The sequence below is a fragment of the Ekhidna lutea genome (assembly GCF_900188325.1).
In the GTDB taxonomy this organism is placed as follows: Bacteria; Bacteroidota; Bacteroidia; order Cytophagales; family Cyclobacteriaceae; genus Ekhidna; species Ekhidna lutea.
Genome location: NZ_FZPD01000007.1, coordinates 57,672 through 115,342 on the forward strand (window position 1 = coordinate 57,672; position 57,671 = coordinate 115,342).

Here is a 57,671-nt window from a genome sequence, read left to right on the forward strand (position 1 = left end):
AAATTCATAGCGGAATCATACTGTCCCATTTCAAAATGAACTTCTCCTATATTTTGATAAAGTGTGGCTACCCTAATTGTTTTATTATAAGAAGAGTCAATTTCCAAAGACCTTTTATAATATTCCATTGCAAGCTTATAATCACCAGTTTCTTTATGAATGGATCCAATATTCGAATAGGTAGTTGCAAAGGCTTCCCTATCTCCTAACTCCTCCTTTATTTGAATGGATTCAATATAGCACTCCAGTGCTTTCTTGTAATCTCCTAATTCATGATATACAAGCCCCATATTATTCAATGTTCCACCCCTTCCGCTTAAATCACCTATTTGCTCCTTGACTTGAAGAGACCACTGATAATATTCCAGTGATTGAGAGTAATTGCCAAGAAGTTTATTAACAATCCCAATGTTGTTCAATGCGCGATTCATTCCTTCTAAATCACCAAGTTCCTCGGATAACTCAAGGAAAGTGTGATAGTGCCTTCTAGCCTCCTCAAAATTCGATTGAGAATATGCAAGCGTGCCTAGGTTATTGTATCCATTGGCCATTCCTTTTTTATAATTAAGTTCCTCAGCTAGCTCCATAGCCTGGTGTGTATACTTGATAAGTGAGTCCGGAGAGGTCTGATAATATCGAAACCCGATTTTAAGAAGTAGTAAGACCCTGGTAGTATCCTCCTGGGAGACCTTTAATTCAGAAATAAGGCTATCCAATTCCCTCTTCTGACCAAAAAGGGATGTACACATTAGCACAAGTGCAATTTGAAAGTATTGCTTCATAGAATTAATTGGCCGATGACCTTTTAAGATAGCAATACTTTTAATAATCCCATTTCAGATTCTTCTTAAAGTTTATTCATCTTAACTTTGCGCTCCCGATGAAAAAAGTCGCTTTCTATACGCTGGGCTGTAAGCTAAATTACTCTGAGACATCCTCTATCTCACGGATGTTTGAGGATAAAGGCTATGCAAAAGTTGACTTTACAGATACTCCTGACATCTTCATCATCAACACGTGCTCGGTCACTGAAAATGCTGACAAGAAGTGCAAGAAGATTGTAAAAGAAGCAAAAAAAATATCTCCAAATAGCTTTGTGACTATCATAGGTTGCTATGCTCAGCTGAAACCAAAAGAGATTTCTGAAATTCCCGGTGTAGATGCCGTTTTGGGTGCTGCAGAGAAATTTCGACTATTTGATTATCTGAATGATTTCACCAAAGGCGGAGTTTTCGCCTCTGAAATTAAAGAAGCAAAAGCCTTCAATGCATCTTATTCCATTGCCGATCGTACCCGAACATTCCTAAAGGTACAGGATGGATGTAATTATGGATGTGCCTTTTGTACCATTCCACTAGCCAGAGGTAAAAGCCGAAGTGACACTATCGCCAATATTGTAGCTCAAGCTGAAGAAATAGCACAAACTGAAGTAAAAGAGGTAGTGCTTACCGGAGTGAACATCGGAGACTTTGGCATACAGGACGGAAGGAGAAAAGAGAAATTCATAGATCTGGTTAAAGCCCTCGATGAAGTTGAAGGAATCAACCGCTTTCGTATATCATCGATTGAGCCAAATCTGCTATCCAATGAAGTGATTGAGTTTGTGGCTCAGTCTAAACGATTTGTACCTCACTTTCATATTCCATTGCAATCAGGGAGTGACAATATTTTGAAGAAAATGAATCGTCGTTATCTCAGCGATTTGTATCAAAGCAGGGTAGAAAAAATCAAGTCACTGATGCCAGATTGCTGCATTGGTGTAGATGTCATTGTTGGCTTTCCCGGAGAAACGGAAGAAGAGTTTCTTACAACTTACAACTTCTTAAATGAACTTGACATTTCTTACCTGCATGTATTTACTTACTCGGAACGTCCAAATACGAAAGCGGTAGACATGGATGGAGTTGTTGATCAGAGGGTTCGCAATGAGCGCTCCAAAATGCTGCGTGGACTCTCCGAGAAGAAACGTCGTTTTTTTTATGAGCAGCAGTTGGGTCAGGAATTTAACGTTCTTTTCGAAGAAGACATTCAGGATGGCACTATGCATGGCTTTACTGAAAACTATGTGCGTGTAGCAGCAAAGTATGACCCTATTCTCATCAATGAGGTAAAAGCAGTAAAATTAAAATCCGTCAACGCTGCAGGGTACGTGGAAGTAGAAGAGATAGAAGAAGTTCTCGTTCACTAACTCGCTTCAATCAAATCTAAATTTCCCCTTCCATAAAAGATTCAGAAACAAGTTCTGAATGACCCTAAATCATGTATATTTTTGAGTCAATACAATTTGACTATGAAGATTATCTGCATCGGCCGGAATTACGCTGAACACATCGAAGAACTTGGGAATGAACGCCCGGAGCATCCCATCATTTTCATGAAACCAGATACTGCACTTCTTAAAAACAACGAGCCTTTTTACTATCCGGACTTTTCCAAAGACATTCACCACGAGGTTGAAATACTTGTCAAAATCAAGAAGGAAGGAAAATCTATTAATCAACAGTTTGCACATCAATACTATGATGAGATCGGATTGGGCATTGATTTTACAGCACGTGACTGGCAGACAAAAGTCAAGGAAAAGGGCCACCCTTGGGAAATAGCGAAAGCTTTTAATGGCTCAGCACCAATCTCAAAATTTATTCCCAAAGGTGAACGAGATATGACTGGTGTTAACTTCCGGCTTGAGAAAAACGGTGAAGAAGTCCAGAACGGAAACACCAGTCTGATGCTCTGGCCAATTGATGAAATCATTTCGTATGTTTCACGGTTCATTCTTTTGAAAACCGGAGACATCATCTTCACAGGAACACCTAAAGGTGTTGGGCCTGTTTCAGTTGGAGATCATTTGGTAGGATATTTGGAAGATGATCAAATGTTTGATTTTGAAGTAAAGTAGCTGAGTGAGAAACTGCATCAAATACCTTTTATTAATTGGATTTTTCACGCTCCAGGGACAGGAGTTCAATGGAGTTAAATATCAATTTCCTATAAACCCGGGTCAACAAAATTACCTGGCTGGTACCGTTGGTGAAATCAGAAGTTCTCATTTTCATACGGGTATAGATGTGAAAACGGGAGGACGGACAGGCCTTCCCATTTATGCGGTAGCTGATGGGTTCATTTCACGCATAAAAGTATCCGCTTCCGGCTATGGATACGCGCTTTATATGCAACACCCGAACGGGACATTTTCAGTGTATGCCCATCTGGAAGCATTTGATCCAAAAATTGCCGAGTGGGCGCTTAAGGAGCAATACAGAAAAGAATCCTTCGAAGTAGACCTGTTTCCGGAAACTAATCAGTTTGCATATAAACGTGGCGACATCATTGGGTATTCAGGAAATACAGGTAGTTCTAGCGGGCCTCATCTGCATTTTGAAATTCGAGATCCCAACCATCGACCGATCGATGTGTTAACGCTGGGTTTTGATGAAATCCGGGACAATATTGCTCCTGTTGTACAAAAGGTTGCTTTTGTAACGCTGGATCATAAGGCTCGTGTTAATGGATTCTTTGGAAGGTATGAATTTGACCTGATCAAAACACCCAGCTGGTATCAAACAAAAGAACCAATCAATCTAAAGGGCAAAATTGGTGTTGAAATCTACTCTTATGACCCAATGGATGGTATCCCTAATAAGAATGGGATAAAGAAAACGACATTCCAGCTGGATGGTGACACCCTGTTTTCAGAACATAAAGAAGCCTTTTCTTTCGGAAAACAACGAAATGTGCTAGTTCATTATAACTACCCTGCCTACAAAAGAGGAAGCAGGAGATTCAACAAGCTGTACCTGGCCGATGGAAATGAACACAATATTTATACGAAAGTAAACCGAGGTATCACTTTTGATGATCAAAATGAGATATTGATCGAGACAGAGGATAGTTATAAAAATACCTCCACATCAAGAATTCTGCTTAACAGTGAAGCAGTAATCAATCAACCTAAACTGAATAAACCTGAACAAATTGGCAATTACCTTCATTTTAAATCAAGTCAGCAGGGATCTGTAATGCTGGAAGAATGGACTGCATTGGAGCCATACGCACAAGAAGGCGATGACAAATACTATATCTGGGACTTGAGAAATGGAACTCCAAAGAGCTTATTTATTGATGGAGAAACCAAACCTACTCATCTGGTCGGTCTAATTCCATCAAATCAAGAAATTAGCTATGTGCAAAATGAGTTTATGCTAAATCTCAAACACAGATCTCTATTCGATACGCTATACCTGGCATTTGAAAAAGAGCTTGATACGCTTGAGGAAAAAGAGTTTTTTCATTTTAGAAACGCAACTCAACCTATTCGATCGAATATGGAAATCACCCTGAGACCAGAGCTTGATTATGATGAAGAAAAAGCAGCGGTATACTCAGTGTTTGGAAGGAGAAGAAATTTTATGGGTGGAGAGTGGCAAGGCGGTGATATCACCTTTTCGACCCGTGATTTGGTTTCCTATACCATTTTAGAAGACTCCATTCCCCCATCCATTGATCTGAAATTGGCCAATGAGGATCAGTTAAAATTCAGGATTGATGATGACCTCTCTGGAATCAAAAGCTTTAAGGCAACAATAAACGGTGAATTTGTGCTGATGCATTACGAGCCAAAGCGTAAACTGATTTGGTCGCAAAAGCTAAATGAAAACATTCCATTCAAAGGAATGTTTATGTTAGAAGTAATTGACAATTCGAATAACGGAACGATTTATACCAAGGAACTATGATCACATTAAAACCAGGCGATAATGCCCCAGACTTTGAAAGCAAAGACCAGGATGGCAATCCAATAAAGCTATCTGATTATAAGGGTAAAAAAGTGGTATTATACTTCTACCCGAAAGACAACACTCCGGGCTGTACAGCTGAATCCTGTAACTTAAGAGATAATTATGAGGAGTTGCAAAAGCAAGGATACGAAGTACTGGGTGTTAGTAGCGATGGTGAAAAATCCCATCAGAAGTTTATTGCTAAACATGAACTTCCTTTTAAGCTTGTAGCAGATGAGGATAAGTCAGTTCATGAAGCCTACGGCACCTGGGATTTAAAGAAATTTATGGGTAGAGAATATATGGGCACAGTTAGAACAACCTTTGTAATTAATGAACAAGGGAAGATTGAAGAGGTAATAGAAAAGGTGAAGACCAAAGATCACACCGCTCAGATTTTGAAATAGCCTTTATTGACGGAAAACAAAAAAAGGCCGGAATTTAAAAATCCGGCCTTTTATATTAATTAATCTAATCAGTTATCCCACCAAAGAGGAGTCTGAAGATTTCCATCTTTGATTGGAACATTTGCATTGTTCAAATCAATTTCCGTTTGTGGATATGAAACCCTTCTTGGAATCTCTCCATTCAAATTAAAAGAGTTTATACCATTTGAATTTGGAGTCAAATTAGGATATCCGGTTCTCCTATAATCCGTCCATGTTTCAAGCCCATTCGAATACATGGCTATGTACTTCTGCGTGATAATCTGCTCCAAACGCGCTGCATTGTCAGCCAGACTGACAAGATCAGAATTAGCCGCAACATAAGCTGCATCATTTGCTCCCGTGAGCTTTGTAATTGAAGCACCGATTGCTTCAGCTAATGCTGCTTGAGCCGCAACCACATCATTATTACCCATTAATTCGATCTCAGCCTCAATGAATTTCATTTCAGTGTAGCTTGTCATGATAACCGGTGCATTGATATTCGTATAAAATGTCCCCGCATCAAAAGTGGTCGAATAACCCGAAGGAGTGCTTGCATCAGTAAGGAATAAAGCCGATCGCCTTGGGTCATTCAAGCCGTTAAGCATTCCAAAGAAAAATGGATCGATGTTTATATTTCCACCTCTATCTTGTGAAAACTGATATGCCGGATTAGGCTCATTTGGGGAAGTACCAAAATTCAATTGCAAATCACCTGCTGAAGAAGAAATTGCATCGGCTAATTCAGCTTCCGCATCGGCATAGGCAGTGTTACTCACCTTGGTTAGCCTTAAATAATACTTCGCCTTTAAAGAATGAGCTGCAGCAATCCAACTGCTTGTGTTACCACCATAAATCAGGTCATCACTTCCTAACGCCGGACCAACACCTGCTGGGCCATTTAGCAAAGTAATTGCTTCATCAAGCAAGCTATGAATGGTCTGGTATATACTTTCCTGCGTATCATATGTTGGTTGAAGTTCTCCTGATCTGGCACCAAACGCATTGGTATACGGAATATCACCAAACATATCAGTCATCGAACCCAGCCCGTGGGCAATAAGAATTTTAGCCATAGCTGAAGTGTGATTTGACTCCTCAGCGGTAGCTTTTTCTTCAATTATCACCAATGGCTGCAAAGTAGAAACAAACATCCTTAAGAAGATTCCATCCCCATCTGCTGGCACCCATAGGTACCGATAATTATCGGCCTGCTGTGCATTAATTCCTACAAACTGTTGTGTGAATAATCCGCTTAAGCGAACCAACTCACCACCAATCACCCATGCCATACCAGCCTGTGCTGCAGGCACAATCGCTTGTGCAGATACATCTCCAGGGGTTGCCGGGCTTACATTTATGTCTTCGTCAAAATCACACGAACTGGTAATCAAAACGAGACAAGTCAATATAGATATTACTTTTATTTTCATCTTATTATCTTTTTTATTGGACTACAGGGTCACATTTAGCTTGAACCCATAACTTTTTGTGTTTGGATTATTGAAGTAATCGTATCCAAACACGTTACTCGCCGCACCAGTCAAATTGGTTTCCGGATCAATCCCTGTATAATCAGTAATCAAGAATACATTTCGTGCATTCGCATTAATGGTAATGGCCGAAAAAGGAAGGCCATCAACAACTGACTGTGGCAGTCGATAAGAAATATTCACATCTCTCAATCGAATCCATGAGCCATCTTGTACCGTCAATTCATCGAGGTTTACGAACCCATAGTTTTGATGGAAGTTGGTACCGCCATCTGTTCCGCCTTTCACAACCTCCAGCGTATTAATTGACTCTGTTGGGTTACCGTCTGCATCAGCTGCAACTCCAGGGAAAACGACCCTATCATTCCTATCAAGCGTTGCTGCTCCAACACCAAATCCATTTAATACGCCATAGGTACCATTGTATACATCTCCGCCTTGTCTAAAATCAAAGAGCATTGACAGCTCGATGTTTTTATAGCTGAATGTATTTCTGAATCCAAGTGTAAAATCAGGGTTTGGATCACCCACTTTACCATCTACTGGATTTTGCAGTGGCATACCGGTATTCTGGTCGATCACCATTCTACCCTGATCATCTCGAAGGAATCTGGTTCCGAAGAAAATACCATAGGGTTCACCCTGTTGGATACGCTGCGTACCAAAAGGATCTATTGTGATTACGTCAAGACCAGGTGCTATTTCATTAACGATAGATTCATATTTGTTGAAAATGAATCCGATTTCGTAATCAAAATCCCCGGTTCTAACCACACTTCCAGTAATAACTGCTTCAATACCATTGTTCTCAATTTCTCCTGCATTAATTACTGTTTGTGCAAATCCAGTAGTATAAGGAAGGTCCACACTAATGATCGCATCTTCAGTCAATGATCGATAATAGGTAATATCAGTAGTGATTCTACCATTCAGGAACTTCAAATCTGCTCCTACCTCAAAAGTTGTGGTAAACTCAGGTTTCAATTCAGGATTCCCTAGAATATTATTCGGAATGAAGGAGTTGGTGCCAAGTGCTGGGAACAGAACTCCATTTGGAGTGGTCCAGCCATCCCGCACCCTCGCTTGTGTGAAAGTTGAAGCTGTAAAACCAAATGGTGCATCATTACCTACCTTACCATAAGACGCTCTGATTTTACCGTAAGGAAGCGCACTACCCAAATCAATATTCTCAGTAAATGCCCACCCAACAGCTACCGCAGGGTAAAAGAAAGAGTTATTGGCTGATCCTAGAGTTGAAGACCAGTCATTTCTACCTGTAATATTCAAATACAGTGTTTCGAGATAGGAGATTCTCACATCCCCATAAACACCATATAGTTGCTTCGCTTGTGGTCTTTCAACCACGCTAAAGCTCTGAGCACTGGCTGCATTGAAGAAGCCGCGGGAGGCAAGTCCTTGTCCATCCTCACGTCGATTGGTCACTTTTTTGTCGTAATAATTCCATCCGAAGGTTCCATTTATGTAGATGGATGAGCTTAGCTCTTTCTGAAGGGTTCCATAAACATCCACATTTAAATCAGTGTTTGTGATTGCCTGGTTGATTACCTGACCAACACCAAAAGATCCTGAACCAATATCATTTCTAAATTTTCTGATATCAGAGTATTGATCCAGCCCAACTCTCGAGTTTAAGGAAAACCAGTCTGTAAACTCATAGCTGAGTTGACCATACCCAATGATTCTGTTCACATTATCATCCATAAAGTTTTTGAATACAGTCCAATAAGGGTTGTCATAGATCGCTCCTCCTCCAATTTGACCTCTATAGGCTCGCGGGGTACCATCTTCAAATTGATACGCCGATGGATCTTTTGCTGGGTTGACACCACCTCTATTATCAAAAGAAGGAGTAGTGCGTAAAAGGCCAAGCATTACGCCAGAGGTGTTTGACCCATTCTGAACTTTTATTCCTCCACTGTTGATAAAGTTTGAAGAGAATGTCGCTTTCAATTTATCTGTTAGGTTTGATGAAATTGTCGCTTTCACTGAAGTTCGCTCAAACGTATTATTTGGGATAATACCTTCTTGATTCAAATAGCCTACTGAGATATAATAGTTGATATTATCTGTACCACCACTCGCACTCAAATAGTGATTTGCGGTAACCCCAGTTTCAAAAAAAGCTTCGGTATTATTGTATGCCTTGGCCACCCTGCTTGTAGCTCTTGGATCTGAAGAGTGAACTATTAATCCATTTGGATCCCATATAGAGGGTTCATTAGCATATCTCAACTCATCTATTCTAGGACCCCAGCTATTACCGGTAAAAGATCCCGTCATAGGTCCTTCAAATGTTGGTACGCCTCCTACCACATTACCTTGAGCATAGGTTGTTTGAAGCTCTGGAAGCTTATTTACCTTATCGAAGGTCATTCCAAATGAATAATTGATTCTTGCAGCGCCCTTTTGTCCCCGTTTGGTGGTAATGAGAATAGCTCCATTACCAGCCCTTACACCATAGAGTGCGGTTGCAGCCGGCCCCTTTAAAACTGTAAGACTCTCAATGTCATTTGGGTTTAAATCAATCGCTCGGTTCGAATTATTAACCCCACCAGAACCCAAATTCGATATAGCATCTTCAGGTGAATCCGCGGTGGTGAATGTGCTATTGTCAATAGGAATACCATCAACTACAAATAATGGGGAATTAGACCCTTGAATTGTAGAATTACCTCGTATCCTAATCTGGGCACCTGCACCGGCCGTTCCTCCTGAACTTGTCACCTGAACACCGGCTGCTTTTCCGGCCAGACCAGCCACCAGATTCACTTCATTGGCTCTGTCTACTTCCTCGCTATTTACTTCCTGTACAGAGTAGCCAAGATCACGTTTTTTAGCTGTGAGACCAATAGCCGTCACCACGACCTCTTGAAGTTCCGTAAAGTTTGTGGCTAAAGAAACATCAATTACAGACCTGTTTCCCACATCAATTTCCTGAGTGACAAATCCAATAAACGAGATCATCAATACATCTCCGTCGGAGACGTTCAAAGTGTAGCTTCCATCAATATCGGTCACTACACCGCTAGTGGTTCCTTTGAGTTGAACCGTTGCGCCGGGAATACCCTCACCGTTATCATCGGTGACTTTACCCGTTACTGTCCTTTGTGCCATCAGTCCTGAGACAGCAAAAAGACATAACACTAATACTAGGTAAGTTTTTTTCATAAAATTTATTTTGTTGAATAAATTCTAATGTTAAAGACTTGACCTATCAATTAATTGTAAAAAAAGGGAGGTGTAATTGGTGCAACCTTTTTCATAAATCGTGTGTAAAGCATCCTCAGTGTGGTTCTATCGACTATTTAGGCACAAAGTCACAGCATAAAAAAGCCCTAAACCGTTTGAACAGTTTAGGGCTTTTTTACCATTTTGCGATTTTATCGCTTAACCTCGCCCGGAAAAACAACCAGACTTTCATTGCCGTCTTTTCCAACCGCAGACACTCCAAAAAAGTAATTGTCAATTACGATCCCCTTTAGAGTGAACTCGGTTTTGTCTTTGTCTACATTGTAGGACATATCCCATGTGGGTGAAGTAGTTTCTCTAAAGTAGACCTTATACCCTGCAAGGTTTTCATCATTAATTTCATCCCAATACAGTGTCGTTGCAGGCTGTACAGCTCCACCTATTGCGACATTTTTTGGTGCTGAAGGGGCAGATGCAAGAGCAGCTAGTGTAATCGCATTAACAGCGGTGAGTTTTGAGGCATAATCAAAATTCACATGCTCAATCACATCACCATATTTTATTCCATCTTCCTCCCGAATGTCCTGATGCTGCTGAGTGTAATTTTCATGCGCCTCCATAATTCTTACCCCAGCAAATCCAGCATCACAAAAAGGTCTGTGATGCCCTCCACGACCAAATCTATCAAGCCGGTAAATCATCTTTGGATTCATTTCCGGCATATAGGCTTTTGTCATTTTATACACATATCTGGCTAGCTGTCTGGAAATACCGTCAACCTCTCCACCGTAATACCTTCTCATTCTTTGCTGAAAATCAGTATCGGTTGGATTAGTTGGTTCTGAAAAAATTCGAAAAGTGCGATTATCAATCACTCCATCCACTCCCTCGATATTCCCGATCATATCATTATTTAAAAAACCGATAATTTCCCACTCCTCTTCTACTGCCTTTGCCGCAAGATGTTTTCCTCCGTAAAGCCCTTGCTCTTCGCCAGACAGCCCTACTAAAAGTATTGAGCTTTCGAATTCATAATTTGACAAGACTCTGGCGGCTTCTATAACACCTGCCATTCCGGATGCATTGTCATTAGCACCAGGAGAGTCATCTGTATAGTTAAGTGGATCGGATATACGACTATCAATATCTCCTGCCATCACCACATACCTGTTGGGATACTTTGTTCCCCTTTTTATAGCCAACACATTGACAACCTCGGTATCTTTTGTAATTCTTGTTTTAGCATTGCCTTTCTCTAATGTTCGTTGCATTGATACTTCATAACAACCACCGCATGCCTCTGAAATTTTTTCGAACTCGGATTTGATCCATCTTCTGGCAGCTCCTATCCCTCTTGTATCCGATTCAGTTTCTGACATTGTATGTCTGGTTCCAAATGATACAAGCGTTTGAATATCCTTTTCAATTCTCTCCGAGCTGACATTTTCAATGATTTCATAGGGAGATTGCGCTGGCAATTCCAGAAGGGCAATTATGCATACAAGTACAATACTTGGTCTTAAAAGATTAGGCATGAGTAATATTTTTAGTGTAAGTTAAATATCACTGAAATATTAGTTGTTCTTAAAATCTGAGAATTGATATATTTTCACATTTTCGCCAAAGGGTATTCCAAGAACACGCTCTTTGGGATGTAATAGATCGTTTTGATGAGACAGGGGAAATGAAACGCGATTATCTGTCTTGTAGCTGTCGTAAAGCGAACTGGAATAATCAAAATTGAAGCCCGTTTCAGTAGTCAAATAATTATTGACTCCTTTCATCGATTGTACTGAACTTACAGACATTTCTAACAAGGTGATATCGGATGTTTCTTGTGAGATGTATTCTCCATTAATCCCGAGGCTCAAAATCTGAGACCATAGGGTTTCGCTTGTTCGATCATAGAGAATAAGATTGTTGTTATAAAGAAGCCCAGACACTCCAAACTCAACTTCTTTATTAAGAATATTTCTACTCCAAACCTTTGAAGTGCCTGTAAGAGGGCAGTAACTCAAAACAATCGGGTTGCCATTTATATTATCATTTAATACTTCATGATACTCAAGTATGCGATGAGGGTATATGTAATTCTGCTCACCTGATTTGACTACAACAACCAGCTCTTCTTCATCCAAACCTGAGTAAAATTCATTCTCTATTAAAGCTCTGCCTTCCAACCTTACATGTTTGGGTTCATCAATAGAAGGAATGCCATCCCTGAAACTTCCTGAAAAAATAAAATCTGTATTTACCAGCCAATCTTCCCGATTATTTCCAAAATTGGGATTTGCGATTGTTTGTCCACTGTGGAAATGTAATTCTTTGTAGAATGAAGGAAAGAAGAACCAGTAGCCGGCTACTTGATCAATAGGCTTTAAGGCAATTTCCATATCTGAATTTACCAGATTGCCCCCAATGTCATATTCGTTCCCATGCTGGTCTTGCAAGATGACTGGATACCCACTGTCTGAATGAGTAAATTCCAGTAATTCATTCGAGATAGTCGTTTCTCTTTGGTATGCTACTATCAATCGTTTGGGGGCATCCGCATATATTACAACAGGCACACCCCCTACTTCATCATTAATCACCCCAACAACCTTAGGGTCACGAATTGAGGGTGTTATCTCTTTGTCATCACTACCACATGAGAACAAAACACCAACACTACAAAGAATCAAAAGTGCTCGAATCATCTCTTCTTAATAATTTATAGCTCACTATAATAGAACCTTGCCAAGTAGTACTTAGTTGCAATCCATTTAAATTTCTATAAACAGGAAGAATAAAGTTCAGGCCAATATCCAGTTTTTGATTAACAGCAGAAGTCTGACCTGCCATCAGGTTCACCCAGTGACCGCCTGTATTTTCATTTGTAAAACCGCCATCAAATTCATCCATTTCCCTGTATTGATAGACTCCTCCCAAAAACAAATTGGAAACGAATGTACTGACAATGTACTGGTAGGAAAAAGCGCTCAAAGCCTGGTATTGAGTGCCAAAGCGATAGTTGGGGTGAGCTTCAAAATTTCGCCCTTGCGTGTTGTATTTTATTGCAAGCTGATTGGAAATAGTATATTTTCGATCTGCTCTTAGGTAAAACGTAGATTGGAGGTTAATTCCAATGTCCACAGAGCCACTTCCTGATTGCATACTTTGTGGAAGAATGAGTCCATTTCCATCATCCGTGTTGGTGCTGCCAGTAGGCAATTTTAATCCAATGGCAGCTGCTAAATCATAGTTTGAACCTAGTAGTTGATATCTTCCCCAAAATGAAATGTCGCCAAGTCCATTATTTGTATACCTTGTATTATTTGATTGCCGAGAGACTGTCTCTTCCTGAAATAAGTAAGGCGCAACCAATGAAATAATTAGATTATCTGATAATCCATAATCTAGCTGAGTAATCGCAACACTTACCCTTCTTTTGATGAATGAATCTTCCAACTCTTTTTCACCTGAAACAAGATCATTGTTACTATTATGATTGAATGTGCCATGAATGCTCCAGTTCTGAGCTGTACCTGAAGAAAACACATACGACCCTAGAAGAGGCGTACCTCCAGTGCAACAAGTCTGCGATAAGGCTACTTTGAAGAATAGAATGATAAACCCGGTAAAAAGCTTGCATCTCAGCATAGATTTAAACTTAACAAATCAAATCCCACCTAAGATCCCCAAGACCATCAATTACGTAATTTGGTCAATGCACTGACACAACCGTCAATTGGGTGAAATATTAACAAATTTTCCGCTGATCCCTCTATTAATGAAGTTAATGTAATATAATTTTGGTATTCCCTAGTTTTTGATATGAAGAGGTGGATTTTTATAGCAGCTGCGGTCATTTTGTCCTGTGAAAAGGGATCAGAGGAAATCTTCTCCTGTGATGATCTTACCATGAAATTAGATGAATTAGAATACTCATCTTGCGGAGGAAGTAATGGGAGGTTAAGCGTATTTGCATCCGGAGGAAAAGAACCATACACTTATAGACTCAATAACGAGCCCCCACAAACACATAGCTTCTTTGAAGGTCTTGAGTCTCAATACTATAGTATTATAGTTGAGGATGCCAATGGCTGCAAAGATTCAGTCAGAACATTTTTGGGTAGCCAAAAAGCGGTACGTGCCGTAGCACTAACTGAACCTTCCGGATGTGGGACAAGCAATGGTAAGATAAAAGTCATAGCCAAAAACGGACAAATACCCTACCGTTACCAAATTGGTGAAAATGCTGAGTATACCTACAATGATACATTCACGGACCTTCCTTCGGGCAGGTATAGTGTATGGGTAAAAGATGATCGCGATTGTTTTTTAGGCATTTATCCAGTGGTCTTATCCGGTGTAGCCCTTGAGCAAGTAAAGGAAGTACTGGTTGCCAACTGCACAAGCTCCGGATGTCATGACACAGAAAGCAATCGAAACCTCTCCATGGATGAAACCATAGAAGAATACTCACAAGAAATAGCTGAAGTAATCGGTCAGGATCATCAAAGTGTTATCCTGGAAACATCCGAAATTGAGCTCATCGCCTGCTGGGCGAATGATATCGATTTAGAAAGTGAATAAACTATGCGTAAAACAAAACTTCACCTCACTCTTTTTATTCTAGTCCTATCATTCCATTCTTTTTCGCAAGAACATTCCGTTGCGAGAAAGTGGAATGAGGTCCTCCTTGAGGCAATTAGGAATGACTTTGCAAGACCTACCGTACATGCAAGAAATCTATTCCATGTTTCAGCAGCTATGTATGATGCCTGGTCAATGTATGATAAAACAGCGGTACCCTTCCTTTTTAATCGATACATTAAATCATACAAACAAGATCTTCAGTTTTCTCACAACGAAGAAAACATTGAAGAAGCAAGAGTTGAAGCAATTAGTTATGCAGCTTATAATCTGATAGTACATCGATTTAGCTTTTCCCCGGGTACCCAAAAAACATTTACTGCTGCAAATGAGCTTATGGCTGAGCTTGGATACGAAACCTCCTTCACTTCAACTGACTTCTCGGAGGGAAATCCGGCTGCTTTAGGCAATTTTATTGCTCAATCCTATATTGAGTTTGGACTTATAGATGGTTCCAATGAAGAACAAGACTATATCAACAAACATTACCAACCTGTAAATCCACCATTAGTGCCAACCGATCCTGGTAATTCGGTGATAATTGACCTCAATAGATGGCAACCGCTGTTTTTTGATGAATTTATTGACCAGGCGGGAAACCCTGAAACTGAAGGTGTTATTGACTTCCTTAGTCCCGAATGGGGTTCTGTCATACCATTTTCATTGCAGTCTTCAGACAGGACAATCTATGAAAGGGATGAAAATGAGTACTGGGTTTATCATGATCCCGGACCACCTCCATATATAGAAGAGGATGGATCCGGAATGTCCGATGAGTATAAATGGGGATTCTCGATGGTTTCTATCTGGGGAGCACACTTGGCAGAAGAGGAATTGATTGATATATCTCCTGCAAATTTTGGAAATAATGACAGCTTCCCTACTGCCTTTGAAAACTATGACTCCTTCTACAAGTACCTTGAAGGCGGTGATATTGGCACGGGACATGATAAGAACCCCTTTACAGATGCACCTTATGAGCCTAACATGGTACCAAAAGGTGATTATACCCGAGTACTTGCAGAATTCTGGGCTGATGGACCGGATTCAGAAACCCCTCCCGGACATTGGTTTACCATCCTTAACTATGTCATGGATCATGAGCTGTTTGAAAGACGATTTGGAGGTGAAGGCGAAATCATTTCTGAACTGGAATATGATCTAAAGGCATACTTTACACTAGGTGGAGCAATGCACGATTGTGCTATTACTGCATGGGGGATAAAAGGATGGTATGACTACATCAGACCCATTTCCTCCATACGCGCAATGGCGGAGTTAGGACAAAGTAGTGATGAAACGCTGGACAACTATCATGTAAATGGCATCCCTCTAGTAGACAACTATATTGAAGTTGTCGAAGAAGGTGATCCACTAGCTGGTGCAGAAAATGAGCATGTAGGCAAAATCAAAGTCTATAGCTGGAGAGGTCATGACTTTATAACTGATCCGGATACAGACATAGCAGGTGTCGGATGGATACTTGCAGAAAATTGGTGGCCATACCAAAGGCCTACATTCGTTACTCCACCATTTGCTGGATACGTATCAGGCCATAGCACATTTTCACGAGCTGCTGCTGAAGTACTCACTCTTTTAACAGGTGATCCCTATTTTCCTGGTGGAATTGGAGAATTCCTTGCTCCACAAAATGAATTTCTTGTCTTTGAGGAAGGCCCTAGTGTAGATGTGACACTACAATGGGCGACCTATAGAGATGCGTCTGATCAAACCTCCTTATCCCGTATTTGGGGTGGTATACACCCACCGGCTGATGATGTTCCTGGAAGAATTATTGGCGAGGAAATAGGCGTTGATGCCTTTGAGTATGCTCAAAATTTCTTCAATGGTATCGTTCCTCTTTCTGTGGACAAAGAAAGTATGTATCGCTTATATCCAAACCCTGTAGCTATTAATGGGACCATAACAATTGATGCGAAAGAAAAGGGAACGTTTTTATTGTACAACCTTAATGGAACGCTTCTTCATATTGAAGAAATAGGTGCTGCAACTAATCAAATTAGTTTAAGCGGCCTACAGCATGGACTGTACATCTATAAAATAGATGGATCAATAAATAGAAGCGGCAGATTGATTGTGAGGTAGCTCCTAACCTATATTTGCAATCTTTTTTACTAAACCGATTCTAAAATGATAAATTTCAGCTATATAAAGCATGGGTTCAGTCTATTCATGTTTTTTATTTCACAGGCACTTTTTTCACAAAAAAACTATATCGAAGGAATAATTATTACCAATTCAGGTGACTCAATAATTGGTTTCATCGACTACAAAAATTGGGATAAAAATCCATTAGAAATCAATTATAAACCCAATCTTCAAAAAGAGAGTATTTCTTACAACCCTTCTCAAGTAAAAGAATTCAGGGTTGGTGGCGACACCTATATTAGTGCTTATATTGATAGGGAAATTAGCTCTGTTAAGGTCGATGAATTGGAACGAAATTCGGTTCTGAACCTTGTTTCAGATTCTGTTTTCTTACGGGTTCTTATCTCTGGAAAAAAATCGCTTTATATCTACAAGCATGAAAATGGGAAAGCCAACTTTTACATTAAAACAGATAAAATAGAACTGTTAAAGTATAAGAGGTATTATGTAACCGAAAATAGAAATAATTATGCCTTAGAAAGTAAAATCTATTTAAATCAGCTAGATCAGTATCTTAATGAGTGCGATCAAAACATGAAGTTAAGCAACACAAAGTATCAACAAAATAGTTTAATAAAGTTGTTTACCATTTATTACGAAAACTGTCTTGGAGTTCAAGTAAAAACTGAAACCAAATCAAAAGACAAACTGATCAATTCGGGAGTTTTGGCAGGTATAACGCTTTCATCTCTTGAATTTAAAAGTTCTAGCAACCGTCGCTATACACAAATGGATAGTGAATCTTCCGTTGACCCAGTTGTTGGAGGGTTTCTGGAACTTATCTTACCAAGAACGAGGGAAAAATGGTCAGTAAATAATGAGCTCCTGATTACAACATACTCAATAGCAGGAGAATATATAGACTACACAAATGAACAAGATTATAGGATAATAAATAGTGACTTTAATTTTAGCTACCTGAAGTTAAATACACTAGTTAGGTATTATATTTTGCATAATCCAAATATATATTTGGAATCTGGAATCACTAACTCTCTAATGATTAGTAGTACCAATACCAGTCAACACAATATTCAATTTTATTCAACTTCCAGACAATACGATGAACCAGCCATTGAATCTATTAAATCCTATGAATTTGGAACAGCATTTGGATTGGGTTTGAGAAGTGGTAAGCTTGGCTATTTATTGCGTTACGAGTACACAAACGGAATGTCAGGACATCAGACTTTGCAATCAAGAGTCTCTAGGTACTATTTCATGGTTAGTTATAAGTTATAAGAGCTACTATTTCTATGATCGATTCGAATGGATTATTAAAAAACACTATCAATTTCATTGGTCTTTGAACGGCCTCCCTAAATAGCTTGACCGTTTTTAAATGATTTAAGTAACCTATGGGAGTGTTTTTCACAGGTTTTTTCATGTTTTAAGTTGTTAAGGTGTTTCAATTTCGTTAAGAGACAAACAAAAAAAAGGCTGCCAAAATTGGCAGCCTTTTCAATTCTATATAAATGATGAATTTAGTTCACGTCCCACCAAAGGTTGGTATCTAGTGCATCATCGAAAGGTACCGCTAAAAGGTTTTCCTGGTTAGTAGCTGCTTCATCCGTAGGATAAAGACCTCTAACCGGAATAGAAGGCTCTACAGCTGCAGCCGGCACAGAAAGTACTGGCTGATCCAGTCTTCTCCAGGTAGCCCAAGCTTCCAAACCATTCGTGTAAAGCGCTAACCACATTTGTAGTCCAATTGATTGCTCCCAGTTGGCAGCATCATAAGGATTAGCAGCAATGTAATCGTTAATAGTAGTAGCATCAGTGATACCCCACTCATTCATTGCAGCTGTGATTCCAGCGTTAAACTCAGTAAGAGCTACACCAGTGACAAATCCTCTCTCGATAGCTTCCGCTTCTAAGAATTTCACTTCAGAAAATCTCAAAAGATAAGCTGGTGCATTTTGCTGTCTTACCATTGCTCCAAATCTGGAAGTTGTAGCTTTCAACGCGAATGCATCATTATCACCAAGTCCATAAGGCATACCAACATACGTACCTGAAGCGGTAGAATCTGCATAAAGTGTTTCACGCGGATCACCCATTGCCTGCAGTGTACTTAGTAACTCATCAGTAATTCTAAAGTCATCCCTTGAACCTCCATTTGGAGATGCATCAAACCAAAATGGATTTGAGAGTGCAGCTACATTAAGATAAACCAATGAAGCTTCATCAGCAACTGAAGAAATGATATTTCCATTAAGCGCCGCAGAAACAGTACTAGATGCAAGTGAACTGTTAGCGTCTGCTATTCTCATACCCATTCTTAGTAGCAACGCATTTCCGAATTTTTGCCATCCGTCCATGTCACCACCATAAATGATATCTACATCACTAGAAAATCCAGCAGCTCCAGTGTTAATTGAATTAACAGCAGCAGTTACATTACTAATAAGAGATTCATAAATCGCAGACTGAGAATCATAAGCAGGCTTAGGAAATTCATCAGGATTTAACGCCTGAGAATAAGGCATATCTCCCCAGATATCAGTAGCCATTTGAAAACCAAAGGCCATCATGATATCGATCACAGCAATTTGATTTGCTCTAATCGCTTCCGAAGGAACATTTTCATCAGCTTCAACCAACGTCTTAGCTTGATCTAGTTCAGAAAGAATTGAAGCAAATGTAGTATTCCATCCGTTATCGAAATCCGCAGGGGTAAAGTTGTACCGCTGCTCCTCCGTATATTCATCCTGAGCAAGGTGCTGAACAAACAACATACCATACTCAAAGTTCATATCTCTGCTCCAGTAAAGATCTGGCAGACGATATAATCCTTGTGTTACCAATGAACCCGCTGGCACATCAGTTGGCTCATTTGGATTAACATTTAAGTCATCGAAATCGCCACAACCTACTAGCGTTATAATAAACGTGCAGATTAATAATCTATTTATAATCAGTTTCATATTATTTTCTATTTAATCAATTACTTAATTAAAACTTCAATCCAATATTGAATCCAATAGATCTGGTAGGAGGTACCTGAGCATTCTCAAGACCTTGATCGTTACCAGCGCCAGTAATCACCTGTGGATCCAAGTGAGGGATCTCCGAGCTAAGAAGTGCAAGGTTTCTTCCGAATGCACCTATTGAAACAGAGTTGAATGGTGTATTCTGAATTACGCTTGCAGGAAGTGTGTAAGAAAGGTTAACCTCTCTTAGTTTCACAAAGCTTGCATCGTACACGTTTGGTGTAGCAGCAAGCCACCAGTAGCTCTGATAATATGTCTGAGCAGGAACGTTAACTGTGTTAGGCTCACCTGTTTCAGTTACTCCGTCAAGTACTAGTCCGTTTTCTCTGATATCAACTCCATTTTGGAATACAGTTTCCTCTGTCATACCAGAGTATGTAGCCCACTGTAGTGAAGTAGAGTGGATGGATCCTCCTTTTTGGAAGTCAATCAACACACCCATTCGGATACCCTTGTAAGAGAACGTGTTTCTCAATCCACCAGTGTAATCAGGAATTGCTGATCCCAAGAAATATCTACTAGTTCGGCCGATAGGGAATCCATTTGTTCCAATAACAACCTCACCTTCGTTTCTTACTGATCCATCTTCAAGTACTTCATAGTCTTCTCTGATGAAGTCAGCTCCCCAGATACCCATGTAAGGGAATCCTTCCTGAATTCTAAGCTCTGCAGCCCAAGTACCACCTCGTCCAATACTCTGAACATCAGGGTGTAGCTCAACAACTTCGTTATTATACGTAGCAAAGTTCAAATTCACATCCCATCTGAAATCTCCTGATTGAATTGGAGTTCCATTTAATGTAAGCTCAATTCCAGAGTTCTTCATTGTACCTGCATTGATCACACGAGACGTGTATCCTGTAGATGAAGAAATATCCACGTTGAAAATCTGATCGACAGTTTCTCTGTCATAGTATGCCACATCAAAACCAACTCTGTTGTTCAAGAAATTAACATTAGCTCCAATTTCAATCTCAGTAGTAGTTTCTGGATCTAATAAAGGATTGTTTCTAGAATTTGGAACTGCAAATCTTGACGCGCTTCCCCAGTTTGGAGACTGTGGGCTAAATGTAGTCGCAAGTCTGTAAGGACCTGGCGCATTTGCCGCCTTACCATATGCTACTCTTACTTTACCGAAAGACACTACACTACCGTCAAATGCAGGTAGTTCAGAGAATACAAAACTTGTAGACGCTGAAGGGTAGAAGAATGGATTTTCTTCAGTTGGAAGAGTTGAAGCCCAATCCCATCTTCCTGATGCATCGAAGAATAAAAGATCTCTGAATCCAATTGAAGCAAGCATGTATGTACTGTTAATTGCTTCTTCTCTCAAGTTAGTACCTGGCGTATAAGTTGCAGGCTCAACTGAGTTAGACAAGTGATAGAATCCATCTAGTGCCAATCCACCATTTGTAGTGAACTGAGTAAATGTCTGCTCCTGCTTCATTCTGTTTCCTCCAAGCGTTGCGTTAACAGAAATGTCACCGAACTGCTTATTGAAGTTCATTTGCAGCTGGAAGTTCGTTTCATTGAAGCTTCGGTAAGTCTCAGTATATCTTGACTGCTCAATTCCTCCATTAGGAACACCTTCCTGGAAATCCCACTGGTATCCATCTCTCATTGCCTTACCGCTAACAGTTAAGAAATCAGTGATGTCATATGTTACGTCGATGTTTCCGAACAATCTGTTCTTATCATCTTCCTGCAAGTACTCATTTCTTACGAAATAAGGGTTGTCGAAGAACTGAGGTGACTCATTAAACGAAATCAAGTTACCTGAACCATCTACCGCAGGTCCTATCGCATTCCATACATATTGAGTACCGTCAACCATTTCATAGTTTTTCAGTCTCTCAACATCAAGGTTTGTTTGCCACCACTGGTTAAATCCTTGCATTGGGTTAGCATTGTTATAACCAGTTACGTTTCTACCGCTGGTAGCCTGGTTTACAAAGTTTGCAGATGCAGTTACATATAGTCTGTCTGTTGGGTTAACAGTAGCGTTCAAGCTAATTGTATTTCTCTGTAGTCCTGAGTTAGGTAGTGTACCAGACTGGTCTAGATTAGTATAACCTAATCTAAATGTTGCTAATTCATTACCTCCTTCAAGAGCAATTGAGTTTGTCCATGTTTTCCCAACTTCGAAGAATTCTTCGTATCCGTTTGCAGGAGCTGACCAAGGTCTTGTTTCACCATAGTTAGAGGCGTTAGGATCCCAAGAATCCCAGTGACGAACTTGTGATCCATCATACTTTGGCCCCCAAGAACCATCCTTAGCATATACTGGCGCTAAATAATCAGTGCCATTTTCAGTGAATTCTACAAACCCACTTTGAGTTGGATTTCCAGTAGTTGGATCCACAGCAATTGCTCCACCACCATAAGTTTGCTGATGAGGAATTAGGTTCTGTACTTTATCAAAAGTCACAGCAGAATTAACTGATACACCAATTCCTTTTCTCTGACGACCTTTTTTGGTTGTAATTACAATTACACCATTTGCACCCCTTACACCATAAATAGCAGTTGCAGCAGTACCTTTAAGTACACTCATACTTTCAATGTCTGACGGGTTAATGTCTGAAATTGCGTTACCATAATCATAAGGAGTAGATCCTCCACCGAAACCTCTTTGCTGAGAGTTTGATGAGAAATCAGAGTTTCCTATTGGAACTCCATCTACAACGAAAAGTGGCTGGTTGTTACCTAGGAAAGAGTTTGCTCCACGAATAGTGATTCTTGAAGATCCACCCAATGAACTTTGTGAACCCTGGATTTGAACTCCGGCAACCTGACCTTGAAGCGCATTCACTAAGTGAGTTTCCTTAGTCTGAGAAATGCTTTCTCCATCAACCTGCTGTACTGAGTAACCCAAAGCCTTTTTATCTCTTTCTTGACCAAGGGCAGTTACAACAACTTCCTGAAGTTCTGTAGCTCCTCCCATTGAAAGATCAATAGTGGTTCTAGATCCAACTTGTACTTCCTGAGTTGTAAACCCAACGAAAGAAAATACAAGAGTAGCACCGTCTTCCACAGAAATACGGTAGTTACCGTCCAAATCTGTAGTCACACCGGTTGTTGTGCCTTTAATCACAACGTTCACGCCTGGTAAAGCCTCACCCGAATCATCGGTGACCTTACCAGCAACTGTTCTCTGTGCTAATACCGAGGTAATAGCAAAAGAGAACAACATAGTAAGTAGTAAAATCCTCTTCATACGTTACTTTTTTTGTTGATAAATAGTTAAAATCAGCCTAAAATTAAGTGATCCAAGTCCGTTTATCAAAGAAATAACCATATTCATAGGGTCGATTAAGCTATTTATCGACGTATAGTTGTTAACATTTACGTAAAAGGACGGATATATTGTGCCCATGAATGGTTACACGTTTGTATAAACGGTCTTACATTTGCCCCTTCAAAAAAATTCCTATGTCGTCTAATCCTGACCTAAAAAGCCTAAATAACATCTGCTCGCAAGTACGTCGTGACATTGTCAGAATGGTGCATGCTGTTAACTCAGGACATCCTGGTGGTTCTCTTGGATGTACTGAATACTTTGTGGCTCTTTTCAATCATATTATGAAATATGATTCCTCTTTCAATATTGAAGGGAAAGGAGAGGATGTTTTCTTTCTATCAAATGGGCACATTTCACCGGTTTTCTACAGCACACTTGCTAGAGCTGGTTTTTTTGATGTTAAAGAGCTTTCAACTTTCAGAAAACTTGATTCAAGGCTTCAAGGTCATCCGGCTACCGAGGAAGGGCTGCCAGGCGTGCGAATAGCATCCGGATCACTAGGTCAGGGCTTATCAGCAGCTATTGGGGTGGCGCTTTCGAAAAAACTCGATGGTGATGATCGGAACGTTTTTATACTTATGGGTGACGGAGAGCAGCAAGAAGGCCAGGTATGGGAAGCAGCAATGTTTGCTGCTCATAATAAAGTTGACAACTTGATTGCTACTATAGACTACAATGGCCAGCAAATTGACGGGCCGCTTGAGGAAGTTAATAGTTTAGGTAATTTAAAAGCTAAATATGATGCTTTTGGATGGGATGTGCTTGAGTGCGATGGGAATAACCTCAGCGAGTTAATTGAAACAATTGAAGCAGCCAGATCGAAAACCGGATCAGGAAAACCTATTATGATCTTAATGACTACAGAAATGGGCAAGGGCGTGGACTTCATGGAGGGCACTCACAAATGGCACGGAGTAGCTCCTAATGACGAACAACTTGCTGATGCCTTGAGTCAACTTGAAGAAACAATAGGAGACTACTAGTCATGGCACGACAAGCATTAATTAAGAAATATTAAGGCTTGAGATACTTTAAAATACCCTAATTAGAAATTTGAAACCTTTCACACCCAAAGAATGAAGACTAAGCTTACATATACAGACAAAAAAGATACTCGCTCGGGGTTTGGTGATGGTCTACTCGAAGCAGCTAAGAAAAACCCTCAGATTGTGGGTTTATGCGCTGATCTCACAGGATCACTAAAAATGAATGCTTTTCAAAAGGAATTTCCAGACCGCTTTTTCCAGGTGGGAATAGCAGAAGCTAATATGATGGGAATTGCTGCTGGTTTGGCAACTGCAGGAAAAATTCCTTTCACAGGAACTTTTGCAAATTTTTCCACCAGTCGTGTTTACGATCAGCTAAGGCAATCAATAGCCTATTCCGAAAAGAACGTGAAAGTATGTGCTTCTCATGCCGGTCTTACACTAGGGGAAGATGGAGCTACTCATCAGGTACTTGAAGATATTGGAATGACCAAAATGCTTCCAAACTTCACAGTTATTAATCCTTGCGATTATCATCAGACCAAAGCGGCAACCATGGCTATTGCCGATCATCATGGCCCTGTTTATTTACGATTCGGAAGACCCGGATGGCCTATGTTCATGCAGGATCAGCCATTTGAAATAGGAAAAGCAATAACGCTAATAGAAGGTAGCGATGTTTCAATTTTCGCAACTGGACACATGGTTTGGAGAGCAATCGAAGCAGAAGCCATTTTAGAAGATCAGGGAATTTCTGCTGAGGTTATCAACATTCACACCATAAAGCCATTGGATGAACAAGCCATTCTTCAATCGGTTAGAAAAACCGGATGTGCAGTCTCTGCAGAAGAACACCAAATGGCAGGAGGTCTTGGTGAAAGCATCGCTCAAACAATCGTGAAAAATCACCTGGTTCCTCAGGAGTTTGTTGCTGTCAATGACCAATTCGGAGAAAGTGGTAAGCCTGAAGACTTACTTGATAAATATGGGTTGGGCGTGAGTGATATTGTTGAGAAGGCTAAAAAAGCTATTCGAAGAAAGGGCTGATCCATCAAAAAACTGAAATAGAGCCGAGTCATGAATTGTCTCGGTTTTTTTTGTCGTGCATCTTTGTAGCATGCCTACACAAAGACAGCTCTTCCTTAATCACCTGGCTCAAACATCTGATGCTCCCCTCCTCCTGGAAATGGTTTCGGCGGAAGGAATTTACATGACGGATGTAGACGGTAAGAAATACATTGACTTAATATCAGGTATAGGTGTATCCAATGTAGGTCATCGACATCCTAATGTAATTGATGCCATAAAAGATCAGGTAGATAAGCACCTTCACGTCATGGTATATGGAGAGTTTGTTCAGAGTCCGCAAGTAAAGTTGGCCGAAGCGCTTACAAACACACTTCCAGATAATCTTAACTCCGTTTATCTGGTTAACTCTGGTAGTGAAGCCATTGAAGGAGCGATGAAACTTGCCAAGAGATATACAGGCAGGTCCAAACTGATAGCTTGTAACAATGCCTATCATGGCTCAAGTCATGGTGCTTTGTCATTAACAGGCAGTGAATCCTTCAAAAGAAACTACAGGCCATTACTTCCAGCCATTTCTCACATTGATTTTGGATCGTCGGAGGAATTAAATCAAATAACATCAGAAATCGCCGCTGTTGTGATAGAAACCGTTCAGGGCGAAGCTGGTGTTAGACAGGCTGATAATGATTACTGGAAGGCTTTAAGGCGTAAATGTGATGAAACAGACACACTTCTGATCTTGGACGAGATCCAATGCGGATTCGGAAGAACCGGCAGGTTCTGGGCATTTGAACATTACGGAATCAAACCTGACATTCTCGTGAGTGCCAAAGGAATGGGTGGAGGAATGCCAATTGGTTGTTTTATTTCAGACAAGGAAATCATGCAGGTCTTTACCGACAACCCGGTCTTGGGGCATATTTCTACTTTTGGAGGACATCCTGTTTCGTCAGCCGCTGCATTAGCAACTTTAGAGACTATCCTAAATGAACATTTACTTGATGGTGTTGCTGAGAAGGAAGCTTTGTTTCATTCATATCTAAAACATCCGCTTATCAAAGAAGTGCGAAGCAAAGGCTTGATGATGGCCGTTGAATTTGAAAGCTATGACATCCTAAAGCCTATAATTGATAGAGCTATAGAGTTAGGTGTGGTTACTGATTGGTTTTTATTTAATGACAAATCTATGCGAATAGCCCCCCCTCTGATTATTACTGAAGATGAAATAAAAAAAGCCTGTAACATTATATTCCAGGCCATTGACGATATCAGTAAGTAATGTTAAATCAATTGATCCAGATCCAGGGTAAATGATTGCTCCTCCCCTTCCTGCCATAAAGTGAGCTCGATATTTTTGTTTGCTTGTTCTAGTAAATCTCGCAGCTCAGGCAATGCGTAGGCTTTGATGTCTTTTCCATTTACACGAAGTATTTCTGCATCTTTAACAATACCTACAAGTTTGGCTGGACTCGCATCATAAACCTTATGAACTAAGACCTTGCTCATATCCTCGCTTAATTGGAGATTTAAGCCACTTGCATTTACGCTAAAAGCGTTATCAATATTTCTATTCTTGACGAAATAAATTTTCTCTCTGGAATAGTCAAAAGTTATGTTAAACCTCTTTAAAAGTTTATTACCAATTATTCCGGCTACTTTTTTATTGTGTTGTATTCCGTGCTTGGCCGTACTAATTCCAATTGGCATTTTCTCAAAATCAAACGTTCCAAATCCGAAATTTCTAACACGACCCTCATAATGGGTTGTTTCCTTATTACTTAAGCCGGCAACAGGATAGGAGAAGTGCTCACCAGTTCGTTCTATTATATCATTTTTAGCTGCAAACCTTGTGTTGAAATCCAGTGTTGCCCCCGCTCCGGTATTTACAAAAAATTCACCTGAAAGCACTTCGCCATCATTCAGTGTCACCTGGGCTTCAATATGTGGAATATAATTATCCAACTTAAACTCAAAACTCTCTCCGAATCCTTCATGCACATACGAAGGCTGATCATATAATTCAAACATTCCCTGGTCATAATCAAGTTTCACAACATAATGATGAAGTAAATCATACCCGATAATACCATCAATATTCTTACCTATGCTCATTTCCAAATGCCTTAAACTAGTGGCATATAATTCAATATCTTTTTCAAGTACAATTCCATTTAATTCGATTGTATTGTGATCAATCAGAGCTCCTTTTACTGCACCTTGGGCGCTTGTTTTGGAAGCAGCATGATCCAAATCCAAGCCAAGCTCTTGCGCAACGTCTAGATCTATTACCGGAAGCCCATCGCCCGTATCAAAAATAAAATCCAGTGGTTCCGATCCATCCACGCTCAATTGGATGAATATGTGATCTCCAAATAACTGCATCTTAGTGGATGTAATTGGAGACTGAGCGTTACAATATAGGCAAGTAAATACCAGCAGGTATAGAATTCTTTTCATTGTGCTAAGAGTCTGATTAATTTCAGGTCAATTTAGAAATTTATGCTTTAATTGAAGACAACCTAGACATATTGATATGCAAATGATTGAAAAAGTAAGTACGGCGGTAAAGTTTTTAAAAGAAAAAGGATTTGATAATCCTGATGTGGGAATCATTCTTGGAACAGGTCTGGGAGCACTCATAGAAGATATTGAAGTAGAGCATGAATTTGTTTACTCCAACATTCCTCATTTTCCAATCGCCACAGTTGAGTTTCACAAAGGGAAACTTATATATGGAACACTTGCTGGTAAAAAAGTGGTAGCAATGCAGGGACGGTTTCACTACTATGAAGGCCACAGCATGGCTCAGGTAGTTTTCCCGGTTAGGGTAATGCAAATGTTAGGCATAAAAAAGCTGATCATTTCAAATGCTGGTGGGTGCATGAATCTGAATTGGAAGAAAGGTGAATTAATGCTCATCGACGACCATATCAATTTACAGCCGGACAATCCATTGCGAGGATATGAGGCTACAGCATTTGGCCAGATCTTTACAGACATGAGCCAGCCATACGACTCAGAAATGAACAGCCAGCTGATGGATATCGCAACCAAGAATAGCATCAAACTCAATAAAGGCGTGTATGTTTCTGTGGTGGGCCCTAGCCTTGAGACTCGGGCAGAGTATCGATACCTGAGAATGATAGGCGCAGATGTTGTAGGGATGAGCACCGTACCGGAAGTGATTGCTGCAAATCAAATGGGGCTTCCTGTTTCTGCCATTTCCGTTTTAACAGACTACTGTGATCCGGATAATTTAGAGCCAATCAATATTGAAGATATCATTGCTACTGCAAAAATGGCTGAGAAGGATCTTGTTGTTCTAATTAAAGAATTAATGAGTTTTATATGATGGGAATGTGAACTAACCTTAGAAATGTGTTAACCCAACGAAAATGAACATTTTCTACCCATAAATGTTCGTTATTTGTACATCAATAATCCCCCTACTAATATTGATGATCATGGCAGGTAGTCCTGCGAAATAGAATAGCGATTGAGGTATTTAGCTTTTTTCATGTATATACTGCCTCTACTTGGGCTTTCACAAGTCAAAATAGCGGGTGAAAAAATAACAAGATTGAATGGGGACTGGAATCTTGTTTTAAATCAATTTCTTTCATATGAGGAAACATTTGAAGTTCAAGGGGAACCTCTCTATGTACCGAGCACATGGAATCAATTTCAGGTTGATGGTGAAGAATTCAGTGGACAAGGGTATGGAACTTATTTTAAAACAATAGAACTATCTGAAAAGGATCAGGATTACATAATTTATGTACGACCTGTCGGAATCGCATATTCCATTTATGTGAACGACATCCTTTTAGGGCATGTAGGCAACCCTTCTAAAGACCCAGCGAAAGAGGAGCCGAAAATTCAAACGGACATCTATCAAATCCCTCAAGAGTTTAGTGGAAAGACCATTACTATTATTTTACATATTTCCAATTATTCACATAGAAATGGTGGGTTATGGTACGCACCTGAGGTCGCTGAAGCTGACTACTTCTATGACACTCATCTGAAGCGAACGATTATAAATATGCTAGTTCTCGGGAGCATACTGATCATCATGTGCTACCACCTCTTTTTATTTATATTAAGACCAAAAGAGCGTTATAGCCTTTACTTTTCGCTCACTTGTTTGTGCCTTCTGGTTCATTCAATGTCTCAGGGAGATATACCAATTCTTTACTTGTTTCCTGAAACTCCTTGGCACGTTGTGGTAAAGATGTCATATGTAACATTGTTTACTATAGGCTCATTGAACCTGATGTTCATTCGCGAGCTTTATCCGGAGCTGGTATCAAAGAAGGTAAATACGCTTGTTGCCTTTATAAGCTTTCTAGGCGGACTCTTTGGGGTGATATTTGCTCCTGCCATTTCTAATTACCTCGTTCTACCTTTTCAGATCATCACAATGACGGTGGGTATTTACCTATTAGTCGTCATGATTATTGCATCCAGCAGAAACCTTAATGGTGCTCGAATTCTTCTAATAGGATATACAATTACCTTTTTAGCCGCAATACATGACGTACTTAACAGTCAGTTTATTATAGAATCAACACCTGCGATTCAATATGGGGTTTTCATTTATGTGCTTACGCTTTCTATGGTTTTAGCCAAGAGATTTACCAATTCCATTACAATAAATGAACGATTACGTTTTGAACTTAATGAGTTCAATAATGAATTAGAAGACAGAGTAGAGCAAAGAACTTCTGAACTAATAAATCAAAAAGAACTTGTAGCCGAACAAAATGAAGAATTAAACCAAATAATGACGGTTCTGGCTCATGACCTTAAATCGCCTCTACTTAATATTAATAGCCTTTCCCAGATGATGGTAAAGCAAGAAAAGGAAAAACTAAAAGAATCAAGTGCTATCATGCAAAAAATAGCCAAGGACGGGGTGGAAATGATAGACAGATTGATTTCACTTAAAAAGTTTGAAAATGAGGATATTGGTGAGCGGTTCAAACCAATCAATATCAGCCAGCTTATGGAGCTAAAAATTCTTGAGTTTTCACCACAAGCTAAGCTGAAAAGTCAGACAATTAAATCCAATATCAAGGAGGACATAGTTCTTTCCACAAGTGAGCGGCATTTTAGTAAGGTTATCGAAAATCTACTATCTAATGCGATCAAATTCTCTCCAATAAAGTCTGAAATAAAGCTCACTTTAACTTCTTCAAATAAACTTATCCAACTATTTGTTAGTGATGAGGGCCCTGGCTTTTCTTCTGAAGATAAGGAGCTTATTTTTCGGAAATTTCAACGTCTTAGCGCAACACCCACAGCTGGTGAATCATCATCAGGTCTTGGCTTATCAATAGTAAACACTTTAGTGAAAAAACTTGGAGGAAAAATCCAGCTAAATAGCGAAGAGGGAAAAGGATCTGAATTTAACCTTATTTTTCCCTCATCCTGATTCAATGGATATTGATTAGATGTTTCAATAATCAATTCAGATAAATATGGATCAGCTTTTTCCAATGTTGACTTAAATGGCCAATGGTCATTTAAATCCACTTCTGTAACCCTGACTTTTATTGGAACCATAATGCGCATATTCACATGTGCTTTAAACTTGCTTCCGCAGGCACAAGTACAAAGTAGTAAAAGTAAAATAGTGGTGACTTTCATTTATTCAGTGATTGAATAGCTAAACTAGACATCCACATATCAAATGTAAATCCCCTAAAAGTGGTATTTTATTATCACTTGATAAAAAAATTGCTACTAACGCTACCCACTTCTGGGTATTTTGAAAAAAATTATTAGCACGTCTATCGATCCTTATCCCAAAAGTGTTTAATCTCGAATTCTTATTGGTTAAGAATCCGGAAACATTGTTTCCAAAAAATCTATCTTTAGGATAGTTGGTTGGGTCCGAAAAGCTTTTGTTAGTATCGGACCCTTTTTTGTGCTTTGTAGATTTCTGGTTGCATATATTCGTACAATGGAACTTGACAAAAAACTTCTGGAGTCTGAGTACTTCCACCTCCAGTCTGAAATCGAAAACTATGATAACAAATCGCTCACTATTAAAGCATGGAGCGTTTCTGTTGCAGGATTTATCGCCGGGTCTAGTGCATTTACTGAAAACAAGCTCGTTATCCTTTTTGCCGCACTGGTCAGCCTCATGTTTTGGGTTATCGACGCATCATGGAAATCATTCCAGTATTCCCACTATATTAGAATTGGCAAAATTGAAAGTTATATGCGCGGAGAGTTAAAAGAATTGGCCAACTTTCAAATCACAAAATCTTGGATAAAATCGCATAAAAAAGGAGGAACTTTTCGATTTTTCAAGATTCTGTTCTTTCTACATGTCATCCTACCACATGGTGTCATGTTTGTGTTGCTATCAGCCCTCTACTTTTACCTTATAAACTAAAAAAGCTGCCCGAAAGCAGCTTTTAATGATAATCTATAATCAATTACACTATTTAAATGCTGGAATTCCTGTGATTTCAGCTCCAAGAATAAGCAAATGAATATCATGAGTTCCTTCATAAGTTACCACAGATTCTAAATTCATCATATGACGCATCATTGGATATTCACCGGTAATTCCCATTCCACCATGGATTTGCCTTGCTTCCCGTGCAATATTTAATGCGACTTCCACGCTGTTTCTTTTCGCCATTGAAATCTGCGATGTAGTGGCTTTACCTTCATCCATCATTTTTCCTAACTTCCAGTTTAATAGTTGTGCTTTAGTAATTTCCGTAAGCATTTCCGAAAGCTTTTTCTGAACCAACTGAAAAGCTCCTATCGGTTTACCAAACTGGACTCGCTCAAGAGAATACCGCTTAGCAGAATCGTAACAGTCCATTGCTGCACCAATTGCACCCCATGCAATGCCATACCTTGCCTTATCAAGACATCCCATTGGTGCTCCTAAACCACTCTTTCCTGGTAGTAGGTTTTCCTTAGGCACCTTTACATCGCTGAACACCAGTTCACCTGTGCAAGATGCTCGTAAAGACCACTTTCCATGGGTTTCAGGGGTGCTGAACCCCTCCATGCCACGTTCTACAATCAGTCCATGGATTCTCCCCTCTTCATTTTTTGCCCAAACCACAGCAACATCCGCATATGGTGAATTGGAAATCCACATTTTAGCCCCATTGAGTAGATAATGGTCACCTTTATCTTTAAAATGAGTCTCCATTCCGCTAGGGTTAGAACCGTGATTTGGTTCTGTGAGGCCAAAGCATCCTAGCATTTCACCTGAAGCAAGCTTAGGCAAGTATTTTTTCTTCTGCTCTTCAGACCCGTAGGCATAAATAGGATACATTACCAAAGATCCTTGCACTGATGCTGTTGATCTCATTCCTGAATCTCCACGCTCAACTTCCTGCATGATCAGACCATAAGAGGTATAGTCTAATCCCCCGCCCCCATATTCGGTCGGTATGGTGGGTCCAAAGGCCCCTACCTCTCCAAATTTTTTCACAATTTCTTCAGGAAAGTGATTCTTTTCTGCCCAATCTTCTATGTAAGGGGTGATTTCTTTTTTAACAAAGTCTCTTACAGATGACCTGATTAATTTATGCTCTTCAGTAAGCAAATCATCCAGGGCATAAAAATCAGGTGATTCAAATTCATCTACAAAATTTCGCTTTTCGGCACTCATCAGAAGGTAGGGTTTTATGTCTGTTGTTAAAATTTTGGGCCAAATTTACAACCATATAATTCAACAAAAACAGAACTATGAGCGAAAAGAAGATCGACGAAAATATTATCAAGCAACTCACCAAACTTGAAGAAAAATATGAGGCGATGGGTCAGGACTTATCCAGCTATTTGGATGGGCTATTATACTCCGATTATCTGACTTATTGGGATTATATTCATCTTGACACGCTCCTCAGTCTACAATCACCACGGACTGCTATTCCGGATGAAAAAATCTTCATTTTATATCACCAGGTAACCGAATTGTATTTTAGAATGATCCTGAATGAAATGGAGCAAATCACCTTTACCGACCCAATTGGTGAAAAAACATTTCTAAAGAGACTAAAACGTGTCAATAGATACCTTGACCATTTAATCGATTCTTTTGATGTGATGACTGACGGCATGGATCAGGATCAGTTTCTGGCCTTCAGGATGGCGTTGCTACCTGCTAGTGGCTTCCAGTCAGCACAATACAGGAAATTAGAGATTTTCTCTACAGACTTTCACAACCTCGTAAATATTGATAAAAGAGAAGAGTTGAAATCAAATGAGGATATCAAAAAACTCTATGAATTACTTTACTGGAAAGCGGGCGCAACAGAATTAGCAACAGGGAAGAAAACACTTACCCTGAAGCAATTTGAAGCTAAATACAGTCAAGAATTTATTCAGCTAGGCGAGCAACTCAAATCTTGTAATATTCTCCGAAAGTTTAGTGAACATTATGAAGATAATGAAGATATCAGGCATGAAATGAAGAAGCTAGACCAGAAAGCGAATGTTGACTGGCCACTGCAACACTTAAAATCGGCTACAAGGTACCTTCAACGGGACCCTGAAGTGATCAAAGCCTCCGGAGGAACGAATTGGCAGAAGTATCTTCCTCCCCGCAGACAAAGAATTATTTTTTATCCGGAGCTTTGGAGCACTGAAGAAACACACGAATGGGGTCAAAAATTTAAACGAGCCTTAGCAAGTCCGCATGCTTAAACTAAGCTGTTACATATCATTCTTCTTTTTAACTACGCTTGCTCATTCGCAGATCAAGCAAGGCAAGAATTATTTTGATGCCGACAGCACCAAGGTGAGCGAGGTGTATCATTTTTCATTGAAAGACTCCACACTTCAGGGAGCCTACGAATCTTTTTATCTCAATGGTTCATTAAAAACCTATGGGTGGTATGAGAACAACAAGGCCGATAGTTTATGGACATACTACTATGAAAATGGGCGAAAAAAAGCCACAGGCAGATTTAGGGGTGGATTACCATCTGGGAAATGGCAGTATTTCTACGAGAATGGAAACCTGAAATCAGAAGGAGTTCTCATCGGTAATTCAAAAGAGGGATTTTGGAAGTTTTATTTTGAAAATGATGGGGAGAAGAGCCACGGCAATTACATAAACAACAAAAAGGACGGAATTTGGAATTACTTCTATGAAGATGGATCACTTAAAGCACAGGCGATTATTGAGAATGAATCCGGTTCTTATACAGAATTCTATCCCTCCGGCGATCGCAGAATGGAGGGACAAAACAAAAATGACAAAAGCACCGGAGAATGGACCTATTATTACGAATCAGGTGAGGTTGAGGCCGTAGGAGAATTTAAGGAAGGATTGAAAACTGGCGAATGGAAGTATTATCATAAGAATGGCGAGGTGGCTGCAACCGGCGTATATAAAAATGGAGCTCGTCAGGGTAAATGGAAGTATTTCCATGAAAATGGTCAGTTAAGTCAATCAGGAAACATAATAGATGACCAGAAAGACGGCTATTGGAAGCTTTTCTACCCTACAGGTGACCTGCTTGGGGAAGCACAATTCAATGTTGGTGATGGAGAATTTAATGAATACTATCCGAGCGGCAACCAAAAAGCTAAGGGAAACATTGAAGATGGAGCTAAAACAGGAACATGGTATTATTATAGTGATCAGGGATTTATTGAGGGAGAGGCAATCTTAGAAGATGGTGAAGGTAGCTATACAGGATATTACCCAGATGGTACCATAAAAATGAAGGGCCAGATAAAAAACGATAAAAGAATTGGAGAATGGACATTGTATAATCCGGATGAAACCATAGCTGGTACCTATCACCCAATTTATGAAAATGAAAAACCGATTTTTAAAACCCGCATAACCAATGATTTAACAGAAAAGGAATCACTTGACAAACCCAGTTATCATCCTGAAAAGAGAGGATTGCGCTACTTTCTCCCTAGAGTAAATGAATATAGAGGAATTATTATTGGTTCAAATCCTTTATGGTTGTTTGATGAAAAACTACCGGTTGCAGTTGAGTATTACATTCAAGAACGACTTGGCTATGAAGTACAGTTCGATTTGTTGCGCGATCCGTTTTTCAAGTCAGATACCGAAATTGGTGATTATCAAATCTACAGAAGAGGTGTGAAAGTCCATTTGCGTCAAAAATTCTATCATGCAGACTCCAAACTGGGCATGTTTTACTTCGGACATGAGGTAAACATCAAGTATCAAAATAATCAGGTAAATCATCTTGATACGCTCATTATACAACAACCACGTCGTTTCGGAAATCTGGTGGAAACTTCATATGGGTATGGTTTGTTTGTTGGTAGCCGATGGATGAAAGATGTAGGAACCTCAGGAATCACTATAGATGTTTTTCTAGGCTTAAGTGTGTCAGCTCGTTCATTTGAAAAGCAATATGAACCTATTCAAGTGCTTGATAATTACTTTGATAGAGAAATCAAGTCATCCGTGCACTTCCCTGTTCTATTTGGAGTGAACATCGGCTATGCAGTAACAAAAAGCAAAAGCAAAACCCAATGAGTAAAAAAACGGCAATTTTTGGCGCCACAACAAATCCTGGCAGATATGCCTTCCTTGCCGCCGAAAGACTCCATTCACATAATCATGAAATAATCCCAATTGGTATAAAAAAAGGAGTTGTTTTTGGCTCTGAAATTTTAAATCTGAGAGAGAAGCCAGGGATTGAAAATCTTCACACCATTACCATGTACATTGGCCCTCAAAACCAGAAAGAATGGGAAAACTATATTATTTCACTAGCACCACAAAGGATCATTTTTAACCCTGGTGCAGAAAATTCCGCATTACAAAAAGCAGCTGAAAATAAGGGAATAGAAACCTTGAATGCCTGCACACTGGTAATGCTTGCAAGCGGACTCTATTAGTGAATTGGAATCGGACGTTCTTCCCTGTGTCTATACAGGTGCAAGTCCATGTGGTGGATCACGCTTAGTCTGAATATGTGGCGTTGTTCATACTCAAATGGCGAGCCTTTATGCCTGAATGACAGCATGTATCCTCCCTGAACCTGAAACTGCTCGCTCAAATTGTATCCCATTCCAACATACGACCGATTATCTTCAAAGTGGTTGTAGACAATTGACTTGCCTGCCTGCATGAATATTTCATTGTAGAAAGCCACAAATAATGTGTGATTTTCAAATGCGGGTTTATTCAATGGAACATATACAGTGAGTTTATAACGAAAACGATGCGTCAACTCAAAAGGTGAATCTTTTTCATATGCCCTCCGCCACCTTTGCTCTGTCCGCAGTTGATGAAAGACCTTAATATGTTCAAATGGTGTAGCCAGCACTGCTTGCTGCCATAATCGATACTGCGGTACAATGTTGTCGACCTTTGGATCTTCTGGGTTAGGTGCCCAGTAAAAAGGAAGCACCACGCCTGCAGTGAAATCCAAATATTTAGCAATAGTGTAAGTAGCACCAAATCTTAAATAGATTTGAGCCATATCATTAAACCCATTCTTTCTTCTTACATGATACTCGCCATAGTAGGCCCACTTATCGTTGAAATGGTATTTAGTATAAAACCCCAACCATATACCATCAGTCTTTGTAATCTCTTTTTCATTCGGTGTTTGTGGAGCCTGGGGATCCAATTGCGCTTTTAGCAAAAAAGGGCTTAAAAAATAGATCAACGCTAAAAGTCTCAATAGCTGATTCATAATCCGCGAAGGTTAGGTCAGCCAAAATTGAACTTTTTAAAGGAGAAAATTTAATTTTTGAAGTTAAATTAAATCACTCATCAGTTATCCCTAAAAGTTGGAGGCTTGGGACAACATTTGTTCCCTTATCAGCTAGTACACCTAAGGCTTCTTTTGTTTCAATTTGATCTCGTTTCTGGATATCTATTGCCAGATTTCTCCAATAGAAAGTAGAAAGATCAAGCTGTTTTATCTCTGAAGGGATTTCTCTAATGTCGGTATCTGAAATATCTAGATCTCGAAGACTCCTCATATTCAAAATTTGCTTTGGAAATTGTGGAACATAGTTGTTTTGAAAATGAAGAACCTTCAACTTTTCAAGATTTGAAATCTCTTGTGGCAGTTCACTAATTCTATTATGATGAATGTACAGTTCCTCTAACTCTTTTAATTCTCCAATTTCAGCGGGAATGTCATATAGGTTATTAAATGAAAGGTAAAGGATATGTAAATTCTTCAATCTCCCAATTTCAGGCGGAATTTTTTCCAATTGATTATAGTACAGGTCGATAACTTCCAAATTATTAAGATCAAAAATGTCTGATGGTAACTGATCAACATTGTTTTTGTACAATGAAAACTTAGTCAACTTCTGAAGGTTTGAGATTCCTGAGGGAATAGTTTTGAGTTTATTTACCTGAATTTGAAGCTCTTGTAATTCCATCATTTTGTATAATGATGGATGAATACTGGCCAGCTCACATTTATTGATTTTTAGAACTTTTAAATCTTTAATGAGCCAGTACCACCTTTTATCAAGCCTCAGAGGGTTTTGGCTCAATTCAAGCTCGTGTAATTCTTTCATTCTCCATAAACCCCAAAGCGGTATTTTTTCAAACTCATTACGACTAAGTACTAGCTCCTTAATTCCATTCATTCGATGAACTTTAGGGAGTTTATTTAGATTATTGTTTGATAAATCAAGTTTTTCAATACCCTCTAATCTCGGGAGTTTCACTTTGCTCTTATCCAGATTATTGTTTCGCCAGTATATTCGTTTAAGCTGATGCAACTGATCGATATCTCGAGGTAATTCCGAGATGTTGTTCCCGTCCAAAACCAACACTTCTACATTCTTTGCTTCGAAAACAAACCTGGGAAGTGCTGATAGCTGCGCATTCGAAAGGTCAATTTTCGATATTAATTGCAGATTTGGATTTGATTTTATATGATTCAATACGTTGTAATGCTTCGATTCTCAGTTTTTCATTTTTTATACTATTAAGAGAATCCATAAATTTTTTAGGATTCCGAGCCATCCTTTTTTTAAATAATTCCGCTCGTTTTAATCTTTCTTCATAGGTCCTTTTTTGGGCAGTTAAACTATCCGTTTCGGAGGTATTCTTATTAACATTTATTCCCGTTTCTTTTCTTTCCCGCACATTGCTTTCCTGACTGAAAGCCGATAAAGAAACGACTAATAAAATGAATGAAGAAAGAGGCTGAATATTTAACATAATTGGTCAGGTATAAAAGGTGTAAATATTAACAATAATTAGCTAAGCAAAAACCTAACCAGTAGTGATATTTTTAGTACATTTGAGGGTTTAAAAATGACTGCATTTCTAACGCACAAAAGCCAATTGCATAAATTCAAAAATCTTTGATTTTAGCTTTTAAAATGCGTTTTTTAATCATTGCACATGGAAGAAAATAAGCAAAACAAAAAAGGAGATTATTCAGCAAGTAATATCCAGGTATTAGAGGGTCTGGAAGCGGTAAGAAAAAGACCTGCAATGTACATCGGAGACATTGGGACAAAAGGTCTTCATCACATGGTTTGGGAGGTGGTGGATAATTCCATCGATGAAGCGATGGCTGGACACTGTGACACTATCACAGTAGAGATAAATACAGACGAATCCATAACAGTCACCGATAATGGTCGTGGTATTCCAACAGACATTCATAAGAAAGAAAACAGAAGTGCATTAGAAGTTGTAATGACCGTGCTTCATGCGGGCGGCAAGTTTGACAAGGACACCTACAAAGTTTCCGGTGGACTTCACGGTGTTGGGGTTTCCTGCGTTAATGCTTTGTCATCCAAACTTGTAGCCACTGTGCATAGGAATGGTAAGATATACGAGCAAGAGTATAGCACAGGAATACCAAAGGAACCAGTTAAAGAAATTGGCACTACTGATATCAGTGGGACAGTCATCCATTTTCAGCCGGATATGGATATTTTCAGTGCCAATAAGTACAATTCAGAAACAATTGCCTCCAGACTTAGAGAACTTTCCTTTTTGAACGCTGGTATCACGATTCATATGATTGATCATAGGGATCTGGATGAATCAGGAGAACCAAATAAAGAAACATTCTTTTCAGAGGGTGGGCTTTCTGAGTTTGTATCTTACCTGGACTCAACTCGGGAAAACTTAATCCCTGACCCTATCTATATGATAGGTGATAAAGGAGCTGTTCCAGTTGAAGTAGCGCTGAGTTATAACACTTCCTATACGGAGAATGTTGTTTCATATGTAAACAACATCAACACAATTGAAGGCGGAACGCACGTATCCGGATTCAGAAGAGCCTTAACAAGAACGCTAAAAAGTTATGCTGACAAGTCGGGCCTCTTGGATAAAGTAAAGGTTGAAATATCTGGAGATGATTTTCGTGAAGGTTTAACAGCGGTAATTTCCGTGAAAGTAGCTGAGCCTCAGTTTGAGGGACAAACCAAGACTAAACTTGGTAATTCCGATGTGATGGGTGCTGTAGACACATGTGTGAGCGAGATACTAAACGAATACCTTGAAGAACATCCAAAGGAAGCTAAACAGATCGTATCTAAGGTGATTATAGCTGCGCAAGCCCGTCATGCGGCCAGAAAAGCTCGTGAGATGGTGCAGCGAAAGAATGTCCTGTCAGGCACAGGCTTACCGGGAAAACTTGCTGATTGCTCCGATAAAGATCCTTCTGTTTGTGAACTCTACTTGGTTGAGGGTGATTCAGCTGGAGGTTCGGCGAAACAAGGTAGAGACCGAAAATTTCAAGCTATCCTTCCGCTAAGGGGTAAAATTCTAAACGTAGAAAAAGCGCAAGAGCATAAAATCTACGATAATGATGAGATCAAAAATATGATAACCGCGTTAGGGGTTTCGTTTGGGACTGAGGAAGACGAGAAAGCCCTTAACATGGACAAGCTTCGCTACCACAAGATCATCATCATGACAGATGCGGATATTGATGGAAGTCACATTAGAACACTGATACTTACCTTCTTCTTTAGGTACATGAGATCACTCATTGAAAAAGGCTATCTCTACATTGCATTACCTCCTTTGTATTTAATAAAGAAAGGTAAAACCGAAAAGTATGCCTGGTCAGAAGATGATAGAGTAAAGACTGTAAAAGAGGTAGCTCCAAATGGCAAAGAAGATGCTGTAAGTGTTCAGCGATATAAGGGTTTAGGAGAAATGAATCCGGATCAGTTATGGACAACCACGATGGATCCGGCACATAGGAGTCTTAAGCAGGTTACAATAGAGTCAGCTGCCGAGGCGGATCACTTGTTCTCAATGCTCATGGGTGATGAAGTTGCACCACGCAGAGAGTTTATTGAGAAGAACGCCAAATACGCCAATGTAGACGTGTAGTTTATTTAGATAACAAAATCTGATACATGGCCTGGATAAACTTCCAAATTACGGCAAACGTAAAGAGGATTGCAGATCCAAAAGCGAAAATGATCAGAAGAAAAAAGTCTAAAATTTTCTCCATATTCTTCAGGTTAATATCTTTATCAATATACGATTTAATTAACCAAAGTGGATATGGAATGTTTAACTAATTTTCGGTTATGAAATATAATTTTATTAAGACATCTCTTTTCCTTCTTTTATTTGGTTGTTACGTGTCTTCTGGATTCGCTCAGGAGTATTGGCAACAACGAGTAGAATATCAGATGGATATTGATTTCGATGTTGAGAATCATCAATTTACAGGTAATCAAACATTGAATTATTTTAATAATAGTCCAGATACCTTAAAAAGAGTGTTTTATCATCTCTATTTCAATGCTTTCCAGCCAAATAGCATGATGGATGTACGAAGCAGGACCATCGAAGACCCGGACTCACGGGTGCGGGATCGGATATCAAAATTGGATAATTCTGAGATCGGGTACCATAAAGTACTTTCGCTGAATCAAGATGGCGAAGAAGCTGAATATAAAATTGAGGGAACTGTACTAGAAGTTATTTTAGCTAAGCCCCTCCTTCCCGGTTCCTCAACCGTTTTAAATATGAATTTTCAAAGCCAGGTACCACTTCAAATAAGACGTAGTGGAAGAGACAATGCTGAGGGTATTGACTACAGCATGGCGCAATGGTATCCTAAAATGGCCGAGTATGATGAGAGAGGTTGGCATGCTCATCCATATGTCGCTAGAGAGTTTTACGCTCCATGGGGTGATTTCACAGTGAATATCTCCATAGATAAGGATTATATCATCGCTGGAACAGGAGTACTTCAAAATGCAAATGAAATAGGATATGGATACGAGGATGAAGGTGTAAATGTGAAAAGAAAAGGGAAGAAGTTGACTTGGAAATTTGAAGCAAAAAATGTTCATGATTTTGTTTGGGCTGCTGATCCGGATTACACGCACACTACAGCTCAAGTAAGCGGTGGACCGACCCTACACTTCTTTCATCAAAAAGGTGCCAAAACGGAAGCCTGGAATGAACTTCCAGGACTAACGGTGCAGGCTTTTGAATACATTGAAGAAAACTTTGGGGAGTACCCTTATCCTCACTATTCTATAATCCAAGGGGGAGATGGCGGAATGGAATACCCGATGGCAACTCTTATCACTGGACACAGGTCCATAAACAGCTTACTTGGAGTTACCATCCACGAAGCACTGCATAGCTGGTATCAAGGCTTGCTAGCGACAAATGAAAGCTACTATGCCTGGATGGATGAAGGATTCACGGAGTATGCTGAGACTAAAACTATGGCTAGTATAAATAACAACCAAAACCCTTGGGGAAGTAAATATAAGGCCTACATATACCTTGCTAATAGTGGTAAAGAGGAACCAATGAGCACTCATTCTGATCATTACTCAACAAACTTTGCTTATTCCTTAGCCGCCTATACAAAGGGTGCTGTGGCCTTGGCTCAACTAAACTATATCATTGGGGAAACTGCTACTGCCTCAGCTCTCAAGAAATATTATTACCTATGGAGGTTTAAACATCCAGACATGTATGATTGGATCAGAGTCTTTGAAAAGGAATCTGAGCTTGAACTTGATTGGTACCTTGACTATTGGGTGAATACAACACATACAATTGACTATGCCGTAGATTCAGTAAATGAAGCAGATGGAAAAACAACTGTAACATTGAAACGAGAAGGCAAAATGCCAATGCCAATGGACGTTTATGTAACATTTGCTGATGGAACCAAGAAAATTTATTACGCACCACTTGTAATGATGAGGGGTGAAAAAGAGAATGAATCAGAATTAGAACGAATTGTGCTCCCTGACTGGTCATGGACACATCCTTCTTATCAATTTACCATTGATACTCCACTCAGTGAGATCACTTCAATAGAAATTGATGAAAGCCGGTATATGGCGGATGTGAATAGAGAAAACAATAAATGGGAGAAGGAATAATTTCTTCTCCTAATTATCAGCTTTTTCTACCTTCCCTTTGAGGGTAATTATTTGCGTCGGAGCTACTGGATCATTGGAGTAAATAGTAATCGATTTGTATTGATTCCCACGCATTTCTGAGGTGTCAAAAAAGACTGTGAGCGTTTGACTCTTCCCTTTTTTGATGCCTTTCTTTTTTAGATCGTAGGTAATACACCCACAGTTTGATTTAACGGCACGCAACTCAAGTTTATCGTTACCATCATTCATCAATTCAAATTCTTTCTCTAAAACCACGCCGGCTGTTACTTTTCCAAAATCATAAGATCGTTCTGAGATGTTTAGCTTCGCAGCATTGTCCAATTCCTCTGCTGTCATTTCGGGAAAATACTCTTCGATAACAGCCATAACCGACAAATTTTCCTCTGAGCGGCTGTTAAGTTTGATATTATCACTAACAAAACCATAGTCAGCTTTCTTATTGGGGTCATAGACTACCTTAATCTGACCTACTTCTCTTGGATTGAGAAATTCCTGAACTAACTCAACCTGTATGTGCTCGGGCAATGTCATTGCACCTGGGCTAAGTACGACAGTAGTATCTGAATAATTGAAAACATCAAAGGTCTTTGCAATAGGCTTTTCAGTAGTAATCTTTCCCATATTTAATCCGCGATATTTCAATCTAAGATCTCCCGCTGAAATTGGAAATTCCTCTTCAGGAGTTTTTGGCTTTGGTTTCACAAAACCGGATATATAGAGTGTCCTATTAGAGGATGCATCAGTAGTTGTAAGCCGCAATGATTTTCTGAAACGCCCTGGCCGATTCCTCGGATTGTATTTAGCTTTTACATATCCCGAATCGCCTGGCATCACCTCTTCCCTCGTCCATCCGGGAGTTGTACAACCGCATGAAGCTTTTACATTGGTGATTTTAACAGGTTCATTCCCCGTATTCACAAAATGAAACGTGAATTCAGCAGGTCCTCCCTCTTCCTGAATATCGCCAAAATTGTGATCAGTCACTGCAAAATCAAGCTTTGATTGTGCAAAACCTCCAATAAAAAATAATAAAGTAAATACTGAAAAAATATTTCTCATTTCTAATTTCGTTTTCCTTCTTTCTTACTCAACACGCAAAGACCTCAAATTATTTAGGTTTGCACAAATTTTATTAAATGGCACGAATTCTTACAGGCATCCAAAGCTCAGGTAAACCACATTTAGGCAACCTTCTGGGGGCCATCATACCTGCTATAGAGCTGTCAAAAAACAAAGACAATGAGTCTTTCTTTTTTATCGCAGATTTACACTCTCTCACTACCATCAAAGATGCAAATCTACGAATAGAAAATACTAACGCAGTAGCAGCGGCATGGTTGGCTTGTGGATTTGATACATCTGCTAATACTTTTTACCGGCAATCTCGTGTTCCGGCTTGCTGTGAGCTCACATGGTACCTGAATTGTTTTACCCCTTTCCCCATGCTAGCCAATGCTCACTCGTTTAAAGATAAGTCTAATCGACTAGCTGATGTAAACGCAGGTCTATTTGACTATCCTGTACTTATGGCATCTGATATTCTCCTTTATGATGCCAATTTCGTTCCTGTCGGAAAGGATCAAAAGCAACATTTGGAGATGACGAGAGACATGGCTTCATCATTTAACCACCAGTTCGGTGAAACGTTTACACTGCCTGAAGCACTTATTGATGATCAGGTCATGACTATCCCGGGAACAGATGGTCAGAAAATGAGCAAGAGCTATGGAAATATCATTGATGTGTTTCTACCTGAAAAGAAGCTTCGCAAGAATGTAATGCAAATAGTCACTGATAGCACACCTCTGGAGGAGCCCAAAAATCCTGACACATGTCACGTTTTTGCCATTTACCAATTGGTGGCGTCAAAAGAGCAGACTTCAGAAATGAGAAAAAAATATGAGGGTGGAAATTATGGCTATGGCCATGCAAAACAGGAGCTTTTTGAGTTGCTATTAGAGAAGTTTACTAGCGAGCGAGAAAAGTTTAACTACTACATGACCAACCTTGACGAGTTGGAAGCTGAATTGCGAAAGGGTGAAGAAAAAGCTGCCGAAATTGCAAATGAAGTTTTGACAAGAGTGAAAAGAAAATTAGGATATGCCTGAAAAGATGAGTGCAAAAGATAAAGCAGGGAATTGGCTTAAAGCCAACAATATGGACGATGAGTCCAAAAATAAGATTACTCAGCTGCTAGAAAGCGAAGATGAGTTAAACGAAGCTTTTTTCCATGACCTTGAGTTTGGAACAGGCGGCCTCAGGGGTATTATGGGAATCGGAACCAACAGGATAAATAAATATACAGTTGGTATGGCTACACAGGGGTTTGCCAATTACCTAAAAAGTCAATTTAGCAACGAAATCAAAGTTGCAATTGCTCATGATAGTAGAAACAATAGTCGGCTTTTTGCAGAAACAACAGCTGCTGTATTTTCCGCAAATGGGATCAAAGTATTTCTATTTGAAGACCTGCGTCCTACACCGGAGCTTTCCTTTGCAATAAGACACCTTGGCTGTCAGGGAGGTGTAGTCCTTACTGCCTCTCATAATCCTAAAGAATACAATGGATATAAAGCATACTGGTCTGATGGTGGTCAGCTTGTTCCGCCACACGATAAAAATGTAATAGCAGAAGTAAAAAAGATCAATTCCATTGACGAAATCAACTTTGATAGTAATCCTGAGTTGATTGAATCACTTGGCAAGGATTTAGACATGGCTTACCTAGAGATGATAAAGGGCCTCTCCCTGGATCCTAAAGCTATTGCTGATAATAACGATCTTAGAATCGTGTTTTCATCGATTCATGGTACCGGCATCACAATGGTGCCTCAGGCACTTAAGGAGCTCGGGTTCAAAAATGTACATATCGTTAAATCTCAGGAAAACCCAGATGGAAACTTCCCGACGGTAGTTTACCCCAACCCGGAAGAAAAAGAGGCAATGTCACTGGCATTAAAAGAGGCTGAAAAAATAGATGCAGATCTTGTAATGGCAACAGACCCGGATGCTGACAGAGTCGGAATAGCTGTTAAAAACACCAAAGGTGAGTTTCAGCTACTTAACGGCAACCAGACAGGCGCTCTACTGGTTTTTTATCTGATGAAGAAATGGGATGAAAAAGGATTAAAGGGTAATGAGTACATTGGAAAAACCATTGTAACAACTGAACTGATCAGAGATATTGCAAACAGCTTCAATACAAAATGCTATGATACACTTACCGGATTTAAGTGGATTGCAGACATGATACGCGAACGAGAAGGTAAAGAAGTATTTATTGGAGGAGGAGAAGAAAGCTATGGTTATATGATTGGGGAGGCAGTGAGAGATAAGGATGCTGTTGCAAGCAGTGTGATAATTGCTGAGTTGACTGCCTGGGCTAAAGGACAAGGTTTAAGTGTTTTCGAACTTCTGACAAACATCTATGACAAATATGGTTTCTATTACGAGGAACTAAAATCCATCACAAAAAAAGGGTTACAAGGTGCCGAAGAAATCCAACGTATGATGAGCGATTTCAGATCAAACCCACCAAAAGAGCTCGCTGGATCCAGAGTTACCTATGTCATAGACTATTCAGTTAGCAAAAAAATCGACGAAGATGGAAAAAAAGAATATGTAGACCTTCCAAAATCGAATGTCCTTCAATACCTTTCCGATGACGGAACTAAAGTAAGTATCAGGCCTTCCGGAACTGAACCAAAAATCAAATTCTATTTTTCGGTTAAGGGCAAACTTGAAGGAAGGGATTATTTTAGCGCCGAGAAAAAATTAAAATCTAAAGTTCATAACTTATTGAATGACTTGAATTTGTGATCAAATCTCAAATAATTGGATTAAATAAACCAAAAGTGTTAATTTGCGAAGATTAGAGAGATTATTTAAAATTCAGTCTTTCAAAATAGTGAGTCACCAATCTAACCGAAAAGACAATTGAGTAGCGTAGCACTAAATTTTTTCCTTGTAATTGTAGGGTTTGTCCTACTGATAAAAGGGGCAGATTATCTCGTTAACGGGGCTTCTTCTTTAGCAAAGCGATTCAATGTCTCTGACATAGCCATAGGTCTTACAGTTGTAGCCATGGGTACTTCCGCTCCCGAATTAGTAGTAAATATCATATCAGGATCAGTTCAGGATAGTGCAACAGGAGCAAACGAGGTTGTATTTGGTAATATTATAGGATCAAATATTTTCAACATCTTTCTCATTCTCGGTATAGCCGCAATCATTTATCCCCTTACTGTAGAAAGAAATGCGCTTTGGAAAGAAGTACCATACTCGCTTCTAGCTACATTCATTTTTTTCATACTAGTTAATGACGCAATGTTTTTTGGAGCAGAGAAAAATTCTCTTGACACAAAAGACGGCATTATACTTCTTGTGATGTTCTGCCTGTTTTTGATTTATATCTTCATGAATCTAAACAGAAATCCAGAAGCTGAAGTAGAGGATATTGAAATATATGGTAGCTTAAAAACAACCATAATGATTGCGCTGGGTATTGTTGGGCTTGTCTTTGGAGGTAATTTGATCGTAGAAAATGCAGTAACCATTGCGAAGTTTTATGATGTAAGTGATAAAATGATCGGCCTTACCATTTTAGCAGCAGGTACTTCTCTACCAGAGTTGGCAACTTCTGCAGTAGCTGCCTTCCACAAAAAATCAGATTTGGCTGTCGGCAATATTGTTGGCTCAAATATTTTCAACCTTCTACTTGTCTTGGGAGCCACTTCCATTGTGCATTCCCCTTTAATTTTCACCCCTACCCTGAATACCGACCTATATATTGTGATGGTAGGAACATTGATGCTCTTCCTATTCATGTTCACTTTAAACAAATACAAGCTGGATAGAGCAGAAGGAATGGTTTACTTAATTGGTTTTGTCGCCTATTCGTATTATCTCTTTGTAAGGGAGGATATTCTTCCAGGGTTTTTCTAAAATTCTAATATCATGCTGCCAAAAATTGACCCTACGACCACCAAGTCATGGGCAAGACTTCTTGAGTTGTCAACTCAAAAATTCAATATTCAGGATTCAATAAATTCTGAAAGAATAAAAAAATACACCTTCGACTTTGGTGACTTCCATTTCGATTTTTCTAAAAATATGGTTTCGGATGAGGTTCTTAAAAACCTGATCCACCTCGCTGAAGAATGCCAGGTTAACGATGCAACTAAAAGCATGTTTAATGGCGAACAAATTAATGAAACCGAAGATCGAGCGGTTCACCATATTGCTCTACGAGAAAGGTCTAAGCCTGAAGTAAGGAAAGAACTTGAAAAAACAAAAGTATTCACAGAAAAGCTCCATAATGGAGAGTGGAGAGGGTTTTCTGGCAAGAAAATCACAGATGTAGTTAACATTGGAATAGGAGGGTCAGATCTGGGACCAAAAATGGTTTCCTATGCATTAAGGCCTTTTTGGAAAGATATTACTCCACACTTCATTTCCAATGTAGATGCAGCACAGCAGGTAGAAATACTCGATGATCTAAATCCTGAAACCACACTATTCATCATTGCATCAAAAACTTTTACCACTCAGGAGACATTAACGAATGCTTTCTCTGCGCGCGAGTGGTTTTTGACAAAAGGAGGAAATGAGCAGACCATAAGCAAACATTTTGTTGCTGTAAGCACGAATGAATCAGCAGTGAACGATTTTGGAATCTCAAGCGAAAACATGTTTGAATTTTGGGACTGGGTCGGCGGACGTTATTCATTATGGTCGGCAATTGGGCTTTCCATAGCATGTGCGGTTGGTTTTAAGCAATTTGAAGAGCTACTTGATGGCGCTAAGGAAATGGACGATCATTTCCACACAACCGAGCCAAGCAAAAACCTTCCTACCCTATCCGCACTGATTGGGGTTTGGTACAACAACTTCCTTGAATACGATTCGCTAGCTATTTTACCCTATGATCATCGATTAAGGTACCTGCCATCATACCTACAACAGGTGGATATGGAAAGCAATGGAAAATACATCGATCGATCAGGTAAGAAAGCAAACTATCAAACCGGTCCAATCATTTGGGGAGAGCCCGGCACAAATGGCCAACATGCTTTTTATCAACTTATTCATCAGGGCACAAAGGTTATCCCTTGTGAATTCATTGCCGTTTCAAAACCAGCTCATAATCACCAAGACCATCACGAAAAACTACTAGCAAATTTCTTTGCGCAATCAGAAGCACTTCTAACCGGAAAGACTCGGGAACAAGTGATTTCTGAAATTGGCAATCAGGCAGATGAACTCGTTATCAGCTCGAAGGTATTTGAAGGAAATAGACCATCTACAAGCATATTATTTAAAGAACTGAACCCTTTCAACTTAGGAAAACTGATTGCCTTCTATGAACACAAAGTATTTGTTCAGGGAGTAATCTGGAATATTTTCAGTTTTGATCAATGGGGGGTTGAACTGGGCAAACAGCTATCCAAACCTATTTTAAGAGAAATTAAAGAGCAAACTGAAGGAAAGCATGATTCCTCCACTCAATCGCTCATGCGGAAGTTTTACGACATGCGGAAATGAGCTGCGAGTATTCCGGTTGCTATCCCTACATTCAGTGATTCCGCATTACCAAACTTTGGAATGCTGAGATAGTCAGAAATATTTTTTCTGGTTGTATCCCCAACTCCATGAGACTCACTTCCCAATACAATGACAACAGGATGCTCCGGCTTAAAATCTTTTATTGATTTTCCACTCATATCTGCTGCGAAAACAGGTAAATTATTTTGCGAATAAAACTCGCTTATATCTACATTAAAGACCTTCATACGAGTAAATGAGCCCATTGTACTATTGATCACTTTGGGATGATAAAACTCTGCACAGCCCTCAGAGCACACTACCTGATCAAAGCCAAACCAATCCAGCGTTCTGATGATCGTGCCTACATTTCCTGGATCCCCTACTCCATCTAATAAAAAAATATGATCATCAAAATTGATTTGATGTCCATTCCACTCTTTCATTCTCGCAACAGCTATGGCATCCTCATTTGTCTTAAAAGTGCCCAACTGCTCTAATAAATCAGGCTTTACAATTTCGTTACGATGACTACCTGACTTTAAGTTTTGAGATATAAATGACTCTGAGCCAACCAAAAACTCGATTTTGTAGTCAGAATTAATCAACTCCTGCACATTTTTTGCTCCTTCCACCAAAAAGCATTTTTCGCGAGTGCGGTACTTCTTAACTTTGAGCGATTTTATAAATTTCTGATCCTTCCTAGAGAGCATTTGAATTGAAGCAATTTTTTAAACTAAGCCAAATATCATTATTCGCAGGGATATTCCTCACCTCATGCCTTGGCTCTAAGTTTTTGAAAGATGATCAACAAATTCTAGCAAAGCAAAAGATAGAGGGACTCTCTGGTTCGTTACGGGATGGCGCTAAGGGGCTCTATGAGCAATCTACTAACAGTAGAATGCTTTTCGGGTATCCATTTGTTCATATTGCTCATTTTTATAAGCTCGGTGAAGACGGGATTGGATATAAGAGAGATGTTGAGCGGTTAGAATTAAGAAAAAATGATCTAAAAGAAATTTTTGCAAAACGGATTGAAAAAGCAGACTCGACTCGCAAGATTGAATTAAAGCACACCCTTGAGAAGAAAATAGCCAGAAGAAATAATAAGATTGAAAGGGTTAAGGAACGATTTGATAAAAAAGTAAACAAACGTGAGGAGCGTCTATCTAGCCTCATAAGACGATTTGAACAAAAAATTCAAGACGCCAATGATGATGGAAATAAGAAAAAAGCAAATCGTCTTGAAGGTAGGTTTCGATGGAAAAAATTCAGAAAAGAGCAAAAAATAGAACGTCTCAAAGACTATGAATGGGTCGGGTTGTGGTATTTTGATCCAGACGTTGAAAAGGCAGAAAAAGATTCGTTAATCACAAAATTTGACCATAAAATCCAGCATGCAAGTACTGATAAAAAGAGGCAAAAACTTCGCAACAAGAAGGCCAAAAAAATAGATAAGAAGAACAAAACCATCAAGCAAGGGAATCAATTGATGCGTTGGGGGGAAGAACCAGCAATCTATAATCACACGAGCTCAAAATTAACAGTTGAAAAAATTGATCAATACTTGAACTCAAAGGGTTATTTTGATGCTAAAATTCAAATAGATACGGCCAATTATGACAGCCTGAATTTTACAGGGCGTTTTGGTAGAAATGTCCGAAATTGGTTCAGCAGATGGTTTGGAGCTAAGCATCGTTACGTCAATGTTGATTATCACGTAGACCTTAACAACAGGTATTATATAGACTCAATCCAGTACCATATAGAAGATACTGTTCTTAGAGCTTTGATTTTTGAAAGCATTAAAGAATCACCTCTAAAAAAAGGGTTTTATGACCAGAGTACATTAAGTGAGGAGCGTGATTTTATTTATGACCTGGCAGTCAACAATGGCTACTATGAATTCTCTAAACAATACATTCAGTTTCAAATTGATTCTACTCAGCTTGGTCAGGATAGCCTGATTGTCAGGGAGCTAATAAAAAATCCACCGCAACAAAGTGAGCATAAAATTTACTACCTGGATTCCGTTGTGTTTATTACTGATGCAAGCATTAGAGAAACATACAGCCGAACGAATGAGAGCTATCGTGACATCACCTTCAGCTTTGCGAAAAATCGATATTCAAAAAAAGTCCTGGAATGGCGTATTCCGCTTGAACAGGATGATCCATATAGCAGAGACCTCACCTTAGAAACCCAGCGTCAGCTTTCCTATCTGGACAACTTCAAGTTTATCAACATCAATTACGATACCACGGGAAATTATTTTGTAGCCAATATTTTCACTTCCCCATTTGATAAGTTTCAAACATCAAGTGAATTTGGACTTTCAAGAGCTCAAGGAAGGCCCGGACCGTTTGTTAATGTAAATCTGAAAAATAGAAATACTTTCAGAACTCTCGAAATTTTAAGTTTCGATGCAAATGCAAAACTCGAAGACCTGCAGTCGGTTCGGGAAAACGCTGAATTTGATGGAAACTACACCTCCCGTCAATTTGGAGGTGAGGCAGCCATTACATTTCCTCAGTTTTTATTTCCATTGGGCTCATACTATAAAAATAAAATTGGACGATTCAATCCCAAAACAAGAATCTCCTTTGGTTTTTCATTTGAAGATCGGGTAAGTGAATACAGAAGGATAATTTATCAGGGCACATGGGCGTATAGCTGGCAGGTAAAGGATCAGGTCAAGTACATTCTCACACCTTTTCAGCTAAGCCTTACAGATGCAACCACTACCGATGATTTTGATGAATTTCTAGCCACATTTGATGAAAATAATCCATATGCATTGGCCTTTAATTCATCGGTGGTAAGCAGCACTGCATTTCAAATGGATATAAGTTTTGGAGACTATGCGCACGGCCGTGATGGCGGATATATGCGTCTAAATGCCGAGATGGGCGGAAACCTCAATAATATATTTGGTGAATCATTTTTGGGCGACAGTCTGGAAACATATAAGTATGCGAAAGCACAAATTGATTTAAGAAAAATTGAGCGACTCACGCGAAACACCAACCTGGCAGCACGGTTAAATATTGGACTTGCATATCCATATGGAGCTAATCGATCCCTACCGTATGAAAAGTACTTTTTTGCTGGTGGAAGCAGTAGCATTCGGGCATGGAAACCGAGGCGATTAGGGCCGGGTGCTTACGGTTCATTTGAAGATGCCGACGGTAATCCGCTCGAGGAGATAAATGATAACAATGAACAGCGAGGGGAGCTATTAATTGAATCTAGTATAGAGTTAAGACAAGACCTGGTTGGCTTTCTTGAAGGAGCCGTTTTTATTGATGCAGGAAATATCTGGCAGGTACGGCAGTCTCTGGTAAATGCAGATAAAGACCCGGAGGGAGATGATGGTCTTTTTAAGTTCGAAAACTTTGTGGATGAAATTGCGGTTGGGGCAGGTGTAGGACTCAGGTTCGATCTCCAATTTTTAATCTTTAGAGTAGATTTAGGTTTAAAGCTCTTTGATCCGGGTCAAAAACGAGGAGAGCGCTTCGTTGGAAATGAAATATTTTCCAACTTCGACAGAAATTCAGAAATTAATATCGGGATAGGGTATCCATTTTAATGGTAGAAGTAACTAAAGAAGAAATTGCAGAATGGTTTAAAGGGTTGCAGGATTCAATCTGCTCTTCTCTTGAAAATCTTGACGGAATTTCAAATTTCGTTGAAGACAAATGGAGGCGTGCGGAGGGTGGCGGAGGAAGGTCGAGAGTCATTAAGGACGGTGACCTTATTGAAAAAGGGGGAGTGAATTTTTCTGCTGTGTCAGGGCCTACTCCTATTAAGATACTGAATGCATTAAACCTTCCTGAATCAGAATTTTTTGCCACTGGCGTATCCATTGTATTACATCCACAAAACCCATGGGTACCCATTATTCATATGAACGTGCGTTATTTTGAAATGAGCAATGGCGTTTGGTGGTTTGGCGGAGGGATAGACCTTACTCCCCATTATGTAATACCCGAAAAAGCAAAGGCCTTCCATTATTACATGAAAAATACGTGCGATAAACATAACTCAGAATTTTATCCCAAATTCAAAGAGTGGGCTGATGATTACTTCTTTGTAAAGCACCGAAACGAAACACGAGGTATTGGTGGGATTTTCTTTGACAGACTGAATGACAATGACGGTCGGAGTAAATCAGATCAATGGCATTTCGTTCAAGATATAGGCGAAACGTTTATTCCGGCATATACAGATGCAGTAAGAGATTTACGAAATAAGAAATGGAATAAAGAAGATAAAAACTGGCAGAAAATACGCAGGGGGCGCTATGTCGAGTTCAATCTGGTCCACGATAAAGGCACCAAGTTTGGGTTAGACACAAACGGAAGAACGGAATCTATTCTAATGAGCATGCCGCCAGAAGCCAACTGGGAATACGATCATCAACCCACAAATGACCTTCAAAAAGAAACGATCAAATACTTAAATAAAGGTTTAAACTGGATCTAAAACCTAAAGTAAATTGAATTTATCCATCAAAGACTCTTTGTAGGATGCTCCAATGGAAAAGGTTTTCTCACCAATGAACACCTGAAGGTCCTCAATTTTTTCAATCTTGTCACGATTGATAATGTAGCTTCTGTGTACCCTGCTAAAGATACTTTCCGGCAATCGCTTTTCAATTCCCTTCATCGTGTGGTGAACAATGTGCTTTTTACCTGATGCCGTGTTGAAGATAACATAATCGGCCAGTGCCTCAACGAATAGAATATTATTGTAGCTGAGTCTAAAAAGCTTACCATCACTTTTCACATAGATATGATCTTCCTGCTCTGCAATGGCCTTTGCCTTCTCAAGGTTTTCTTTCACCTTGTTTACGGCTTTCATGAACCGCTCATACTCAACCGGTTTCACCAGGTAATCAGCCACTGAGTCTTCAAAAGCCTCTATTGCATACTCTTTTTTGGAGGTAACCAAAATGACATTGTATGCATGCTGCAAGTCTTTGACGAGCTCCAACCCACTCATACCTGGCATCTCAATATCGAGAAAAACGATATCTACATCGTTAGCACTTTCACCCAGAAGAATGTCATGAGCTTCCTTTGTATTGTCCAGATCATGTGTCAGAACAAGTGAGTCAGTTTTGTCAATAAATTTCTTGATAACGAGACGAGACATCTTGTCATCATCTACCACCATGCAATTGAGTGCCATTATTTTTTATTTACGATTAGGTTAATATACTTCCCGATTATATCAAATTCAATATTTACTGTACTTCCAACTTCTAACTTCTTGAAGTTGGTGTATTCAAAAGTATATGGAATTATTGCTACAGAAAAGGTTTTTTCATCAACGTTAAAACAAGTAAGGCTAGTACCGTTAATACAAATGCTTCCTTTTTCTACTACCAATCCCTTTTGATCCAACTCAAATGTAATCAACCAACTCCCATTCTCATCTTTGATCGACTTCACTTCAGCTGTCGTATCTACGTGCCCCTGCACAATGTGCCCGTCAAAGCGACCATCTGCTTTCATGCACCGTTCCAGATTAATTTCATCACCTTTTGCTAACGCACCGATATTGGAGATTTTAAGCGTTTCGTCAATTGCGGTCACCCAATGCTTCCCATCTCCAACTTTCGTTACGGTGAGACAGACCCCATTGTGAGATACACTTTGATCAATCTTCAATTCGCCAGAAATTTCTGAAGCAATTTCAAAATCTACATTTGTCCCATTTTTTGAGATTTCCTGTACTTTCCCTACTGTTTCAATTATTCCTGTAAACACGCTGATTAAATTTAAGCTTCAAAGTAAGTGAATTGGAAGATACCTACAAGCATAAGGGATTACGTAAGCAATTAGTTTTAGAAATTGCAAAAAAAGGCATCAAGGATAAAGGTGTTTTGAACGCTATCAATAAAATTCCACGTCATTATTTTTTTGATAAAATCTTCGATCAACATGCATATGAGGACAAAGCGTTCCCCATTGATGCCGGACAAACCATCAGCCAGCCCTACACGGTAGCTTTTCAATCGCAAATGCTTCAGGTGAAGCCCGGAGATAAGATTCTTGAGATCGGAACCGGGTCCGGATATCAGGCGTGTGTTTTAGTGGAGATGGGAGCGAAAGTTTATACCATTGAATACCAAAAGAAACTCTATCAAAAAGCCATACGATTTCTTCCCAAGCTCGGTTATCAGCCTCACATGTATCAGGGCGATGGCTCGAAAGGTATGCCTCGATTTGCTCCCTATGATGGCATTATTGTGACTGCGGGTGCACCTACTGTACCTGAGGAACTCATCCAGCAACTGAAAATAGGTGGCAGGCTAGTGATTCCTGTCGGCAACAATGACATACAATCTATGGTTTTGATCCAGAAAGTGGACGAAAACAAAATAAAAAAGAAGCAGTTCGACCATTTCAGCTTCGTACCTTTGCAAGGTGAGCGTGGCTGGCCCTCCAATGGAGGGGGCAAATAACTTGATTTTGACAAAAAAATTAAATATGAAAAAAATAAAAAACTGCAAGGATTCATATGTGACCATGACCGAGTTGGTCCTTCCAAACGACACCAACGGCCTGGACAACCTCATGGGAGGTAGACTCATGCATTGGATGGATATCGCTGCTGCCATCGCAGCACAAAAACATTCCAATCGTATTGTGGTAACTGCATCCGTGGATAACATTTCCTTCTCGGAACCGATCAGGAAAGGCAATACAGTTACAATTTCAGCATTCGTCACCCGGGCATTTAGCTCTTCTATGGAGGTTTACCTGGAAGTAGTAGCCGAAGACATCCCTGCCGATAAAAAAGTGCATACGAACAGAGCCTTCTTCACCTTTGTAGCTGTTGATCAGTCTGGCAAGCCGATTGACATCCCCCAGTTGGAACCAGAAACTGATTTTGAAAAGGAGCTTTACGAAGGAGCGTTGAGAAGAAGACAACTTAGACTTGTGCTTGGAAAACGGATGAAGCCAAGTGAGGCAAAAGAACTAAGGTCTATATTTGATATGGAAGATTAATTCATGGAAAAGGAACACCTGCACCTACTTATAAACGAAGAGATATACCGATTACCGGAAGATGAATTAGTAGCTCAAGAAGCACCAGCATTATCTAAGGAAGAGAAAGTAGCGGAAGTACAGGAGTCAGACGAGGTAGCGGAACCAAAACCTGAACCTATTGCTGAAGAAAAAGCAGAACCAAAGACTGAGGTAGAACAACCATCCAATGTGGCCAGTGAAATCGAAGCAAAGCAAAAAGAAGAGCCGGAACAGGAATCTCCTGAGATTCCAATAACAGATGTCGAAGAACCGGAAGAACTCCCAATTGCTGTATTTCACAGCAGCTCAGATGAAAAAGAGATAGACTTACTACACAAAATTATAGCCGCATGTAAAGTGCCTGCCGATCAACACAAGATTTTTAGCAATGGCTTTGATCAGACTGTGAAGTTCAAAAAGGCTTTGGTATTTATAGATAAAGCAAAAGCTTTCTACACTCCTATCCCATATAAAGGAAGTGAGTTCTTATGCTCTAAACCTTTATCCATGCTTGCTGCTGATAAAAATGAGAAGGCCAAACTTTGGGGAGCGTTGCAGAAGTTTCTACTGTAAAACGGTGTATTTGATTAAACTAACTTGACTCTGAGGTTTGCAAGGGTTTATGCTTGTTACATTATAACTAGCTCTCAATGCTCTTTCGGATTTACAATGCTCTTTCGGATTTACAATGCTCTTTCGGATTTACAATCCGAAAGTCTATGGTAAAGAGTTTATAACTCGTTTTTACTAAATTCCATTTCATGGGAATTAAAAATCCAATTCATGAAGACGGCACCTATTTTCTTACTCTTACAATTGTCGATTGGGTTGATATTTTTACGAGACATATCTATAAGAGCATTATCGTAGATTCGTTGAAGTACTGCCAAGAAAACAAAGGGCTAGACATCTTTGCATGGGTAATAATGACGAATCATTTACACCTTATTGCCAGAGCAAGAGAAGGCCATCATTTGTCCGATTTTCTAAGAGATTTTAAAAAATTCACTTCAAAGAAAATTTCGGCTGCCATTAATGATGAACCTGAAAGTAGAAAAGACTGGATTATACATCGATTGAAATATCATGTGAATTTCGACGACACGAGGAACTACCAGGTTTGGAGGGAAGGCAATGAGGCAAAGGAGATTATATCAAATGATTTTCTCGATCAGAAAATCGATTATATACATCAAAACCCAGTAAAAGCAGGAATTGTATACGAGCCCGAGCATTATGTATATAGCTCTGCTATTGATTATGCAGGCGGAAAAGGATTACTTAAGGTATTGTTTCCTTAATTCTCAAATGATAGATTACTTAAGCGCCGTTGCAAACGGATAACCACTGCTTACGGATTGCAAATCCGGAAAAGAACAATACTTAATAGAGCTGTTACAAACAGCAATCCATCATTTCCATATTTCAAATCTGGAAAAGCTCTTGCATAGCAAAACCTTTCACTCCTCATTCAATGTCAACGCAGGATTCGTACTTGCCCATTTAGCTGACCGAATGGCAGTGATGAAAAAGACCAACCCATAAGCAAGCAGCAACGCAATCGGATACACCCAGATACTCATTTCTATCGCATAGGCATAATCCTGCAGCCAGGTGCTCACCACCCAGTAGCTGAAAAGGCTTCCTAGTATTGCGGCGCTCAATACGATAAACCAAAGGTCTTGAT

General features: G+C 39.5%; 47 protein-coding genes (2 of these 47 cut by a window edge). 28 read left to right on the forward strand and 19 right to left on the reverse strand.

What is annotated here, in order from left to right; genetic code table 11:
- Window positions 1-782: the 5' portion of a tetratricopeptide repeat protein gene (locus CHB71_RS17880; RefSeq protein WP_089358332.1), read on the reverse strand. The gene continues 1,003 nt to the left of window position 1, outside the view; the window shows 782 of its 1,785 coding nt (coding positions 1-782); the start codon lies at window positions 780-782; the stop codon falls past the left edge of the window.
- Between the two features lie 98 nt (window positions 783-880).
- Between CHB71_RS17880 and mtaB the strand changes: the two genes are divergently transcribed.
- From mtaB to bcp, 4 genes are all read left to right on the forward strand, one after another.
- Window positions 881-2,188, forward strand: coding sequence for a tRNA (N(6)-L-threonylcarbamoyladenosine(37)-C(2))-methylthiotransferase MtaB (gene mtaB / locus CHB71_RS17885; protein WP_089358333.1), 1,308 nt, complete (start codon window positions 881-883; stop codon window positions 2,186-2,188).
- A 102-nt stretch (window positions 2,189-2,290) separates the two neighbouring features.
- Window positions 2,291-2,899, forward strand: coding sequence for a fumarylacetoacetate hydrolase family protein (locus tag CHB71_RS17890; RefSeq protein ID WP_089358334.1), 609 nt, complete (start codon window positions 2,291-2,293; stop codon window positions 2,897-2,899).
- A 4-nt stretch (window positions 2,900-2,903) separates the two neighbouring features.
- Complete coding sequence (locus tag CHB71_RS17895; protein WP_089358335.1) at window positions 2,904-4,736, forward strand: M23 family metallopeptidase; 1,833 nt, start codon at window positions 2,904-2,906, stop codon at window positions 4,734-4,736.
- Window positions 4,733-5,185, forward strand: a complete 453-nt coding sequence (gene bcp, locus CHB71_RS17900; protein WP_407918766.1) for a thioredoxin-dependent thiol peroxidase — start codon at window positions 4,733-4,735, stop codon at window positions 5,183-5,185. The genes CHB71_RS17895 and bcp overlap by 4 nt, the downstream gene beginning before the upstream one ends.
- A gap of 68 nt (window positions 5,186-5,253) precedes the next feature.
- On the opposite strand, the gene CHB71_RS17905 is transcribed toward bcp, so the two are convergent.
- The 5 genes from CHB71_RS17905 to CHB71_RS17925 form a co-directional block, all read right to left on the reverse strand.
- The gene (locus CHB71_RS17905) at window positions 5,254-6,639 is read right to left on the reverse strand and encodes a SusD/RagB family nutrient-binding outer membrane lipoprotein (protein WP_089358336.1); all 1,386 of its coding nucleotides are present in this window, start codon (window positions 6,637-6,639) and stop codon (window positions 5,254-5,256) included.
- Between the two features lie 21 nt (window positions 6,640-6,660).
- The gene (locus tag CHB71_RS17910; protein WP_089358337.1) at window positions 6,661-9,888 is read right to left on the reverse strand and encodes a SusC/RagA family TonB-linked outer membrane protein; all 3,228 of its coding nucleotides are present in this window, start codon (window positions 9,886-9,888) and stop codon (window positions 6,661-6,663) included.
- 212 nt (window positions 9,889-10,100) lie between these two features.
- Window positions 10,101-11,444 carry a M28 family peptidase gene (locus CHB71_RS17915; protein WP_089358338.1) on the reverse strand — a complete coding sequence of 448 codons (1,344 nt, stop codon included), beginning with the start codon at window positions 11,442-11,444 and terminating at the stop codon, window positions 10,101-10,103.
- A gap of 39 nt (window positions 11,445-11,483) precedes the next feature.
- Complete coding sequence (locus CHB71_RS17920) at window positions 11,484-12,608, reverse strand: DUF3179 domain-containing (seleno)protein (protein WP_089358339.1); 1,125 nt, start codon at window positions 12,606-12,608, stop codon at window positions 11,484-11,486.
- A complete protein-coding gene (locus CHB71_RS17925) occupies window positions 12,580-13,551 on the reverse strand; it encodes a transporter (RefSeq protein WP_144017486.1) in 972 nt (323 codons plus the stop codon). Before CHB71_RS17925 ends, CHB71_RS17920 begins: the two co-directional genes overlap by 29 nt.
- A gap of 174 nt (window positions 13,552-13,725) precedes the next feature.
- Here CHB71_RS17925 and CHB71_RS17930 point away from each other — a divergent pair, with 174 nt between their 5' ends.
- Genes CHB71_RS17930 through CHB71_RS17940 form a run of 3 tightly spaced genes read left to right on the forward strand, consistent with a single transcriptional unit; the run spans window position 13,726 to window position 17,958 of the window.
- Window positions 13,726-14,487 carry a SprB repeat-containing protein gene (locus CHB71_RS17930; protein ID WP_089358341.1) on the forward strand — a complete coding sequence of 254 codons (762 nt, stop codon included), beginning with the start codon at window positions 13,726-13,728 and terminating at the stop codon, window positions 14,485-14,487.
- 3 nt (window positions 14,488-14,490) lie between these two features.
- Window positions 14,491-16,653 carry a DUF6851 domain-containing protein gene (locus tag CHB71_RS17935; protein ID WP_089358342.1) on the forward strand — a complete coding sequence of 721 codons (2,163 nt, stop codon included), beginning with the start codon at window positions 14,491-14,493 and terminating at the stop codon, window positions 16,651-16,653.
- A 45-nt stretch (window positions 16,654-16,698) separates the two neighbouring features.
- A complete protein-coding gene (locus tag CHB71_RS17940; RefSeq protein WP_089358343.1) occupies window positions 16,699-17,958 on the forward strand; it encodes a hypothetical protein in 1,260 nt (419 codons plus the stop codon).
- A gap of 242 nt (window positions 17,959-18,200) precedes the next feature.
- Here CHB71_RS17940 and CHB71_RS17945 read toward each other — a convergent pair whose 3' ends face one another.
- Both CHB71_RS17945 and CHB71_RS17950 read right to left on the reverse strand, forming a co-directional pair.
- The gene (locus CHB71_RS17945) at window positions 18,201-19,643 is read right to left on the reverse strand and encodes a SusD/RagB family nutrient-binding outer membrane lipoprotein (protein ID WP_089358344.1); all 1,443 of its coding nucleotides are present in this window, start codon (window positions 19,641-19,643) and stop codon (window positions 18,201-18,203) included.
- Window positions 19,644-19,671: 28 nt separating this feature from the next.
- Window positions 19,672-22,926, reverse strand: a complete 3,255-nt coding sequence (locus tag CHB71_RS17950; RefSeq protein ID WP_089358345.1) for a SusC/RagA family TonB-linked outer membrane protein — start codon at window positions 22,924-22,926, stop codon at window positions 19,672-19,674.
- 215 nt (window positions 22,927-23,141) lie between these two features.
- Here CHB71_RS17950 and CHB71_RS17955 point away from each other — a divergent pair, with 215 nt between their 5' ends.
- The 3 genes from CHB71_RS17955 (at window position 23,142) to CHB71_RS17965 (ending at window position 26,304) form a co-directional block, all read left to right on the forward strand.
- Entirely contained in the window at window positions 23,142-23,993 is an 852-nt protein-coding gene (locus CHB71_RS17955; RefSeq protein WP_089358346.1) for a transketolase, read from the forward strand.
- A gap of 93 nt (window positions 23,994-24,086) precedes the next feature.
- Complete coding sequence (locus tag CHB71_RS17960; RefSeq protein WP_089358347.1) at window positions 24,087-25,043, forward strand: transketolase family protein; 957 nt, start codon at window positions 24,087-24,089, stop codon at window positions 25,041-25,043.
- A 70-nt stretch (window positions 25,044-25,113) separates the two neighbouring features.
- A complete protein-coding gene (locus tag CHB71_RS17965) occupies window positions 25,114-26,304 on the forward strand; it encodes an aspartate aminotransferase family protein (protein ID WP_089358348.1) in 1,191 nt (396 codons plus the stop codon).
- A 2-nt stretch (window positions 26,305-26,306) separates the two neighbouring features.
- On the opposite strand, the gene CHB71_RS17970 is transcribed toward CHB71_RS17965, so the two are convergent.
- Window positions 26,307-27,482, reverse strand: coding sequence for a retropepsin-like aspartic protease (locus CHB71_RS17970; RefSeq protein WP_089358349.1), 1,176 nt, complete (start codon window positions 27,480-27,482; stop codon window positions 26,307-26,309).
- An 82-nt stretch (window positions 27,483-27,564) separates the two neighbouring features.
- Between CHB71_RS17970 and CHB71_RS17975 the strand changes: the two genes are divergently transcribed.
- From CHB71_RS17975 to CHB71_RS17985, 3 genes are all read left to right on the forward strand, one after another.
- Entirely contained in the window at window positions 27,565-28,377 is an 813-nt protein-coding gene (locus CHB71_RS17975; protein ID WP_089358395.1) for a purine-nucleoside phosphorylase, read from the forward strand.
- A gap of 165 nt (window positions 28,378-28,542) precedes the next feature.
- Window positions 28,543-30,462, forward strand: coding sequence for a sensor histidine kinase (locus tag CHB71_RS17980; protein WP_089358350.1), 1,920 nt, complete (start codon window positions 28,543-28,545; stop codon window positions 30,460-30,462).
- Window positions 30,463-30,993: 531 nt separating this feature from the next.
- A complete protein-coding gene (locus CHB71_RS17985) occupies window positions 30,994-31,431 on the forward strand; it encodes a hypothetical protein (RefSeq protein WP_089358351.1) in 438 nt (145 codons plus the stop codon).
- Between the two features lie 48 nt (window positions 31,432-31,479).
- Here CHB71_RS17985 and CHB71_RS17990 read toward each other — a convergent pair whose 3' ends face one another.
- Window positions 31,480-32,676, reverse strand: a complete 1,197-nt coding sequence (locus CHB71_RS17990; RefSeq protein WP_089358352.1) for an acyl-CoA dehydrogenase family protein — start codon at window positions 32,674-32,676, stop codon at window positions 31,480-31,482.
- A 77-nt stretch (window positions 32,677-32,753) separates the two neighbouring features.
- Between CHB71_RS17990 and CHB71_RS17995 the strand changes: the two genes are divergently transcribed.
- The 3 genes from CHB71_RS17995 to CHB71_RS18005 are packed head-to-tail and all read left to right on the forward strand — an operon-like array spanning window position 32,754 to window position 35,903.
- Window positions 32,754-33,713 carry a tryptophan 2,3-dioxygenase family protein gene (locus CHB71_RS17995; protein ID WP_089358353.1) on the forward strand — a complete coding sequence of 320 codons (960 nt, stop codon included), beginning with the start codon at window positions 32,754-32,756 and terminating at the stop codon, window positions 33,711-33,713.
- Complete coding sequence (locus tag CHB71_RS18000) at window positions 33,706-35,538, forward strand: toxin-antitoxin system YwqK family antitoxin (protein WP_089358354.1); 1,833 nt, start codon at window positions 33,706-33,708, stop codon at window positions 35,536-35,538. The genes CHB71_RS17995 and CHB71_RS18000 overlap by 8 nt, the downstream gene beginning before the upstream one ends.
- Window positions 35,535-35,903 carry a CoA-binding protein gene (locus CHB71_RS18005; protein ID WP_089358355.1) on the forward strand — a complete coding sequence of 123 codons (369 nt, stop codon included), beginning with the start codon at window positions 35,535-35,537 and terminating at the stop codon, window positions 35,901-35,903. The genes CHB71_RS18000 and CHB71_RS18005 overlap by 4 nt, the downstream gene beginning before the upstream one ends.
- On the opposite strand, the gene CHB71_RS18010 is transcribed toward CHB71_RS18005, so the two are convergent.
- The 3 genes from CHB71_RS18010 to CHB71_RS18020 all read right to left on the reverse strand — a co-directional run bounded on the left by CHB71_RS18010 (window position 35,900) and on the right by CHB71_RS18020 (window position 38,202).
- Window positions 35,900-36,706, reverse strand: a complete 807-nt coding sequence (locus tag CHB71_RS18010) for a DUF2490 domain-containing protein (RefSeq protein ID WP_089358356.1) — start codon at window positions 36,704-36,706, stop codon at window positions 35,900-35,902. The two genes, CHB71_RS18005 and CHB71_RS18010, sit on opposite strands and share 4 nt — an antisense overlap.
- Window positions 36,707-36,779: 73 nt before the next feature.
- Window positions 36,780-37,922: a leucine-rich repeat domain-containing protein gene (locus CHB71_RS18015; RefSeq protein ID WP_089358357.1), complete on the reverse strand. Its 1,143-nt coding sequence runs from the start codon at window positions 37,920-37,922 to the stop codon at window positions 36,780-36,782.
- Complete coding sequence (locus CHB71_RS18020; protein WP_089358358.1) at window positions 37,873-38,202, reverse strand: hypothetical protein; 330 nt, start codon at window positions 38,200-38,202, stop codon at window positions 37,873-37,875. The genes CHB71_RS18015 and CHB71_RS18020 overlap by 50 nt, the downstream gene beginning before the upstream one ends.
- 186 nt (window positions 38,203-38,388) lie before the next feature.
- Here CHB71_RS18020 and gyrB point away from each other — a divergent pair, with 186 nt between their 5' ends.
- A complete protein-coding gene (gene gyrB, locus CHB71_RS18025; protein WP_089358359.1) occupies window positions 38,389-40,347 on the forward strand; it encodes a DNA topoisomerase (ATP-hydrolyzing) subunit B in 1,959 nt (652 codons plus the stop codon).
- A gap of 1 nt (window position 40,348) precedes the next feature.
- Here gyrB and CHB71_RS19115 read toward each other — a convergent pair whose 3' ends face one another.
- Window positions 40,349-40,471: a hypothetical protein gene (locus CHB71_RS19115; protein WP_262485934.1), complete on the reverse strand. Its 123-nt coding sequence runs from the start codon at window positions 40,469-40,471 to the stop codon at window positions 40,349-40,351.
- Window positions 40,472-40,550: 79 nt separating this feature from the next.
- Here CHB71_RS19115 and CHB71_RS18030 point away from each other — a divergent pair, with 79 nt between their 5' ends.
- On the forward strand, window positions 40,551-42,380 hold the full coding sequence (locus CHB71_RS18030) for a M1 family metallopeptidase (protein WP_089358360.1): 1,830 nt from the start codon (window positions 40,551-40,553) through the stop codon (window positions 42,378-42,380).
- A gap of 9 nt (window positions 42,381-42,389) precedes the next feature.
- Here CHB71_RS18030 and CHB71_RS18035 read toward each other — a convergent pair whose 3' ends face one another.
- Complete coding sequence (locus CHB71_RS18035) at window positions 42,390-43,460, reverse strand: DUF1573 domain-containing protein (RefSeq protein ID WP_089358361.1); 1,071 nt, start codon at window positions 43,458-43,460, stop codon at window positions 42,390-42,392.
- Window positions 43,461-43,537: 77 nt separating this feature from the next.
- Here CHB71_RS18035 and trpS point away from each other — a divergent pair, with 77 nt between their 5' ends.
- The 4 genes from trpS (at window position 43,538) to pgi (ending at window position 48,944) form a co-directional block, all read left to right on the forward strand.
- Window positions 43,538-44,509, forward strand: a complete 972-nt coding sequence (gene trpS / locus CHB71_RS18040; RefSeq protein WP_089358362.1) for a tryptophan--tRNA ligase — start codon at window positions 43,538-43,540, stop codon at window positions 44,507-44,509.
- Entirely contained in the window at window positions 44,502-46,220 is a 1,719-nt protein-coding gene (locus tag CHB71_RS18045; RefSeq protein WP_245811365.1) for a phospho-sugar mutase, read from the forward strand. Before trpS ends, CHB71_RS18045 begins: the two co-directional genes overlap by 8 nt.
- Before the next feature lie 117 nt (window positions 46,221-46,337).
- Window positions 46,338-47,345 (forward strand): calcium/sodium antiporter, encoded by a 1,008-nt coding sequence (locus CHB71_RS18050; protein WP_089358363.1) that lies wholly within the window; start codon window positions 46,338-46,340, stop codon window positions 47,343-47,345.
- A 12-nt stretch (window positions 47,346-47,357) separates the two neighbouring features.
- Window positions 47,358-48,944, forward strand: coding sequence for a glucose-6-phosphate isomerase (pgi, locus tag CHB71_RS18055; RefSeq protein ID WP_089358364.1), 1,587 nt, complete (start codon window positions 47,358-47,360; stop codon window positions 48,942-48,944).
- On the opposite strand, the gene CHB71_RS18060 is transcribed toward pgi, so the two are convergent.
- The gene (locus CHB71_RS18060) at window positions 48,926-49,657 is read right to left on the reverse strand and encodes a TrmH family RNA methyltransferase (RefSeq protein WP_089358365.1); all 732 of its coding nucleotides are present in this window, start codon (window positions 49,655-49,657) and stop codon (window positions 48,926-48,928) included. The genes pgi and CHB71_RS18060 overlap by 19 nt on opposite strands.
- A gap of 5 nt (window positions 49,658-49,662) precedes the next feature.
- Here CHB71_RS18060 and tamL point away from each other — a divergent pair, with 5 nt between their 5' ends.
- Together tamL and hemF are read left to right on the forward strand one after the other, a co-directional pair.
- On the forward strand, window positions 49,663-52,533 hold the full coding sequence (gene tamL / locus CHB71_RS18065; RefSeq protein ID WP_089358366.1) for a translocation and assembly module lipoprotein TamL: 2,871 nt from the start codon (window positions 49,663-49,665) through the stop codon (window positions 52,531-52,533).
- Window positions 52,533-53,429, forward strand: coding sequence for an oxygen-dependent coproporphyrinogen oxidase (hemF, locus tag CHB71_RS18070; RefSeq protein WP_089358367.1), 897 nt, complete (start codon window positions 52,533-52,535; stop codon window positions 53,427-53,429). Before tamL ends, hemF begins: the two co-directional genes overlap by 1 nt.
- Window positions 53,430-53,432: 3 nt before the next feature.
- Here hemF and CHB71_RS18075 read toward each other — a convergent pair whose 3' ends face one another.
- Both CHB71_RS18075 and CHB71_RS18080 read right to left on the reverse strand, forming a co-directional pair.
- A complete protein-coding gene (locus CHB71_RS18075) occupies window positions 53,433-54,137 on the reverse strand; it encodes a LytR/AlgR family response regulator transcription factor (RefSeq protein ID WP_089358368.1) in 705 nt (234 codons plus the stop codon).
- Window positions 54,137-54,718, reverse strand: a complete 582-nt coding sequence (locus CHB71_RS18080) for a riboflavin synthase (RefSeq protein ID WP_089358369.1) — start codon at window positions 54,716-54,718, stop codon at window positions 54,137-54,139. Before CHB71_RS18080 ends, CHB71_RS18075 begins: the two co-directional genes overlap by 1 nt.
- A gap of 32 nt (window positions 54,719-54,750) precedes the next feature.
- On the opposite strand from CHB71_RS18080, the gene CHB71_RS18085 reads away from it, so the two are divergent.
- The 4 genes from CHB71_RS18085 (at window position 54,751) to CHB71_RS18100 (ending at window position 57,285) form a co-directional block, all read left to right on the forward strand.
- Window positions 54,751-55,416, forward strand: coding sequence for a protein-L-isoaspartate(D-aspartate) O-methyltransferase (locus CHB71_RS18085; protein WP_089358370.1), 666 nt, complete (start codon window positions 54,751-54,753; stop codon window positions 55,414-55,416).
- 25 nt (window positions 55,417-55,441) lie between these two features.
- The gene (locus tag CHB71_RS18090; protein ID WP_089358397.1) at window positions 55,442-55,963 is read left to right on the forward strand and encodes an acyl-CoA thioesterase; all 522 of its coding nucleotides are present in this window, start codon (window positions 55,442-55,444) and stop codon (window positions 55,961-55,963) included.
- 3 nt (window positions 55,964-55,966) lie between these two features.
- Window positions 55,967-56,557: a hypothetical protein gene (locus CHB71_RS18095; RefSeq protein ID WP_089358371.1), complete on the forward strand. Its 591-nt coding sequence runs from the start codon at window positions 55,967-55,969 to the stop codon at window positions 56,555-56,557.
- Between the two features lie 188 nt (window positions 56,558-56,745).
- On the forward strand, window positions 56,746-57,285 hold the full coding sequence (locus tag CHB71_RS18100; protein WP_089358372.1) for an REP-associated tyrosine transposase: 540 nt from the start codon (window positions 56,746-56,748) through the stop codon (window positions 57,283-57,285).
- Window positions 57,286-57,444: 159 nt separating this feature from the next.
- Here CHB71_RS18100 and CHB71_RS18105 read toward each other — a convergent pair whose 3' ends face one another.
- A protein-coding gene (locus tag CHB71_RS18105) for an ABC transporter permease (protein ID WP_089358373.1) crosses the window boundary here: on the reverse strand, window positions 57,445-57,671 show its 3' portion. 2,140 nt of this gene lie beyond the right edge of the window; 227 of the gene's 2,367 nt are visible here — the last part of the coding sequence; its start codon lies beyond the right edge, outside the window — the gene reads right to left on this strand; the stop codon is at window positions 57,445-57,447.

Coding starts and splice junctions, on each gene's coding strand:
- CHB71_RS19115 (WP_262485934.1), bottom strand. CDS start 40,471: ATGGAGAAAATTTTAGACTTTTTTCTTCTGATCATTTTCGCTTTTGGA.
- CHB71_RS17955 (WP_089358346.1), top strand. CDS start 23,142: ATGTCGTCTAATCCTGACCTAAAAAGCCTAAATAACATCTGCTCGCAA.
- CHB71_RS17965 (WP_089358348.1), top strand. CDS start 25,114: ATGCCTACACAAAGACAGCTCTTCCTTAATCACCTGGCTCAAACATCT.
- CHB71_RS17890 (WP_089358334.1), top strand. CDS start 2,291: ATGAAGATTATCTGCATCGGCCGGAATTACGCTGAACACATCGAAGAA.
- CHB71_RS17990 (WP_089358352.1), bottom strand. CDS start 32,676: ATGAGTGCCGAAAAGCGAAATTTTGTAGATGAATTTGAATCACCTGAT.
- trpS (WP_089358362.1), top strand. CDS start 43,538: ATGGCACGAATTCTTACAGGCATCCAAAGCTCAGGTAAACCACATTTA.
- CHB71_RS18020 (WP_089358358.1), bottom strand. CDS start 38,202: ATGTTAAATATTCAGCCTCTTTCTTCATTCATTTTATTAGTCGTTTCT.
- CHB71_RS18045 (WP_245811365.1), top strand. CDS start 44,502: ATGCCTGAAAAGATGAGTGCAAAAGATAAAGCAGGGAATTGGCTTAAA.
- CHB71_RS17940 (WP_089358343.1), top strand. CDS start 16,699: ATGATAAATTTCAGCTATATAAAGCATGGGTTCAGTCTATTCATGTTT.
- CHB71_RS17995 (WP_089358353.1), top strand. CDS start 32,754: ATGAGCGAAAAGAAGATCGACGAAAATATTATCAAGCAACTCACCAAA.
- CHB71_RS17985 (WP_089358351.1), top strand. CDS start 30,994: ATGGAACTTGACAAAAAACTTCTGGAGTCTGAGTACTTCCACCTCCAG.
- CHB71_RS17905 (WP_089358336.1), bottom strand. CDS start 6,639: ATGAAAATAAAAGTAATATCTATATTGACTTGTCTCGTTTTGATTACC.
- CHB71_RS17935 (WP_089358342.1), top strand. CDS start 14,491: ATGCGTAAAACAAAACTTCACCTCACTCTTTTTATTCTAGTCCTATCA.
- CHB71_RS18000 (WP_089358354.1), top strand. CDS start 33,706: ATGCTTAAACTAAGCTGTTACATATCATTCTTCTTTTTAACTACGCTT.
- CHB71_RS17945 (WP_089358344.1), bottom strand. CDS start 19,643: ATGAAACTGATTATAAATAGATTATTAATCTGCACGTTTATTATAACG.
- CHB71_RS18060 (WP_089358365.1), bottom strand. CDS start 49,657: ATGCTCTCTAGGAAGGATCAGAAATTTATAAAATCGCTCAAAGTTAAG.
- CHB71_RS17960 (WP_089358347.1), top strand. CDS start 24,087: ATGAAGACTAAGCTTACATATACAGACAAAAAAGATACTCGCTCGGGG.
- CHB71_RS17950 (WP_089358345.1), bottom strand. CDS start 22,926: ATGAAGAGGATTTTACTACTTACTATGTTGTTCTCTTTTGCTATTACC.
- CHB71_RS18090 (WP_089358397.1), top strand. CDS start 55,442: ATGAAAAAAATAAAAAACTGCAAGGATTCATATGTGACCATGACCGAG.
- CHB71_RS17920 (WP_089358339.1), bottom strand. CDS start 12,608: ATGATTCGAGCACTTTTGATTCTTTGTAGTGTTGGTGTTTTGTTCTCA.
- CHB71_RS17925 (WP_144017486.1), bottom strand. CDS start 13,551: ATGCTGAGATGCAAGCTTTTTACCGGGTTTATCATTCTATTCTTCAAA.
- CHB71_RS18095 (WP_089358371.1), top strand. CDS start 55,967: ATGGAAAAGGAACACCTGCACCTACTTATAAACGAAGAGATATACCGA.
- CHB71_RS17910 (WP_089358337.1), bottom strand. CDS start 9,888: ATGAAAAAAACTTACCTAGTATTAGTGTTATGTCTTTTTGCTGTCTCA.
- CHB71_RS18035 (WP_089358361.1), bottom strand. CDS start 43,460: ATGAGAAATATTTTTTCAGTATTTACTTTATTATTTTTTATTGGAGGT.
- pgi (WP_089358364.1), top strand. CDS start 47,358: ATGCTGCCAAAAATTGACCCTACGACCACCAAGTCATGGGCAAGACTT.
- CHB71_RS17975 (WP_089358395.1), top strand. CDS start 27,565: ATGATTGAAAAAGTAAGTACGGCGGTAAAGTTTTTAAAAGAAAAAGGA.
- CHB71_RS17930 (WP_089358341.1), top strand. CDS start 13,726: ATGAAGAGGTGGATTTTTATAGCAGCTGCGGTCATTTTGTCCTGTGAA.
- gyrB (WP_089358359.1), top strand. CDS start 38,389: ATGGAAGAAAATAAGCAAAACAAAAAAGGAGATTATTCAGCAAGTAAT.
- CHB71_RS17970 (WP_089358349.1), bottom strand. CDS start 27,482: ATGAAAAGAATTCTATACCTGCTGGTATTTACTTGCCTATATTGTAAC.
- bcp (WP_407918766.1), top strand. CDS start 4,733: ATGATCACATTAAAACCAGGCGATAATGCCCCAGACTTTGAAAGCAAA.
- mtaB (WP_089358333.1), top strand. CDS start 881: ATGAAAAAAGTCGCTTTCTATACGCTGGGCTGTAAGCTAAATTACTCT.
- CHB71_RS18010 (WP_089358356.1), bottom strand. CDS start 36,706: ATGAATCAGCTATTGAGACTTTTAGCGTTGATCTATTTTTTAAGCCCT.
- CHB71_RS18100 (WP_089358372.1), top strand. CDS start 56,746: ATGGGAATTAAAAATCCAATTCATGAAGACGGCACCTATTTTCTTACT.
- CHB71_RS18005 (WP_089358355.1), top strand. CDS start 35,535: ATGAGTAAAAAAACGGCAATTTTTGGCGCCACAACAAATCCTGGCAGA.
- CHB71_RS17915 (WP_089358338.1), bottom strand. CDS start 11,444: ATGCCTAATCTTTTAAGACCAAGTATTGTACTTGTATGCATAATTGCC.
- hemF (WP_089358367.1), top strand. CDS start 52,533: ATGGTAGAAGTAACTAAAGAAGAAATTGCAGAATGGTTTAAAGGGTTG.
- CHB71_RS18030 (WP_089358360.1), top strand. CDS start 40,551: ATGAAATATAATTTTATTAAGACATCTCTTTTCCTTCTTTTATTTGGT.
- CHB71_RS17980 (WP_089358350.1), top strand. CDS start 28,543: ATGTATATACTGCCTCTACTTGGGCTTTCACAAGTCAAAATAGCGGGT.
- CHB71_RS18075 (WP_089358368.1), bottom strand. CDS start 54,137: ATGGCACTCAATTGCATGGTGGTAGATGATGACAAGATGTCTCGTCTC.